The organism is Bradyrhizobium sp. BRP19 (assembly GCF_020194195.1).
GTDB classification, from domain to species: Bacteria; Pseudomonadota; Alphaproteobacteria; order Rhizobiales; family Xanthobacteraceae; genus Bradyrhizobium; species Bradyrhizobium yuanmingense.
Genome location: NZ_JADYVZ010000003.1, coordinates 1 through 54800 on the forward strand (window position 1 = coordinate 1; position 54800 = coordinate 54800).

The window sequence follows — 54800 nt, forward strand, 5'->3', positions numbered from 1 at the left end:
GCCGCAGGAAAAGCGCACAGCGTCGCCCTGATCGCTTGCGCCAGGAAGCTCCTTATCTACGCCAACACCGTTGTTGCCCGAGGTACGCCCTGGCGTGAAAATACCGCCGCAACTTAATGGTTGCTACAAGACGAGTGTCGGAATCCGTCTCCGCCAATCGTCCTCCGGACCAAGCGCGACGCACATGGAGCCCCCCATGCCCACCATCACCGCCTTCGAATCCTCCCCCGACCGCGGCAAGGGCCACGCGCGCGACATGCGGGTGCGCTGGGCGCTGGAAGAGGTCGGGCAGCCCTACGACGTCCGCCTCGTCTCGTTCGCCGCGATGAAACAGCCGGCGCATCGCGCGCTGCATCCGTTCGGACAGATCCCGACCTATGAGGATGGCGACCTCGCCCTGTTCGAATCCGGCGCGATCGTGCTCCATATCGCCGAACGCCATGATGGCTTGCTGCCAATGGATGCCAACGCGCGCAGCCGCGCCATCGCATGGATGTTCGCCGCGCTGAGCACAATGGAGCCGCCGATCGTCGAGCTCACCATGGCCATGCTGTTCGAGCGCGACAGGAGCTGGCACGCCGAGCGCCTGCCGAGCTTGCAGGAGCGCGTGCGCATCAGGCTCAGTGAACTGTCCCGCCGCCTTGGCAAAGCCGACTGGCTCGATGGCGCCTTCAGCGCCGGCGATCTCATGATGGTGACGGTGCTGCGGCGGCTGAATACGTCAGGCCTGCTCGATGAATTTCCTGAGATCGCCGCCTATGTCGCCCGCGGCGAGGCGCGGCCGGCATTCAGGCGGGCGTTCGAGGCGCAGCTGGCTGTGTTCACGGCCGCGCCGGGTTCGTAGGCGGGTCAGCCCGCTTCAGCTCAGCTGGGCCAGCTCGCGGGCGAGGTTCGCGCGGGCTTGGCGATCGAAAGTTGCGGCGAAGACCGGGTCGGGAAAGATGACCTCGCGTGCCGCGAAACGGCGCAGCACGCGGGCGCGGCCGGCGCGATAGTCCTCCTCGGCGACATGGCTGAACTCCCGGCGGATCGCGGCGGCATAGGCGTCGTAGCGGGCGGGATCGGCGCCGAGAATGCTGAGGTCGATCGAGATCAGGATCGCCCCGAGACGATCGCCGGGGAGAACGTCGTGCGTTCTAGTCAGACGGATCAGGCGGCCGACCTCCTGGCGAAGCTCGGCGCGAACGTGCTGCTCGGCAAGCTCCGCGCTGCGCTCCTCGTTGTCCGTCCGCGTCGGATCGTAGACCGCATCGTGCCACCAGATCGCTTCCGACAGCGTCTCGCGCTCGGCGGCCGAAAGACCCTCGACGCGCGCGAGCGCCGCCAGGCAATCCTCGATATGCGCGAGATTGTGATAGTGGCGGCCGGGCGCCGCATAGGCAGCGACCAATTCGTCGCGGGTCATGGGCGAAGTCTCACATCGTCGATCTTGTCCTTGTTGATGGCCATCGTGATCTCCCGGACCAGAGGATTGCGGTCATCCTATTGCGCAAAAGGCAATTCGCAAATGGCGCTCTGACGTAGCCCGGATGAGCGCAAGCGATATCCGGGGAGCCCATTCCCGCATGTCGCTGCGCTCATGCGGGCTACGAGGATTGCATCCGTTTCTACTCCCTAGCATGCTGGCCTCCGCCACCCCGGAGGCGCCCGCCCATGCTGACCCTCTACTCCTACCCAGAACTCTTCGGTGTCGCCGACAACAACGGCTACGGCCTCAAGGTCTATGCGTTTCTCAAGCTCGCGGGCGCGCCGTTCGTGCATGAGCACGTCTTCGATGCCTCGGCCGCGCCGCGCGGGCAGCTGCCTTACATCGTTGACGACGGCGAGATCATCGGCGACAGCGAGGCTATCATCGCGCACGCGACTAAGAAATTCCGCCTCACGATCGACGCCGACTTGTCAGCGGAGCAGCGCCGCACCGACCATCTCGTCACGCGCATGCTGGACGATCTCTACTGGGTGATGTCCTATTCGCGCTGGAAGGACGAGCGCTTCTATCCGGCGTTCCGCGACGCCTTCATCGCGCAGCATCCGCAGATCGACCCTACCGGCTTCGAGAAGGCCAAGGCCTACAACGCGCAGCGCTATCACTTCCAGGGCATCGGTCGCTACACGCCCGAGCAGGCCTACGCGCGGGGGCTCGCTGACTTGCAGGTGCTGGCGGACATCGCGCCGGCGCAAGGCTTCGTACACGGCGCGGCGCCGACGAGCGTTGATGCCGGCATCTACGGCTTCATCGCCAACATCTATTACTTTCCGATCCCGACGCCGCTGAAGGCCTTCGTCGATGCGCACGCTAACCTCGTCGCACATTGCGAGCGGGTGCATGCGAGGGTCGAGAAATCGTAGGGTGGGTTAGCTTCGGGCGGCGCGAAGCGCTGTCCGAAGCGTAACCCACCACTGTTCGTCTCCGGAGACGCCAAAGAGGTGGGTTACGCCCCGCGGATTCGCTGCGCGGATCCGCAGGGCTAACCCACCCTACGGCACCGCCTTCTACCGCATCGTGATCGCAAGCCCGCTGAGATCCGCATTCGCCATCAACCCCACCTGCGTGCCCGACAGCTCCAGCACTGCGCCCTTCTGGTTGGTCAGCACGATGGCGCGGGCGCCGGAGCCGACGGCGATGCCGGCACCGGCGGCGCCGTAGACGCCGGCAACGTCGGAGGGACGGTTGATGTTGGAGACGCGGCCGCGCAGCACGGTCTTGGATCCCCCGAACACCAGGCCGTAGTCGAGGCCGCCGGTGGAGAGCCCGTACGAGCGGCCGCGGAAGTTGAGCACGCCCGAGCCGCCGGAGCCGCCGATGATCCAGCCCGCCTTGTAGATCGTCAGCGTCACGAAGCCGCTGTCGGCCTGCGCGGTCGTCGAGAGGCCAGCCAGGGCGACGATGGCGACGCACGCGGCGCGGAGGGTGGATGCGAGCTTCATGGGGGTCTCCGGGGGCTGTTTTTTTAAAGGAGGGTTCGAATCAGACGGAGCGAATGTACCTGATCGATCGGGGCGGCAACATGATCGGCGGGCGTTTCCGCAAGCAAGGCGGCGGCGAGACTCGCGGAAGGTCCTCATGCTCCGTCATTGCGAGCCAACGGGTCCGCGCGAAGCGCGGCCCGATGACAGGCTCCGCGAAGCAATCCAGAATCGCTCCGCGGCGGCAGTCTGGATTGCTTCGTCGCAAGGGCTCCTCGCAATGACGGGTGAATGGCCTGCTCTCTCGCCACGCGCAGGCCGCACGCGGGGAGAGGCGAAGACCACCATCGCCATCGTGCCATAATGCCCCTGTTTTGCCCGACGGAGCAAGCGGATGCTTCGCGTTTGGCGAATTCTGGAAAACATCAATGGTTTCCGTGCGGCGCCTACTGTGCATGGGGTTGTTTTCGCACTTTTGTTTTGAGCATCCCCGCGCCAGCCGCTACGCTCCTGCGTCCGCCCCCGTCCTGAGGTGATCCCATGCCGATCCAGCATTTCGCGCCCCCGCCGCACGTCAAGGCGCCGCCGCTGTCCTTTGCGACGCGGGTTGGCGACCTCCTGTTCGTCTCCGGCATTCCCGGCTTCGATGCCAATGGTGCGCTGCCCGACGGCTTCGAGACGCAGTTCGCCAATGTCGTCGTCAACATCAAGCGCGTGCTGGGCGAGGCCGGCGCCGGCATGCATGATCTCGTCAAGGTCAACGTGCTCCTGACCCGCGCCTCGGACGTCGCCGCGATGAACGCGCTCTATGCCGGCGCCTTCGGCCCGCCGCCGTACCCGGCGCGCACCACCTGCGTGGTGCAGGCGCTGCCCGATCCGAAGATGCTGATCGAGATCGAGGCTGTCGCTTCGCTGGCCAAGTAGGAGCGGATTAAGCTGCGTGTGACCTATCGGGCACGCGTCCAAACCAAATGCTCATGGCACGGCTGACATGTCCGTGAATGGCGGCTCACCGGCTTGCAAAGGACCTGCTTTTACCGCACGAATTTTTTCGGTCCCATGTCCCACCACCCATGTCCCACCAGGAGATACTTCATGCGTCGCCTTCTCGCGCTCAGTGCCGTTGCCGGCATCGCTAGTTCCGTGTTCGCCGTGCCCGCCTCCGCGAAGGTCGGCTATTACGTGATCCGCTGGGACAACACCGGCATCTGCCAGGTCTGGAACGAGGACCTGCAGTACAAGCCGTTCCAGTTCGGGGTCTCTACCTACAAGGTCGTCAGCAAGCCGTTCCCGACCTTCCAGCAGGCCTCGGACTTGCAGATCAAGATGCGCACCGAGCGGAAGTGCACGCTCTGAGCCGGACGCGAGAGTAGCGCTTGAAGGGCGGGTCGCGCGGGCGATCCGCCCTTTTGCTTTGCGTGGCCTGAGGCGTTTCCCGGCCGCCATCAGACCTGTCCCGCGCACATTCTTTGAACCTCGGCGGCGGGTGGAACTACTCACATCTTGTCCGGGGCGCATGCCAAGCGCGTCCCGCACCACCCCTCCCCGTCATTGTCGGGAGGCGCATCACATCATTCATTTGAGGAGCTGATCATGCGTCGTATTTCCATGCTGTGCGCTGCCGCCGGTCTTGCCATCACCGCGTTCGTCGCCGCGAGCCCGGCCGAAGCCAGCTATCATCTGATCCGCTGGCAGGACACCGGCTTCTGCCAGATCTGGGACGAGAGCATCCCGACCACGCCGTGGCCGGCCGGCTATCACCGCGCCAGCGCCAGCGTGCCGACCTTCGTCGATGCACTCATGGTCAAGGACGCCGCGCTCAAGAGCGGCAGCTGCAAGTGGTAAGATAATCGATCGGCGGACGAAGAACCGGGCAAGGACGAGGGCGTCCTTGCCCGGTTTGCTTTTCGAAGGCCTGAGACGCTCACGCGTCCTTGTACGCGCCGGGATGGATCAGGATGTCGCGCGCGGCGGCGAGGTCGATGAAGGCTTCGGCGCTGCCGCCCTGGTCGGGATGCAGGCCCTTGGCGGCGCGGCGATAGGCCTGGTTGATGTCCTCGCAAGTGAGCTGCACCGCGAGCGGCAGGCCGAGCACCTTGCGCGCGCGGTCCTCGCTGGAGAGCTTCTTCGGCGCGGCGTTACGGCGGCCGAAGCGCGGCGCGGTCAGATCGTGCACGACCTCGAGCACCACACTGATACGGCGCTGGGCCGCCAGCGTCACGCTGTGATCGTCGTTGTCGACGGCCTGGCGCAGCACCGGCAGCGCCTGCTCGGCAGCCTGGCGCAGCGTGACGTCGCTGCTCATCCGCGCGATCTCGGCCACCAGCCGGCCGGCCTCGGCCCAATCCGGCGCTTGCGCGGACCGCAGGCGTTCCAGAGCGAGTTTCCAGGTTTCGAGCCGTTCCATCATGCGCGCAACGTTTAGCAATCAGGATCAGTATGCCAAGGCCGCCGTTTCCGACCCCTTAATTTCGCGTTAGCGTTTCGTGAAACTTCGAAACGAAAACGGGAGGAATATGCCATGGCGCTGCTCGCAAACCACATTGCCGTCGTCACCGGCGCCGGTTCCGGAATCGGCCGGGCGATCGCCGCCGGCTATGCGCGCGAGGGCGCGCAGGTCGTGCTGCTCGACGTCAACGCCGAGACGGCGGCGGAGGCCGCGCAGGAGATCCGGACAGCGGGCGGCAAGGCCGAGAGCTTTGCGCTCGACGTCGTCAGGCGCGAGGATTGCTTCGCGCTCGCCAGGCAGATCGCGGACAAAATCGGGCAGGTCTCGATCCTCGTCAACAATGCCGGCATCACCCGCCGCAACGCCTTCACCGCGGAGACCGAGACGGTGGCGAAGGACTGGAACGACATCATCTCGCTCAACCTCAACGGCGTGTTCAACGTGACGCAGGCGTTCCTCGCGCCCTTGCGCGCCAGCAAAGGCCGCATCGTCAACATCGGCTCGATCCAGTCCTTCGTGCATCTGCGCACGCCGAGCTCGGCGGCCTACACCACCTCGAAACACGGCGTGCTCGGCTTCACCAAGGCGCTCGCGGTCGAGCTCGGCAAGGAAGGCGTGCGCGTCAATGCGATCGGCCCCGGCTTCATCGAGACCAACCTCAACGCCAATGCGCGCGCGACCAATCCGGCGCTGGTGCAGGCTTTCATCGATCACACCCCGCTGGCGCGCACCGGCAAGCCCGAGGACATCGTCGGTCCCGCGGTGTTCCTCGCCTCCGACCTGTCGGCCTATGTCACCGGAACCATCGTGATGGTGGACGGCGGCTATCGCACGGTGTGAGGGATGCGAGGCTCGCACCAATCGCGGCGGCATCTGGGCATTCTCAAGATCAATTCGGTGCAGCCCCTCCAATTAACCTTTCATTAACCAAACCGGACCACCGTAGATTCACGGCTTGGGGGTCGTTGGTTCTCGATCCGCTTCCGACGGTGGAAGCGGGCGTTGATCGGGAGGTGTGTTGATGACCACTGTTCATGTCGCCGCGTCCGGGCCGGACGCACAATTCCTTGCCCCGAACCAGATCGTTCCGCTTCTGATCGGTGCCACCGTCGACGAGGTCGAGCGTGAGCTCGTGATCCAGACGCTGGCGCGCTGTGACGGCAACCGCACGCGCGCCTCGCGCGTGCTCGGCCTTTCCGTACGCACGCTGCGCAACAAGATCAGGCTCTATGCCGCCTCCGGCATCGACGTGCCCGCCTGTCAGGATTAGCGCACGACATCAATCGGCCAGCGACGACGCGCTGCGCAGCCGCGCGATCGATGAGGCGGCCGCTCGCGCCGCCGATTGATGTTGATCAAGCCTGGCACGAAGCGCGGGCGGAATTGCTGCTGTCGTCAAACGCCGCTAAGTAGCTTGCTCCAGGTGAAGGGAGCGGTGGCGTGGCAGACGACCAGGGACGACGGCCGGGGCCTCAGGGGCCTCGCGGGCGGCAAGGCGAGCCGGGACGGCCGGGGCCACAGGGGCATCCGGGCCGGCGCGGCCCCGACGGCGCACGCGGCAAGCCCGGGCCGCAGGGCAAGCCGGGCCCGGTCGGAAAGGCCGGGCCGCCCGGCAAGCCCGGTCCGCAAGGCAAACAGGGCGAAGCCGGTCCGCGTGGGCCAGCCGGCGCACCGGGACCTGCCGGGCCGCAGGGACCGGCGGGGCCGCAAGGCCCGCGCGGCGAGCCGGGTCCGCCCGGCCAATTGCCGTCGATCGAGCAGGTGCTGCCCTGGCTCGACCAGCTCTTCGATGCCTGGGACGAACGCCGCCGCCAACGCGAGCGCGAAGCCGCCGAGCGCGAAGCGCTCGAAGCCGCCGTCCAGGAGACCGACGAGGCAATCGTCGATGACGAGGGCGATGACGTCGACGATCACAGGAAGAAAAAGAAAAAGAAGAAGCAGGGCAAGGATAGCCGACGGGTCTAGTCGGGCCGATCCTCGCGCCGCGGCAGCATGCCCATGCGCTCGAATTGCCAGCGCATGGCGCGATACCAGAAATAGCCGACCGCCGCGCCGCACAGGGCGAGGATGATCACGTTCGCGCTCGAGAACGAGCCGCTCCACCACATCATCCACGCGGTCCACAGCAGCGTGAAGACGATGGCACCTGCTTTCAAAGGAAGAAGGGGGTGGCTCATGTCGTGCTCCGGGCGATCAAAACCCCGGCCGCCACCATCGCAAGCCGAGGCAGCAGATACCGTGAGCCAGATCACGGAGCACGCTGCCTGACCTCACGTACCGAAGCGCAGCCGCGAACGCTCTTTCGCCTTCTCCGCCTCAACCTCGCGGTCGCGCGCCGGCGCGTTCGTATGCAGCGAGGTCAGGAGTTTTCGCGCCGCCTCGGAGACCTCGGCCACCGCACGATCGAACGCCGCCTCGTTGGCCTGCGACGGCTTGTTGAAACCCGACAGCTTTCGCACGAATTGCAGCGCGCTGGCGTGGATCTCATCCTCCGTCGCCGGCGGCTCGAAGTTGAACAGCGTCTTGATGTTGCGGCACATGCACTTTCTCCCGGCGTTTTCCTTAAGACGAAGGTCCGAGCCGAAATCCTACATCCGCCTTCTCGCTTCTGCGACCAACTTGGTGGATGCGCATCGCCACAAGCTGATCTCGCAGCGCATCATAAGCGGGGCGCCGGCATCGCATATTATTTGAGCATGCATTGCAGTGACGGCTCAGGCTTAATCCGTGCCAACGATAGGGAAAGACGCGCAGGACAATCGCGCGCCCATGGCACGATACGCGACGAGGAGGATCGCATGCACAGGCTCGCACTGTGCGTTTGGTTGGTTGCGGCGACAGCGCTGGCAAACGTTGCGTTCGCGCGCGACAATGGCCAATACGACCACGTTCCGCCCGACATCCGCGCCTGGTTCAAGAGCGTGATCGCGCCGAACGGGGTTCCCTGCTGCGACATCTCCGATGGCCATCGCACCGAGTATGACGTGCGCAATGGCGCTTATTGGGTGCCGATCGAGGGACAATGGATCGAGGTGCCCGGACGCGCCATCATCCGCGACCAGGGCAATCCGATCGGCCAGGCCGTGGTGTGGTACGTCCACCACCGCGGCTCCATCATCATCAGCTGCTTCGTGCCGGCGGATGCGGTGTAACGCGCCTTGGTGATTTCCATTGGCTGGCTACGGCCCGATCGGGTAGCTTGAAGCCCAGCTGAAGCGGAGGCACGCCGTTGACCGATCTTAGCGCCGAAGACCTCGCCACCATCTATGCCAAGCCGAGCCCGCGCGTGATCGCGAAGGCACGGCCCGCGATCGATGCGCATGCGAAGAAATTCATCGAGATGTCGCCATTCTGCGTGCTCGCGACATCGGGAGCGGACGGCAGCGTCGACGCTTCGCCGCGCGGCGGCGGCATCGGCTTCGTCCGCGTCGCCGGCCCCAACCAGCTGCTGATGCCCGACCGCTCCGGCAACAACCGCATCGACAGTTTCCGCAACGTCGTCGAAGGCTCAGGCTTCGTGCATTTGCTGTTCTTCGTGCCGGGCATCGAGGAGACGCTGCGCGTCGGCGGCCGCGGCACGCTGTCGGCCGACCCGGATCTGCTCGCCTCGATGGTGGAATTCGGCAAGCCGCCGCGCGCGGTGCTGAACGTCGCGGTCAGCGAGGTCTATTTCCATTGCGGCAAGGCGCTGATGCGCTCGAAGCTGTGGGGGTCGGAGAAGGTGCAGCGCTCGGTGATGCCGAGCATCGTCACGGTCATTCACGAGCAGACCGGCCTCGGCGAACCGGCGAGCCAGGAGGCCGTGGAAGAGCTCTACAAGACGCAGCTGTAGCCAAGAGCGTTCCGCAAAACGAAGCGTCGTGCGGCAACACGTGGATGGCCGGGGTCAAGCCCGGCCATGACGATGGAGGGAGCCAGGCCCGAGTTTAGTGCCCCTCGCCCTCGAGCCCGCCGACATGCTTCTGGGTGTAGAGCTCAAGGCCGATGCGGCCGATCAGATCGAGCTGGGTCTCGAGGAAGTCGATGTGGTGCTCCTCGTCGCTCATCAGCTTCTCGAACAGGTCGCGTGTGACATAGTCCTTGGCGCTGTGACAGTAGGTCGCCGCTTCCTGATAGAGCGCCCGCGCGCTCATCTCGGCGGCGAGATCGCACTCGATGATCTCCTTGACGTTCTGGCCGATGCGCAGGGGATCGAGCACCTGCATGTTCGGAAAGCCGTCGAAGAACAGGATCCGCTCGGTGAGCTTGTCGGCGTGCTCCATCTCCTCGATGGATTCCTTGCGCCAGACCTTGGCCATGTCCAGCAGGCCCCAATTGTCGAGGAAGCGGTAATGCAGCCAGTACTGATTGATCGCAGTCAGCTCATGACGCAGCGCCTTGTTGAGATAGTCGATGACTTTTGCGTCGCCCTGCATGGTTCACTCCAGCTCTTGCAGTCCAAATCGGTCCCAAACCGAGTTTAGAACGCTTCTAAATCACTTTGCGAGCGAGAGCAACCGGCTACGGGAACCCAGCCGGGGAAAAGCTCAGCCGGAGTTGCGGAAGTTTTCAACAGGCCGCGAGGGCGAACTCGGCGGGTTCGGCGGTCTCGTCGTTGGCGGCCACGGTGTGGCTATGCGGGCAGCCGGCGCAGCAGGACTGCGCACAGGGGCCGAGCGCTTCGTCGATGATACTCTTGATCGTCCGGGCGCAGCGCCCGCATTCGGCGCTGCAGCCGAGACAGCCATAGACCTGCTTGGCATGCCGCACGGCGTCGTCGGACTCGGCGACGGCGGCGCGGATATCATCATCGCTCAGCACATTACAGGAACAAACGATCATGGAAGCGGCAGGCCCTTCGGTGATGCGCCATCATCGATATTTAACAGGCCGGCCGGATGCAAAAGGAAAAACAGGTATTTGAAGCTATTCCAAACTGGCCTGATCAAAGCCTAGAACGGCTCTAAATCAAGCTCTTGCGCTGGATCAAGATTGTAGCCCACTAGTCGCCGCCACCGCCGCCTCCTCCTCCGCCGTCGCCACCGCCTCCGCAGTCGCCGCCGCTACTGCTGCTATCGCTGCTGGAACAGCTTGCGCCGTCGCCAGAGCTCCCCGAACTGCCGCCGGAAAACCAGCTTCCCAGCGAGAAGCCGTCATTCGTCCCGGAATAGGTGCTCTCCCCGCTACTCCCTCCGTGGCTGCCGGCGGTAGCGCGGGAGCGCCGTGCGCGGTTCTGGAGATGTGCGATCCAGCCGTAGCCGACCGCGAAAACGATCCCGGCCGCAATCAAAGCATTAATCATCGCGTTGCCCATCATCGTCTCCCGGTGGGACCCATACCAATTGGTCGTCTCCGGCAAAGGTGCCGTTCATTGATCATTCAAGCGGAATATGGAACCTTGCGGCCCAAAGGTTCCCGCGTGTTCGTCTGAAAGGTCAAGCAATGAAGAAGTCGCTCCTGGCGGTCGCTGCCGTCGCCATTCTGGCCCTGACGGCCGGAACACCGGCCCATGCCCAGCGCGGTGTCGCGGCAGGCGTGGCCGCCGGGATCATCGGCGGCGCCATTGTCGGCGGCGCGCTGGCTTCTCCGTATTATTACGGGCCTAGCTATGGCTACTATGGGCCGGGCTACTACCCGCCGCGCTACTACGCCCCGGGTCCAGGCTATGTTGCCGACGACTATTACGGCGGCTGCGTCTGGCAGAAGCAGCGCTTCTGGGATGGCTATGCCTGGCGCGTCCGTCGCGTCCGAGTCTGCGGCTGAGGCGCGCCAAGCCGGTTCACTACGGATGCGCCGTTCATCTCAGGGCCTGAAAAAGACCGCTTTTTCTCGTCACAGCTCCGTGTGCGTTTACCGTGGATTGACCATTTGCGCGCTTCCTAGCTGCAAGGCCAATTCCATCAGAGTGTGCGTGAACCTTTGAAACCCGGGCGCCTCTAACAGGAGGAACCCATCTCCCAGGAGAGCCAAGAGCATGAACAAGACTTTAGTTGCCGCGCTCACGGTCGCGACGGTCGCCGGTTCGCTGGTGACCGCCGCTCCGTCCGCGAAGGCCCATGACGGCGTCGGCGCCGGTATCGCAGCCGGCCTGATCGGTGGCGCCATCGTCGGCGGCGCCATCGCCTCCAGCCGTCCCGCCTATGGCGGCCCCGTTTACATCGCCGAGCCCCCGCCGCCCGCGCCCTGCTACTGGCGCCGCGAGCGCTATTGGGACGGCTACGGCTGGGTCAGCCGTCCGGTTCGCGTTTGCTACTGATCTGATTGCCTGGCGCATGCGCGCCGCGATCGGAAAGCCCGGCCGAGAGCATTGGCCGGGCTTTTTGTTTGCGCACGCTAAAGCGCGATGCGGTTAGGATGAAGCGTCATCGCGCTTTAGGTTATTGTTTGAGCATGATCTTTTCGGAAAACCGCTTCACACTTTTCCGGATCATGCTCTATCGCGCCGCCTGGATCGAACGCAGCACCTCTTCGCTCGGCCAGCAATCGACCTTGAGGCCCGCCGACTTCTGATAGGCGCCAAGCGCCGCACGGGTCTGCATGCCGGCCTTGCCGTCGATCTTGTCCTTGTAGAGCCCGATCCGCGTCAGCTCGCGCTGCATGGTCTCGACGTCCTTGGTGCGCAATTGCTTCGAGGCGGACCAGGGCGTTGCGAACGGCAGCGGGCTCGTCATGCGGTCGCTGAGATGGCCGACGAACAGCACGTAGAGATCGGAGAAATTGTATTCCTTGATGACGAAGTAATTCTTCGTGGTCAGGAATGACGGGCCGTAGATGCCTTCGGGCTGGAGCAGCGAGGCCGGCTGCGCCTGCTCGGCGGCGCTGAGCTTTTGGCCGCGTACCGGGACAAAACCCTCGCGCAGCCATTGGCCGATCGGCTTCGTCACCTCCGGCACGCCCGTCGTGCAATCGACCTTCGCCGGCGCCTGCACCTCGTAAGCCCAGCGCACGCCGCTCTGCCAGCCCTTGTTGACGAGCTGCTGCGCAGCCGAGGCCAGCGCATCCGGCACCGAGTGCCAGATGTCGATGCGGCCGTCGCCGTCGAAATCGACGCCATGCTTGTAATATTCGGACGGCAGGAACTGGGTGAGGCCGGTCGCGCCGGCCCAGGACGAGCGCATGTCCTTGCGCGTGACGACGCCTTCATCGAGGATCTTGAGCGCGGCAATGAACTCGTTGCGATACTGATCCTTTCGGCGTCCGACATAGGCCTGCGTCGCCAGTACGCGCACCAGATCGTAGGGCAACGTGTGCCGGCCATAGTCTGTCTCGCGGCCCCAGATGGCGAGCATGACGGTCGCCGGCACCCCGGACTTCTTCTCGATCTCGTTCAGCGAGGTACGATGCTTTTGGAGCAGCCGCTGCCCCTCGCCTGCAAGCCGCGCGATCGAGGCTTCCTTGACGTAGTCGGCCGGCACCTGCACGAACTCGGCCTGCGACGGCGCACCCGTTGCCGGCCGCCCGGGCAAGAGCAGATCGGGCAGCTTGTAATCGGGCTCCAGCCCGCGCGTTTGCGCATCGAACGTTGCGCGCGAAACGCCGGCCTGTTGGGCCTCCGGCCACAACGAGGCGATGAACTGGGTGAAAGCGGCGTCGGCAGCACGGACGGGCGACCAGCTGCAGGCGATGACGATCCCCGCAGCGATGAGCGCCCGTCGCATCATGCCGCCATCACCGCGTCAGCTTCTTGTACTTCACGCGGTGCGGGATGATGCTGTCCTGGCCGAGCCGGCGCATCTTGTCCTTCTCGTAGTCCTGGAAATTGCCTTCGAACCATTCGACGTGGCTATCGCCCTCGAAGGCGAGGATGTGCGTCGCGATGCGGTCGAGGAACCAGCGATCGTGGCTGATGATGACCGCGCAGCCGGCAAAATCCTCCAGCGCCTCTTCGAGCGCGCGCAGCGTATCGACGTCGAGGTCGTTGGTCGGCTCGTCGAGCAGCAGGACGTTGGCGCCGGACTTCAGCATTTTCGCCAGATGCACGCGGTTGCGTTCACCGCCCGAGAGCGCGCCGACCTTCTTCTGCTGGTCCGCGCCCTTGAAGTTGAACGACGAGCAATAGCCGCGCGAGTTGACTTCCTTCTTGCCGAGCAGGATCAGTTCGTTGCCGCCAGAGATCTCCTCCCACACGGTCTTCTTGCCGTCGAGCGCGTCGCGCGACTGGTCGACGTAACCGAGATGCACGGTCTCGCCGACCGTGATCGTGCCGGAGTCCGGCTTCTCCTGAGCGGTGATCATTCTGAACAACGTGGTCTTGCCGGCGCCGTTGGGACCGATCACGCCGACGATGCCGCCGGGCGGCAGCTTGAAGGTGAGATCATCGATCAGGAGACGATCGCCAAAGCCTTTGCTGAGCCCCTCGAAATCGACCACGTTGGCGCCGAGCCGCTCGGCCACCGGGATGATGATCTGCGCGGTCTGGGTCTGCTTCTCGCTCGCCTTCTTGAGCAGCTCCTCATAGCGCTGATAGCGCGCCTTCGACTTGGCCTGGCGTGCCTTGGGCGAGGACGCCACCCATTCCTGCTCGCGCGCGAGCGTCTTCTGGTGCGCCGCATCCTCGCGGCCCTCCTGCTCCAGACGCTTCTGCTTCTGCACCAGCCAGGACGAGTAATTGCCCTCGTACGGGATGCCGCGGCCGCGATCGAGCTCGAGGATCCAGCCCGTGACGTTGTCGAGGAAGTAGCGGTCGTGGGTGACGATCAGGATCGCACCGGGATAGTTGCGCAAATGGCCTTCCAGCCACGACACGGATTCCGCGTCGAGATGGTTGGTCGGCTCGTCCAGCAGCAAGAGCTCGGGCTGGTCGAGCAGCAGGCGGCACAGCGCGACGCGGCGGCGCTCACCGCCCGAGAGTTTCGTCACGTCGGCATCGTCGGGCGGACAGCGCAACGCGTCCATGGCCTGGTCGACCTTGCTGTCGAGATCCCACAGGCCCTGGGCCTCGATCTCGTCCTGCAGCTTGGTCATCTCGTCGGCGGTCTCGTCGGAATAATTGACCGCGAGCTCGTTGTAACGGTCCAGGATCGCCTTCTGCTTGGCGACGCCCTGCATGACGTTTTCGCGCACGGTCAGCTTGGAATCGAGCTGCGGCTCCTGCTCGAGATAGCCGACGCGGGCGCCCTCGGCGACCCAGGCCTCGCCGGTGTATTCCTTGTCGAGACCGGCCATGATCTTGAGCAGGGTCGACTTACCCGAGCCGTTGACGCCGAGCACGCCGATCTTGGCGTCCGGGTAGAAGCTCAGATGGATGTTATCGAGCACCTTCCGGGTCGGGTAGCTCTTGGTCAGGCCCTGCATGAAATAGATGAACTGGCGCGCCATCGGTCCCGTGAAACCTTCGATTTGAGGAAATTTGCTTCGCCAGCGATGTAGCGATCCCGCCCCCAAAGGGCAATGTTTTCCGTCCGTTCACCACGGATGAATACGGTCAGGAAACCATCCGGCCACCGATCCGGACAATTGAAACCATCTTTTAATAAATCAGGCCAAAGCTCGGTTTCGCGCGGAAACAGCGCCACCCGCTCAGAACGAACGGGGAGCACAGCGAGGCCGCATCATGGCTCTGATCGAGACCAATTCGCTTCCCATTCCGGCAGGAGCCGGGCGCACTTTCGGGTTCGCCTCGGAGATCAAGGCCTTCTGGAAGCGCTTCTTCGTCACCGCCTTCAATCCCTACCGGCCCGAACTGCATTACATGCGCGGCCCCGGCCCCGCCTGGCGCGCCAAGCACGGCATGGATGCACCGTTCCGCCTGAAGCCCCGCGACGTCTGAGCGACGATCCCTATCGGACTTTTGAAGACGCAGGCTGCTTGCGCGCCGGCGCGATTGCGCGCAAACCATGGCCAGGTTCCGATGACGGCGCCCGCCTGGCGCCTTCACCTCTCGCCATGGATGAACGCTGATGAGCCGGCTGCGCTGCGCAATCCTCGACGACTATTTCAATCTCGCCCTCGACGTCGCCGATTGGCCGAAATTGTCGGATCGCGTCGACGTCACCGTGTTCAGCCATCCCTTCGCCTCCGAGCAGGCCGCAGCCAGTGCGCTCACCGACTTCGAAATCATCTGCGCGATGCGCGAGCGCACGGCGTTTCCCAAGAGCCTGTTCGATCGCCTGCCGAAGCTTAAGCTGCTGCTGACCTCGGGCATGCGCAACGCTGCGATCGACATCGAGGCCGCGAAAGCGCGCGGCATCGCCATCGGCGGCACGCAATATTCCCGCGATCCGACGGCGCCGCTCACGATGGGCCTGATCCTGGAATTGACCCGCGGCATCGGCCGAGAGAACGCGCGCATGCATGCGGGCGAGTCCTGGCAGACATTTGCCGGAGTCGAGATCGAAGGGCTGACGCTCGGCGTCGTCGGGCTCGGCAAGCTCGGCAGCAAGATGGCGGGCATTGCGAAGGCGTTCGGCATGAACGTGATCGCCTGGAGCCCGAACCTGACGCCGGAAAAGTGCGCTTCTGTTGGCGTCGGCTACGCCTCCAAGGAGGAGCTGTTCGCCAAGGCCGACATCGTCACCATCCACGTGGTGCTGAGCGAGCGCTCGCGTGGCCTCGTCAGCCGCGCGGATCTTGCGCGGATGAAACCGACGGCCTTCCTGGTCAACACCGCGCGCGGGCCGATCGTGGATGAGCAGGCGCTGCTGGACGCCTTGCAGCAGCGCAAGATCGCAGGTGCAGGATTGGACGTGTTCTCGGTCGAGCCGCTGCCGGTCGACCATCCCTTCCGCAAGCTCGACAATCTCGTGCTGACGCCGCATCTGGGCTACGCCACCACGGATGGTCTGCGCATCCATTACGGCCAGATGGTCGAGGCGATCGACGCCTTCACCAAAGGCGGCGAGCTGCCGCGGAAGCTGGCCTGAAACGAAAAGGGCGTGCCGACGGCACGCCCTTCGCAATCTCATCGAGTTGAGGCCCTCAGCGCACGGTGACCGGCGCGGGCAGCGGCGGCACAACGGTGGGCTGCGTCCCCGGGACCGGGCCCGCCTGGGCGGACATCGGAGCCGGCCCGGCAGCGCTCTGCGTCGGCGCAGCGGAGGCCGTCGCCGTTCCCGGCGGCGGACCACCCGGCATCACGACAACGCGGGTGCCGACCTTGACGCGCTCGAACAGGTCGGAGACGTCCTCGTTCAGCATGCCGATGCAGCCGGAGGAGACGAACTTGCCGATCGTCGAGGGCTGGTTGGTGCCGTGGATGCGGTAGACGGTCGAACCTAGATACATCGCGCGGGCGCCGAGCGGATTACCCGGGCCGCCGGCCATGAAGCGCGGCAGATAGGGCTGACGCTCGATCATCTCGGTCGGCGGATGCCAATCCGGCCACTCGGCCTTGCGGGTGATCTTCTGCACGCCCGTCCAGGTGAAGCCGTCGCGGCCGACTCGGACGCCGTAGCGGATCGCACGGCCGCCTCCGAGCACGTAATAGAGGTAGGTGTTGGGCGTATCGACCACGAGCGTGCCGGCCGGCTCCTTGGTCTGGAACGCGACCTCCTGACGGCGCAGGTTCGGCGGCAGCTGCACCGGCGCGGCATCGGGCTGCTCCTCGGGCGGCAGCGCGGCCAGGGTCACCGGGCGGCCATCCGTGCCCACGGGCGGCTGTCCGGCCTGGACCGTCCCAGTCGCGGAGGGACCGCCCACAGACTCGGGCGGACGCAGGCCATCGTTGGCGGGCGATTGCTGAGGCGGACGGTCGGCGTAGATCACCGCCGGCGGACCGGCGGGGCGGCCGTAGCGGGGATCGTCGGGCGACATCACGGGGCCCTGCGGCGCGGCCGAATAGACCGGCGGGGCGCCAGCCGGGCGCCCATAGCGCGGATCATCCGGCGACATCACCGGACCTTGGGGTGGGGCGGCCGAATAGACCGGAGGCGCGCCCATCGGACGACCGTAGCGCGGATCGTCGGCCGGACCGGGCGGGGGCAGCGAGGCATGCGGCATCGCGTCGTCGTCTTCATCCAGCGCGTCGAAATTCGGCATGCGGTCACCGGGCCGATATTCGGCAGGCGCGCCATAGCTTGGTACCTGCTGGATCGGATAGCTCTGAGCCTGAGCGAGCGAGGTTCCCGCCGCAGCGACTGTTGCGGCAGCGCATATCGTCAGAAAGTGTTTGATCATCATCGCTCTTGTATAGTCCCCAAGCCCGACCGGACCGTTAACGGCCAGATGACGGAAGATAGCGGCACATTCAAGACATATCAGGCTTATTTGCGCCGGACTTGCCGATTTGTGATCCGCAAGACTACCGTTGCCCCGTTGCATCACGGGGCTGAAATCGTATCGCGCCTTCGATTGGCGCGATGGTCGGCCGCGATTTTAACGGAACGATGCGGAGACGTTGCGATATGGTCGAATCAGCCTGATTCGCCACCTTTTTGAGCTCCGATCCCGCGTGGCGAACGCGGCAAGCAGTACCGTCACCGCGTTCAGATGGCTCTTGAGCCCCGGCTACTTCCGCCGCCGGGGCGGAAATTCGCAATCGCTCAATGCTTCCCGGCTTTCGCTTCCTGTTTGCCGCGATCCTGCTGTCAACCTCCATCCTGGTGTTCGGCCTAGGGGCCGCCGCTCTGCTCCGGGCGACCCATCAGCAATATGTCAACAACCCCGGCTGGCGGAACGGGCCGCAGGAGCAAATGTTTGCGCAGGCGCCCGAGCCGGCCCAGCCGGTGCTCGCGGTGCTGCGGACCGAGCCGGAGCCACCTGCCGAGACCACGCCATCGCTGCGCGACCAGGTGCCGACCATCGCTCTGCCCCTGAGCGAGCCCGAACAGGTTGCTGCACTGACGACCGAGACCGACGTCCAGCCCGAGGCCGCCGCGCCCCTGGCTGAAGTGCCGGCCATCGAAGCAGCCAAGCCCGAACCGACCGTGACGGCCGCAGCGCCGGCTTCCATCGATACGCTGACCCCCGCCGACACCACGGCCGGGATTCCCGAGGCCCAGCCTGCCGCAATCGCCAGCGAGCCGGAACCAGCTGACCCGGCCCTCGCCGCCGCGGCGCTCGATGTCGCCTCCGCAAGGCTCGCTGCGCTGAACGCCGCCACAGCGGCGACGGACGCGCCGGCGAAGGTCAAGGCCGAGAGCAGCAAGGCCGAGAGCACCAAGTCGGACAGCAAGGCGACCAAGCGCAAGGCGAAAGCCAAGAAGCGAGCCCGCGTGGTGCGGCGCCCGCCGCCTCAGCAGTTGCAGCAGCAGCTCGATCCGTTCGGTCAGCAGCAGCCGGCCTTCGCGACAACGACGACCGCACGCACGCGGTGATCTTACTTCTTCACCTCTCCCCGCTTGCGGGGAGAGGTCGGAATACGCGCGTCGCGCGGATTCCGGGTGGGGGGGTACAGGTCCGTCGATAGTCTCATCGTGTGGAGAGAGGCCCCTCACCCCAACCCTCTCCCCGTAAGAACGGGGCGAGGGAGCGTACCGTCATCGTGGCTGCAACCTCAAGCCGGGCCGGTCGCGATGGCCGGGCCGCCGGCCTGGCCCCATTCCGACCACGAGCCGTCATAGAGCGCGGTGTCGGTGATGCCGAGGCGGTAGAGCGCGAGCGTCAGCACGCCGGCCGAGACGCCGGAGCCGCAGCTCGTCACGATCGGCGCATCCAGCTCGACGCCGGCATTGGTGAAGGCGGCGCGGAGCTCGTCGAGCGGCTTCATCTCGCCGGTCGCGGCGTCGAACAGCAGATTGTAGGGCACGTTGCGGGCGCCGGGGATGTGACCGGAGCGGATGCCCGGGCGCGGCTCGGGCGCGCGGCCTTCGAAGCGATCGGCGGCGCGCGCGTCGATCACCTGCTCGTTGCGGCTTTCGACATTGGCGATCAGTTGCTGCATGCTGCGCACGCGGTTTGCGTCATAGCTCGCCGTGAAGGTCGTCGGCTTCGGCTTGACCTCGCCGCTCTCGGTCGCGCGTCCCTCAGTGCGCCACTTCTTCAGACCGCCATTGAGAACGCGCACGTTGCTGTGGCCATAGGACAGGAACATCCACCACGCACGCGGCGCTGCGACCCAGCCGCCGGCATCATAGAGCACGACGGTGTCCGCGTTGGAGATGCCGAGATTGCCGACGTCGCGGCCGAACTGCTCTGCGCTCGGAAACATGTGCGGCAGCGGGTTGGAATGATCCGACACCGCATCGACGTCGAAGAACACGGCGCCCGGCAGATGCGCGGCGAGATAATCGTCCTTCGGCAGCGGCAGCACGCCCGGCAGCTTGAAGCTGGCGTCGAGGATCTTGACGTTGGCATCGCCGATGTGAGCGGCGAGCCATTCGGTGGAGACGAGGGGGTCGGTGGCGGTGGTCATTGAAGCATTCTCCGTTGGTCATTCCGGGGCGTGCGAAGCACGAGCCCGGAATCCATCGTGCCTCAGACTCTGTGGATCAATGGATTCCGGGCTCACGCTTCGCGTGCCCCGGAATGACGGGTGGAGAGGGCAAGGCCCTCACCCCTTCTTCTTCGGCTCCCACTTCTCCGTGGGCCCGCCGGCATCGCGCCAGGCGGCGTAGCCGCCGGCGATGTGGGCGACGGGCTTGAGGCCCATGTCCTGCGCGGTCTTGGCGGCGAGCGCGGAGCGTAAGCCCCCCGCACAGTGGAACACGAACTTCTTGTCTTCCTGGAAGATCGGTTTTGCGTACGGGCTCTGCGGGTCGATCCAGAATTCGAGCATGCCGCGCGTGCAGGCAAAGGCGCCGGGGATGCGGCCATCGCGCTCGATCTCGCGGGGATCGCGGATGTCGACGATGACGACGTCGCCGTTCCTGGATATCTCGATGGCGTCCTTGGCGGTGAGCGTCTCGATCTCGGCATTGGCCTCGTCGATCAGCGCCTTGATGCCGCGGGTGATGGTCTGGGGCACGTGCTTCTCCCTCTTGTTGTCATTCAGGGGCGCGCGTAGCGCGAGCCCGGAATCTATTCCTCTACATGCACTGCGGCCCGATGGATTCCGGGTTCGCCCTTCGGGCGCCCCGGAATGACGACGGGAGGCATCAATGCGTCAATTCCTTCATCGCAGCTTCCAGCCCCTCGATCGTGATCGGATACATCCGATTGGCGAAGATGCGCTTGATGATGGTGGTGGATTCCGAATAGTCCCAGTGCTTCTGCTGCACCGGGTTCAGCCACACCGTATGCGGATAGGTGCGGATGATGCGGTCGAGCCAGACCGAGCCGGGCTCCTCGTTGACATGCTCCACCGAGCCGCCGGGCACCATGATCTCGTAAGGCGACATCGAGGCATCGCCGACGAACACGACCTTGTAGTCGTGCGGGTATTTGTGCAGCACGTCCCAGGTCGGCGTGCGGTCGGTGAAGCGGCGCTTGTTCTGCTTCCACACGCCTTCATAGAGGCAATTGTGGAAGTAGAAATACTCCATGTGCTTGAACTCGCTCTTCGCCGCCGAGAACAGCTCCTCGACCTGCTCGATATGCGCATCCATCGAGCCGCCAATGTCGAAGAACACCAAGAGCTTCACTGCATTGCGCCGCTCGGGGCGCATGTGCACGTCGAGGTAGCCGTGATTGGCGGTCTCGCGAATGGTGGTGTCGAGATCGAGCTCATCGGGCGCGCCGGTGCGCGCAAATTTGCGCAGGCGGCGCAGCGCCACCTTGATGTTGCGGATGCCGAGCTCGACATTGCCGTCGAGATCCCGAAACTCGCGCTTGTCCCACACCTTCACGGCGCGGTTGTTGCGGTTCTTCTCCTGGCCGATGCGCACGCCTTCGGGGTTGTAGCCGTGCGCGCCGAACGGCGAGGTGCCGGCGGTGCCGATCCATTTCGAGCCGCCCTGGTGCCGGCCCTTCTGCTCCTCGAGGCGCTTCTTCAAGGTCTCCATGAGCTTGTCCCAGCCCATGGCCTCGATCTGCTTCTTCTCTTCTTCGGTCAGGTATTTCTCGGCGAGCTTCTTCAGCCACTCCTCGGGGATCTCCGCCTTGTCCATGGCCTCGAGCAGGCTTTCCAGCCCCTTGAACACCGTGCCGAAGACGCGATCGAACTTGTCGAGGTTGCGCTCGTCCTTCACCAGCGAGGCGCGCGACAGGTAATAGAAATTCTCGACCGTATAGTCCGCAAGGTCAGCGTCGAGCGCCTCCATCAGCGTGAGGTATTCGCGCAGCGTCACGGGGACCTGCGCATCGCGCAGAGAGGTGAAGAATTGCAGGAACATGGGTGACAGATTGCCCGTCGGGTGGCGAACGTCAAGGGGCGCAGACCGTCGCGGGACGCTGGACCGGCAGGCTTTTTGCTCTAGAATTGGCGACAATGAGGGGTTGTTTGGGGGACGTTTGCAATGGGAATTCTCGCAGCGCTGATCATCGGTGCCATCGCCGGCTGGCTTGCGGGCAAGATTGTCCATGGGGCGGGATTTGGGCTGATCGGCAACATCGTCGTCGGCATCATCGGCGCGCTGGTGGCGAGCTGGGTTCTGCCACAGCTGCACATCCAGCTGGCAACGGGCACAATCGGCGCCATCGTCGATGCCACGATCGGCGCGGTGATTGTGCTCGTCATCCTTTCGCTGATAAAACGGGTCTGAAAGCCTGACCGAACCAGGAACGGCCGCCGCGAGCGGCCGTTCGCTTGTCGTGACCGAGGCCATTGATACTGGCAATGCGTTGCGGCGACGACCAACAAGGACGCGCGATGAAATTTACCGGCACCAAGGACTATGTTGCGACCGACGATCTCAAGGTCGCCGTCAATGCTTCGATCGTGCTCGAGCGTCCGCTCCTGGTGAAGGGCGAGCCCGGCACCGGCAAGACGGTGCTGGCGGAGGAAGTGGCGAAGGCGCTGAACGCGCCGCTTCTGACCTGGCACATCAAGTCCACCACCAAGGCGCAGCAGGGCCTCTACGAATACGACGCGGTGTCGCGCCTGCGCGACAGCCAGCTCGGCGATGCGCGCGTATCCGACATCCGGAACTACATCAAGCGCGGCAAGCTGTGGGACGCCTTCACCAGCGAGCAGCGCCCGGTGCTCCTGATCGACGAGATCGACAAGGCCGACATCGAATTCCCCAACGATCTGCTGCTCGAGCTCGACCGCATGGAATTCCATGTCTACGAGACCGGCGAGACGATCAAGGCGAAGCAGCGCCCGATCATGATGATCACCTCCAACAACGAGAAGGAGCTGCCCGACGCGTTCCTGCGCCGCTGCTTCTTCCACTACATCAAGTTCCCCGACGCCGACACGATGGGCCGCATCATCGACGTGCACTTCCCCGGCATCAAGAAGCGCCTGGTCGAGGAAGCGCTGCGCATCTTCTTTGAGGTGCGCGAGGTCCCGGGCCTGAAGAAGAAGCCGTCGACCTCGGAGCTGCTCGACTGGCTCAAGCTGCTGCTCAACGAGGACATGAGCGCCGAGCAGCTGCGCGAACGCGACCCGCGCAAGCTGATTCCACCGCTGCACGGCGCGCTGCTCAAGAACGAGCAGGACGTGCATCTGTTCGAGCGGCTGGCGTTCTTGAGCCGAAGGGAAGTGTAGGCACGCCGTAACGCGTCGCACGGTGCCGTAGGGTGGGCAAAGGCGCATAGCGCCGTGCCCACCATTCCTCCGTGATGGATGCAGATCGTGGGCACGCTTCGCTTTGCCCACCCTACGATATCGAGTGTGTCGCGAGCAGCCTCCCGATCCCGTCATTGCGAGCGCAGCGAAGCAATCCAGTATCCCTCCACCGCAGTAGTCTGGATTGCTTCGCTGCGCTCGCAATGACGGAGCAAGGAGCAACGGCGTCGTTCTCCGCTGGCAATTCAATTTGCAGACACACCTTCGCAGCCTCGCGGCTCATCTCGCCCGAGCTTTGCTTCATTCCGTCGCCCCAAAAGAAAGAGGGCGCAGGGAAGACCGGGTGCCGACGGGCACCCGCGGTCCGCTGCGCGAAAAGCACACGCAGAGAAACCGCACAGCAGCATACAGGTGTCGCCGATCACTCGGCCTTCCCTGCGCGATGGTCGGACGGCTTATGCCGTGCTCTCCCGGGAGCCGAATTCCTTCTGGCCTCCCTCGCCCCGCGAATTGACGATGCCGTCCGCCCGGTTGGGCTCGCGCGCATCTCCGCAGCCAGCTTGACCGTAGCAACGACGGCCAGGACCACACGGTTTTGCCGTACGCAGCTCATCCGGCTTCGCCAAGAGGCTTCGCCGGACTTCAGCGCCGTTCGTCTGCACGGGGCCTCGGGCTCACAGGGACTACCCGCCCTGCCCGCACCCATCGTGCCGACGCTGCCGCGTCCACCGCAACCCGGCCCGCGTTTCGAACGACTCGCGAACCGCCCCTCTTTCGTGAGCCGGGCTGTTTCGATCTATGCCGCAATTCCGAATTTCGGTAAAGCGGAATATTTTTATGGAGAGGGGTTGACGGGGTGACGGGGTGTTTTGCCCGACGTGCTACGGGCCGTGAAGCGTCGCCGCCCACTCCAGCGCCGGCAGCACCGTGCCTACGAGCAGACCATATGAGAAGGCCTTTTGAACTGGTGTGCGCCGAGGAAACCATCCTATTCCGCCCATGAAGTACATTATCGCCCAGAGGCCGGCAAAGAGGGTCCAATCGCGCCAGCCCACGCGGAGCAGCAGACCGAGCGGAATAGCGGTGCAGAGAAAGACGATGCCGCAGATGGCAATCTGGCCAACGGATTGCCGCTCAGCGCCGGATTGGGGCATTTGACGTTTTGCCTATCGGTGAAGCGCGTAGGGCGGATTGGCCGAAGGCGTAACCGCCACGGCTCGTTTTCACATCGAAAGAAACGGTGGGTTACGCCTACGGCCGCGCTTCGCGCCGCCGCTGGCTAACCCACCGTTTGAAGATATCACGCCACCGCTGCGTCCGGAATCCTTGCGGCTTCCAGCGGCTGCTTACCGCGGATGAGGTCGGAGGCGCGGTCGGCGATCATCATCGTCGACGCATTCAAATTCGCCGAGATCATGCGCGGCATCACGGAGGCGTCAATGACGCGGAGGCCTTCGAGCCCGTGGACGCGGAGATGGTCGTCGACGACGGCCCAGGTGGAATCCGCCGGGCCCATGCGGCAGGTGCAGCCGGGGTGGAAGGTGGTGGTGCCGCGCTCGGTGGCGGCGTGCAAAAACTCGTCGTCGGTGTTGACGTTGGGGCCGGGGAAATCCTCGTAGGCGTAATAGGGCGAGAGCGGCGCACTCTTCAAGAGGCGCCGCGCCAGCTTCATGCCGCCGACGATGACGCGGCGGTCGAGCTCGGCGTCGAGATAATTGGTCTGGATGATCGGCGGCGCGAACGGATCGCTGGAGCGGATCCGGACATAGCCGCGGCTCTCGGGACGCTGCTGCCAGGACGCCACGGTCATGCCGGGCTCGTCCTCGAGCTGGCCCTGCACGCCTTCTTTGTAAGAAGCCGGCGTGAAGGTGAGCTGCAGGTCGGAGCTCTCCGTGCTCTCGCCGGAATGCCAGAAGCAATAGACCATGGTCGGCGAGAGCGACAGCAGGCCGCGGCGCGCGGTGGCCCATTTCGCCGCCTCGACCCAGAGACGCCAGCCGCGGCGGAGCTCGTTGATGGTCTTGATGTCCTTGACGCGCGCCACCGTACGCGGCGCGTAATGATCCTGCAGGCCCTCGCCGACCGGTAGCGCGTGACGCACGGCGATGCCGTGCTGCTGCAGCAGATCCGGCGAGCCGATGCCGGAGAGCTGCAGCAGCTGCGGCGAATTATAGCTGCCGCCGGAGAGGATCACCTCCTTGTTGGCGCGCACTTCGACAGGATGGCCGCCGCGGCCGCCCTTCATGTAGCGCACGCCGACGGCGCGCTTGCCCTCGAAGATGATCTCGGTCGCGTGCGCATGCGTATGCACATGCACGTTGGGCCGCTTCATCGCCGGCTTGAGGAACGCGGTCGCGCCGGAGACGCGCAGGCCGTTGTTGATGGTGCGCTGGCAGTAGGAGACGCCTTCCTGGGTCTTGCCGTTGTAATCGGGATTGCGGGGAATGCCGAGCGAGACCGCGCCTTCCATGAAGGCCTCGCAGAGCGGATCGCGCCAGTTCATGGTGGTGACGATGAGGTTGCCGTCGCGGCCGCGATAGGTCTCCTCGCCCTCGCCGATCCGCTTCTCCAGTCGGCGGAAATAGGGCAGCACGTCGGCATAGCCCCAGCCGCGATTGCCCATCTGCGCCCAGGTGTCGAAATCCATGCGCTGGCCGCGATTGTAGATGTGGCCGTTGATCGAGGACGAGCCGCCCAGCGTCTTGCCGCGCGGCGCATAGATGCTGCGCCCGCCGGTCCACGGACCGGGCTCCTGCTGATAGGCCCAGTTGATGCTCTTCATGTGGAAGGTCTTGATGAAGCCGGCCGGCAGATGAATGTAGGGATGCCAGTCGGACGGGCCCGCCTCGAGCACGCAAACGGAGGTGTTGGGATCCTCGCTGAGCCGGCTGGTGAGCACGCAACCGGCGGAGCCCGCGCCCACGATCACATAATCAAATCTATCCATGGTCCCTCGGCCGCCCCTAGCGCGGCTTGTCGTTGAGTTGAAATTCGAGATGCGCCTGCACCGTCGGCCATTCGGCGGCGGTGATGCTGTAAACGACAGTATCGCGCAGCGTGCCGTTCGGCGCGATCTGATGGCTGCGCAGGATACCGTCCTGCTTGGCGCCCAGGCGCTCGATGGCGCGGCGGCTCTGGTGGTTGAAGAAATGCGTGCGGAACTCGACCGCGATGCAGTTCAGCGTCTCGAAGGCATGGCGCAGCAGCAGCAGCTTGCACTGCGTGTTGAGCGGGCCGCGCTGCGCGCTCTTGCCATACCAGGTCGAGCCGATCTCGACGCGGCGGTTGGTGGCATCGATGTTCATGTAGGTGGTCATGCCGACGATCTTGCCGCCGGCATCGAACACGGTGAAGGGCAGCATCGAGCCCGCGGCCTGCAGGCCTAAGCGGCGGTCGATCTCCTTGCCCATGTTCTCCGGCAGCGGGATTGCGGTGTACCACAGCTTCGACAGCTCGCCGTCCTTGACCGCCTCGACCAGCCCTTCGCGATGGTCATGCGACAGCGGCTCGAGACGGGCATGCTGTCCGCGCAGGGTGACGGGATCGGGCCAGGGCATTGAAGTCTCTCTCCGTTGTCATTGCGAGCGAAGCGAAGCAATCCAGAGTCTTACCGCGGAGGTAGTCTGGATTGCTTCGTCGCTTCGCTCCTCGCAATGACGGCTTGGCTCACTTGTTCAAAAAATTCAACGGCAATCCGCCGCGCGGCCAGTCCATGGCGATCAGCTCGCCCTTGCCCGACAGCGTGATGTAGGCGGTCTTCAGCTCGGGGCCGCCGAAGGCGATGTTGGTGGTGACGCGGTCGCCGGTCGGAACCTGTTCCACCAGGGTGCCGTCGGGCGCGATCACCGAGATGCAGCCGGAGACGAGCGTGGCGACACAGACATTGCCGTTCGCTTCCACCGCGAGCGAGTCGAACATCTGGTAGCCGCCAAGGCCGCAGATCGGCTGGCCGCGCTCGCCGCGATAGATCGGATCGCGCGGCTTGAGCGTGCCCGGCGCCGAGAGCTCATAGGCCCAAAGCCGCCCGGTCGGCGTCTCCGCGATGTAGACCGTATTCTCGTCCGGCGACAGGCCGATGCCGTTCGCCGGCAATACGCCATGCACGATTTCGACGATCTCGCTCATGCCGGGCTTGAGGTAATACATGCCGCCGACGTCCATCTCGCGCGCGCGCCGCTTGCCGAGGTCGGAGAACCAGAGTCCGCCGTGCTTGTCGAAGACGAGGTCGTTCGGCCCGCGCAGATCGTGCGCGCCACATTTGGTCACGACGGTCTCGACCTTGCCGGACTGCAGGTCGACGCGCTGGATCGCGCCGCCGAGATAATCGTCCGGCTGCGGGCCGGGCATGATCATCTTGCCGGCCGGAATCCAGGAGAAGCCGCCATTGTTGCAGACGTAGATCTTGCCGTCGGGTCCGAGCGCGGCGCCATTCGGGCCGCCGGGAATCTTCGCCACGATCTCCTTGCGGCCGTCGGGATAGACGCGCGTCAGGCGCTGTCCCCGGATCTCCACCAGCACCACCGAACCGTCCGGCATCACGACCGGCCCTTCGGGAAATTCGAGGTCGGTGGCGAGAACGCGGACGCTGGACATTGGAGACCCTCCCGGCAGCTTGTTATGGCTTGCACGGGATGTCCGGCTCGGGCCCCCGCAGGCAAGATTTGCCTGCGGTTATGGCAAAGTCGCCGGGGCTTGCCAAGCAAGCGGGACGGTATGCCAGCGTTGCGTGTTACTCTCGCACCGGTATCCAGATTTCAAAGCCGCCATGGCCGGTCGCGGGATCGAATTTCTCGTCATAGCGCTCGAAGTTGGGCGCGTCCGCGGCTTTCAGGCCAGACGCCGGCAGCCATTGATTCCAGATCGTGTTGACGGTGCGCCGGATCGAGGCGACGTGATCCTTGTGCGTGAACACCGCATAGCGCTGCTCCGGAATGCGGATGCGACCGAAGCGGCGCGGCAGGTCGGAGAAATCGGCGACCTCGACGCCGGCAATGTAATCGAAATTGCCGGCATCATCGCCGTTGCAGCAGACGCCGTAGGCGACGTGACCGACCCGCGCGGGCATGTCGGCGACCTCCTGATTGAAGCGCTGCCACAGACCAGGGATCATGGCACCGTTGTCGCAGGAGATGCGCTCGGCGCAACCGGCGACGAGGAAGGCCTTTGCGGTCTCGAAACGCGGTGGGGCAAGATGGTCGAGCATGGTGGAATCCATGAGGATCGGCTCCTGTAGCCTGAGCTGGTTGACGCACGCTGCCGCCCTCACCGCTTCGGGCGTGGTGCCGAATTGGTCGCGGAACGCGCGGGTGAAAGCTTCGTGCGAGCCGTAATCCGCCTCCAGTGCCAGCGACAGGATGTCAGGTGCGCCCTTTGCCAGACTGCGCGCCGCCTCCGTCAGCCGCCGCGCGCGCACGTAGCGCATCACCGGCAGACCGACGGCTGCGGCAAACGCACGCACAATGTGGAACCGCGACACGCCCGAGATCGCAGCGATCTCGTCGAGCGTCATCGGCTCGGCCAGATGGCTCTCGATATACCAGAGCGCGCGCTGGGCTGGATTCATGGCGGTTCAGGCTCTCGTTCGAAGCGCGGTGATGATGCGCCGATCGGCATCACTTTGCTTGATCGGCATTGCTGTCGTTTGCATGAGGATAGCCGGTCAATGGAAGCTGGCAACGCCCCGGTGTTCGTGGCTACACTCGCCGAAACCGCTCACGAGAAAGAGGAACCGGGTCATGGAAATCACCGATGTGCGGGCGCACCATATCCGCATCCCCTATGATGCCGGTGTCGCGAGCTTCCGCCAGGGCGCGTCCGCCATCACCGCACTCGACATGGTCCTCGTCGAGGTCACGACCGATGCCGGGCTGACCGGCTGGGGCGATGCTTTCGCCTATGTCTGCCCGCGCACGACGCGCAGCGCCGTCGAGGAGATGATCGCACCGCAGGCCCGCGGGCTGGAGGTGCCCGATGCGGCCGGCATCCCCGCCGTGATGGAGCAGATCCAGCGCAATTTGCATCTGTTCGGCCGCTACGGCATCACCATGTTCGCGATCTCCGGGCTCGATATCGCATTGTGGGACCTCGCCGCGAAGGTCGCGGGCGTGCCGCTGCACCGCCTGCTGGGCGAGATCAGGCGCACGGCGATCCCGGCTTACGCGAGCCTGCTCCGGATCGGCTCGCCCGACAACATCGCCGCCGAATGCAGGAAGGCGCTCGCGCTCGGCTATGGCGCGATCAAGCTGCACGAGACCACGACGCCTGCGGTGCTTGCCGCGCGCGAAGCGATCGGTCCGAGGATTCCACTGATGGTCGACATGAACTGCCCGCTGACCGGGGAGCAGGCGATCGCTTTCGCGGCGACATGCCGCGACGCGCAGCCGATGTTCCTGGAAGAGCCGGTCTGGCCGCCGGAAGACTTCGCCACGCTTGCCGAGGTGCGCAGCAACAGCGGGCTCGGAATTGCCGCCGGCGAGAATGCCTGCACCGAATATCAATTCCGCCAGATGATGGAAGCGGGCGCGGTCAGCCACGCCCAGCCGTCAGTCATCAAGGTCGGCGGCATCACGGAATTCCTGAAGGTCGCAGGCTTGGCCGATCGGCTCGGCATCAGGATCGTGCCGCACTCGCCTTACTTTGGCCCAGGCCTGCTGGCGACGCTGCATCTGCTCGCGACGCGCGACGACGGGCTGGTCGAGATGTTCTATTTAAAGCGCGAAGCCTGCCTCTGGGGCGGCCGCGCCGATGTCGATGCAAGCGGCCATGTCGCGGTGCCGGCGGGTCCCGGGCTCGGCTACGAGCCCGATCGTGGCGTGATGGAGCGATATCGCGTCGCGTGATCGACGCGCCTATTTCGCAGCATCCTTCGCCGGCGGCGCGTCCTGCTTCTTCTTCAGATCCTCAGTGGTCTTCGCCTGCGCGGCCTGGAGATCGAGAAGCGTCTTCTGCAGGCCGGCGATGGCTGTCTTCAGCGCATCGATCTGGCGATTGGCAACATCCAGCTTTTGCTGATGGTCGAGGCTGAGCTTGGTGATCGTCTTCTGCAGGAAGTCGACATTGCTCTGGAGGCAGCTGGTGCGGCGCTCCATGGTTTTCTCGACCGTGCAGATCTCGATGCCGGGCACGTCCTGCGCGAGCACCGGCAGAGGCGCCAGCGTGGCGAGCAGCAACATTGCGAAACAAACTCCGGCGTTTCGAAGCAGCATGAAAGTTCCTCGGCCAGTCGATCACATCAATGTGCGCTGTTTGCGCGCTGCAGCGTGAGGCTACCACACTCGCACCGCATTCTCGCGTTGAGCTTGGGCCCGTTCCCCTGGGACGGGGAGCAGTGAACCGCATGCGGGAGAAGTGGGCGCTCTCCGCGGCTTTGTTTAGGGGAGATTTTTGGAATGGCAACGCGCGATAGACGTTTGGCGGAATTCGACGGCGCCGGAGAACCACCGCCGGGCCTGCCACTTGAAGTGCTGTGCGAGGATCACAGCGGGACGTATCAACTGCCGTTCGCCTGCCGCTATGTCGAAGGACGCTGGCAAAACCACGAGGCCGGGATTGCGGTGGAAGCAACCGTGATCGGCTGGCGCCTGCCGCGCCTGAAGCAGCGCGGGGCCGCCTGAAGGCGGTGTCTGTTTCAAAATGCGACGGGGCCGCGCTGCGCTTTAACCTTCGGAACGCGGCCCGAACGAATCACGTCCGAATCAGCCGAAGCGCCTTGTACGCACCTGTTCACGGCTAGATCTCGCTGCGGTTCGGCAGGCGCGCACAATATCTGCGCAGCCGGCCGGATCGCAGGCGCCTGTCGCCGGGTCCAAAGGTTAATTGTTGCAAGGGCATAGCGCCGCGGTCCGCAGCGGAGGGCCGCCGCCCTCGAAACAGGCACAGCCGTGCAACGCCTGCCTAATATTCGACCTCGAGCTCCTCGATCTCGGCCGGCTCCTCCTTCGCCGCCGCGACCCATTCCTGCATCTCGGGCATGGCCATGATGGTGTCGGCATAGGCCTTGAGCGGCGGTGCGAGCTTGACGTCATAGGTCACGAAGCGCGTTACGACGGGAGCGTACATCGCATCCGCCATGGTGCGCTTCTCGCCAAACAGGAAGGGACCGCCCGATTTCTCCAGGCAGTCGCGCCAGATGAACCAGACCCGGTCGATATCGGCCTGCGCCCGCGACCAGATCTTGAAGCCGGGAAAGTGCCCCTTCAGGTTGACCGGCAGCGAGGCGCGCAGCGTGGTGAAGCCGGAATGGATTTCGCCCGAGATCGAGCGGCAATGGGCGCGCTGGATGCGGTCGGCCGGCAACAGGTCGGCGTCCGGCATGACCTCGTTGAGATATTCGGCAATCGCCAGCGTGTCCCAGACCACGGCGCTCTCGTGCCGCAGGCACGGCACCAGGATCGAGGACGACAGCAGCAGGATCTCCGCACGCGCCGACGGATCGTCCGGCGCGGTGACGATCTCCTCGAAATCGAGCCCGGAGAATTTCGTCAGCAGCCAGCCACGCAGCGACCAGGACGAGTAGTTCTTGCTGCTGATGGTCAGTGTCGCCTTCGCCATAGAGCCCTTCCCTCACGCCTGGGCAACGCACCGCCGCGCGTGCGTGCCCCTGATCTGTGCCTACCCGACGGGGCGCAGCAAGCGACATGCCAATTTTCCGGGCGGTCCGGCTCCCGTCTGGCTTCGATATTGCATCACGACAGGAGGCAAGTGGGCGCTTCAGTATGATGTCGATGTATTATCAGGCTTTTCAGAACCACATGGACCTGACGGCGCCATGGCGCGCGGGGGCTTCGTCCGCACTCAAATTCCTCAATCTGGTGCCTCAGGGCTCATCGGACCAAGTGGTCGGCCGGCTTTCGGCCGCGCTGGAGCTGATCTCGCGCTCCACCCTCACCTATGACCGTCCCGCCTACGGCATCGACAGCGTCATGGTGGGCAACCGCGAGGTCGCGGTCAGCGAGGAGATCGCCTACGCGACGCCGTTCGGCTCGCTGCTGCACTTCAGGAAACACGGCGTGGCCGAGCAGCCGCGCATGCTGCTGGTTGCGCCGATGTCCGGACACTTCGCCACGCTCCTGCGCGGCACCGTGAAGACGCTGCTGCAGGACCACGACGTCTACATCACCGACTGGCACAATCCGCGCGACATCCCGCGCAGCGAGGGCCGCTTCGGGCTCGACGACTACACCGAGCACCTGATCGACTTCCTCGGGCAGCTCGGGCCGCGCCCGCACATGGTGGCGATCTGCCAGCCGTCCGTCTCCGCGCTCGCGGCCGCCGCGATCATGTGCGAGGACAACCATCCCTCGCGCCCGGCGACGCTGACGCTGATGGCCGGCCCGATCGACACACGGATCCAGCCGACCAGGGTCAACGAATTCGCCAAGAGCAAGCCGATCGAATGGTTCGAGCGCAATCTGATCAACTACGTGCCGGTGCAGTGCCGCGGCGCTCTGCGCAAGGTCTATCCCGGCTTCGTGCAGCTCACCGCCTTCGTCTCGATGAATCTCGAGCGCCACATCAAGCAGCATCTCGACCTCGCCAACCACATCGCCAAGGGCGAGAAGGAGAAGGCCGCGACCATCAAGACCTTCTACGACGAATATTTCGCCGTGATGGATCTGCCGGCCGAATTCTACATCGAGACCGTGCGCGACGTGTTCCAGGAGCATCTCCTGCCGCAAGGCAAGCTGATGCATCGCGGCCGTCCGGTGAACACCAGGGCGGTCAGCCGCATGGGGCTGATGACGGTCGAGGGCGAGAAGGACGACATCTGCTCGATCGGCCAGACGCTCGCCGCCCAGGACCTCTGCACCGGCGTACGCGCCTATCGCCGCGTCCACCACATGCAGGCCGGCGTCGGCCATTACGGCGTGTTCTCCGGCAAGCGCTGGAACAACGAGATCTATCCGCTGCTGCGGGATTTCGTGCACGTGAATTCGTGAGGCGCACGCCGGGGCGCACGAGAGCTACTCTTCAAGCTCGTATCGCGCTGGGCCACGCGATGATTTGCCCTGACATCACAAGGCGGTCGCGCCCGCTCTCCTTGGCGGCGTAGAGCGCCTTATCCGCGGCCGCTATCAACGACGTGAAATCAGCATTATCGCCGAACGACATATGTGTGGCGCCACCAATACTGAGGGTGACCTGCTTGGATGGCGGGTTGAGCGCGTGCAGGATGCCGAGGTCTTGAATCGCTTGCCGGATTCGCTCGCCGACCTGCTCGCACCCTCCCGGGTCCGTATTTGGTAGCAGCAAGGCGAATTCCTCACCACCATACCGAGCGGCCAAGTCTGCTGGCCGCCGGGCCTGTTCTGCCAGGACCCCGGCGACCGAGCGGAGACATGCATCGCCCGCCTGATGCCCGTACTGATCATTGAAACTCTTGAAATGATCGACATCCATCAGCAACAGTGACAGAGGCCTTCCTTCGCGCCTGGCTCGGTCCCATTCCGCCTCTAGCCGCTCGTCGAAGTGTCTGCGGTTTGCCAAGTCCGTCAGGCCATCCGAACTGGCGAGAGCCGCCAGCTTATCCTCCAGGTCCTTACGTTCGGTCATGTCGCGCGAGATCGCCACCACGCCGTTGATGTCTCCACTCTTCGCACTCCTGGCGACGCGCAGCGCGGTTTCGATCCAGACCTCGCCTTTCTCGCGATGCCGAGTGCGATAAGTGATTCTCGCCTCCTCGGCTTCGCCGTTCATCAACGCGGAGATCGTCTCCTCAACCCGCGCCAGATCCGCCGGATTTATGCCGGCGAGGGCCGACGTATCCACCAATTCGTTCGGAGCCCAGCCGAGGACTCGCGCGCTGGACGGCGACGTATAGAGAATCCGTCCATCGACCGCTATACGCATGACCATGTCTCCCGACTGCTCCGCGAGGAGACGAAAATCCGCCTCCTTGGCGATCAGAGCAGCGGCCATCTTCTGCCGCATGTGCAACTGGCGCACCAGCCAAACCCCTGCAACAGCGAGCCCTCCTATCAGTCCCAGCACCGCAACCACGCGCGTCAGCGCCGCTTTGCGCCAGGGGGCCAAGACGTCGTCTTCCGATTCCGTCGCAACCACGACAACAGGGTAGCGACTGCTGAGTTGATAAAAGCTCAGACGCCGAACGCCGTCGAGAGGCGACGTGAAGTAGTAGACGTCCGCACTTGGCCGCTCGCGGAAATTCCTAAAAAGCGGTGCATTCGACAGATCGCGACCCGTATATCCGTTGTCCGGGCTACGCGCGAGGACAACGCCCTTCGCGGTCGCCAGTGCAATTGAGCCGTTCTGGCCAACGTCGAATCCGCGATAGAATTTCAAAAAATAGTCGACATCGATCGTGGTAAGAGCCACTCCGGCAAAACTGCCGTCAGGATGATCGAAGCGCCTTGACGCTGTGATGATCCATTGCCCCCCCGATCTGCTCCTCACTGGACCCCCAATGAAGGTTCCTCGCTCAGCCACGGCGCGATGATGCTGGAAATACTCGCGGTCGCTATTGTTGAGGCCGGCGAAATCCACGGGCTCGCTGGTTGCGAGCCAGCGGCCGGTCTCGTCATAGACGAACACAGCTCGAATCCGGTTCGCGGCTTTGCGCCGGGAAAGAAAGGTCTGAATCTTCGCGATCGCCGTCGGGCTGGTCCCCTCGAGTTCGAGTTGGCCGACCACCACATTGAGAACGGTGTCCGCGAGTTCGAACGTATCGTCCGCGTGTTGCGTCACCGACCGGGCCAGATTGGCCACGTCTGTTTCGGAGCCCTTCAGCAGCGTCTGTCGCTGGGACCACTCCCGCCAGCCGCTGAGCGCGACAATCGCCAAGCAAGCGACCGCCACGAATGCGGAGGCCCAGAGCGTCAGACGCCCCTTCCGAAGATCGCTGCGGTGATCGATCAAGAGATGCTCCCTGCACCCTCAACCCCGTAAACGCCTTGGGCTAAAGGATGGTTGCTCGTTCCGCTTGTGATTTTTTGGGAGAACACCGGAAGGAGATTGACGGCATCGATGAGCGGCTTGACCGTCGATCGATAGCGCATGGACTGGTCCGGCGAGAAGGACAACACAGCAATCAACTCGGCGCGACGGCTTCGATTACTGTGCCGGCCACTCGGCCAAAGCCAGGTTCAGTAAAACTCGTCGGATGCAGGCTTCGAGCTCCGGCAAGAAGTGCAAAATCGTCTGTCCGCGGTTGAGGCCGAATGACCATGCTCTCTGCCGGCAGACGCTCGGTCGGCGAGACCGACGCGGGCTTCGCGCCGCCTGCAACAATGTGGGGCAACGGTGCGGCCATCAACCAGATGTTCTTAAGCATCGCCCTATTCACCGAGCACGCGACGACACCTTTCCGCTTCAGACGGGCGACGGTAAAGAGCTTGCGGATCAGCAGGTCTCGTTCAAGCGACTGCGGCAATTTGAACTGCACCCCGATGAGCCGGCCCCTTTGTTGCGCAATCACCGCATCGACCCATCCGACCTGCATGATGTGCACGCGCAGCGGTTCTCCGGCGCGAGGACAGTCAATACCGGAGCCAAGCAGAACGCCGGCGCCAGAGAGGGAGATGTTGCTCACGCGTCCAGAAAGCTGCTCGCCGGTCGCGGTCTGGATCAAGATAGTTTCGTCGATGTCGAAACGCTCCTCGGTACGTCCCATCCGCGCCTGCAGCGAGGTCATGCAGACGAAGAAAAGCACGACGATGTTCACGACCGACCAGAAGGCGACCATCGGTAGAGCGGCCGGATGATCGATGATGCGCCATTCCGGGATCGTGTTCAGAACCACACCGACAACCGTCAACGCCATCAAGACCGCCGACGGCCAGAATATCTCCGCAGCGTAACTTGCGCGCCGCGCGGCAGCGCCCTTCGGCGTCACCCTGAACGCATGTCCCGCCGGCTTGACGAGAGTCCCCAGCACCGTCGGCAATATCTTGAAGCTCTGGATCGTCGCCGACACCTGAGCGGCGAGCGGAAAATGCACGTGCGGCGCGAACCAGGAGATGCCGCCGTTGAGCGCCAGGATCGCGGGGAACAAGTAGTAGAACACCGATTCGGGGGTGACATCGACGACAGGCGCCAAGCCGGTCCACATGAACACGATCGGAACCACCACGACCATGAGCGCCCGCAAGCCCAATGAGAGCCAATGCGTCGGAAAGAAGAGGAGCCGATGCATCAAGCCCAGTCCGGGGCCGAGCGGACCGGCGGCGAGGTACAGCGTCTGAATCGCGCCACGCGCCCAGCGTTGCCGCTGCACGAAAAAGGCATCAAGGCTTTCCGGCGCCAGTCCAATCGCCAGCGGTTCGCAGAGATAGCGGGTGACGTATCCCTTGCGCAGCAGGACGAGCGTCAGCAGGATGTCTTCCGTAATGGACTGGGTCGGCAAGGCATCGCCTACCGCGCGGAGTGCTGCGCGACGCGTAACGGAGTTGGACCCACAACAAAAGGCACCATCCCAGCCGTCGCGCGCGGGCATGATGGAATCGAAGAAGAACCGTTGCTCGTCCGGCAATCCCCTGTGCAGGCCGAGATTCGCCTGCATCGGGTCCTCATTGTAGAAGGCGTGCGGGATCTGAACGATTCCGACCTTTGGATCAGCGAAGAAGCCCATCGTGCGCATCAGGAAATTGCGCTGCGGCACGAAATCCGCATCAAAGATCGCGAAGAGCTCGCCGCTCGTCTTGGTCAGGGCATGATTGATATTGCCGGCCTTGGCATTCAAATTGTCGGCGCGCGTGAGATAGCCGGCGCCCTTTTGCGTGCAGAGTGCCCTGAGCCAAGGCCTGCGACCATCATCCAAGACCCACACCTGGACGTTCGGATAGTCCAGGCACAGCGCGCCGGTGATCGTCTTTTCCAGCACCTCGAATGGCTCGTCGTAGGTCGGAATAAAGACGTCGACCGAGGGCAGCTCATCATCCGGCAGGCTGCGAAGCCGACGCTCGTGCTGATCTGCTTCGCTTCGGCGATCGGTCCTGCGAAGGAACGTCAGATAGAGAATGAACTGATCTGTGAAAGTCAGAAGCTCGACGAACAGACAGAACCAGATCCAGCCGACCTGATACCAGGTCCCGCTTGCCGGCAGCACTGTGGTGAAAATACGCCATTCGAGATAGTGGGCCACCACAAGCCAAACCACAACAAAGACCGCAAGACGCGCCCAAGGGCGCGCGACCGGAAAGGTCGGCGCCAACAGATACATCGCAGCAAAGATGCCCAGCATCGGCGCGAACAGCTGAGAGAGAGGCAGAGTCATGGCTTGCATGGAACATCTCGCTCACAGGAGCGATTGGTCGAGTTCCAGGCGAGCGGTCAGCCATTTCAACTTCGAGCTGACCAATCGTAGCAGGCCGTCGGCTCTGCGCTCGAAGCGCACCTCAGCCAATCGTCCGATATCGCAGGAGCCGTTGCGGTCGGCCGACGTCTCATTGGGCGGAAGCGATATCTCAATGGTAATGTTGCCCGGATCAGGCCGCGGCACCCGAGCCGCAAGCAGCCGATCATCGCCGTACGCGGCCGATCCGCGGACCTGCCGGATCTGGCCGCTCTTCCATTCGCGACTCCCAATCAGACGGACGGTAGCCGCATCTCCAGCCTTGATCTTCTCGAAATCGCGCTCGGGTAGTTCAACGACGATAAACCGGCGTTTGCAATCTGCGAAATCGAAGACCGACTGCCCTTCCGTGACCATCGAGCCCGGGCTGGCCGCGACCGACCAAACCACATGGGCTGCGGGCAAGGACAGATCGTAGTGATCGAGACGATCAAGTCGAGTACGTTCCTCTGCAATTTCCGCGGCCAACTGCGCGGCACGTGAGCTGTTCTGCAACAGGTCTGTCTCGAGCTCCTGGCGGCGGAGGACAAGCCGCTCGCGCTGCTGCTGAGAATAGGGCACGTCGTTGGCATCGCCACGAAGATAAATGCCCTTGTCGGCCGCCCCCAATTCCGTCTTGAGGCGCCGCAGGCGTTCATCGGCCATCTGGCACCGCGTTGCGGTTGCCTCCTGCGAGGCCTGGGCCTCACCGGAGCGGATCTGCGAACTGATGCCGAGCTTCACGAGCCTCTCCATCCGGCTCGCGACATCGTTCCGCTGCCGCGCCTCAGCGAGACAGCCGCCTTTTTCAACTTCCGTTTCACCTATCTCGTGGCGCAGGCGCGCTACCATCCCCGAACGATAGTCCTCGCTTCGCTCGCGGAGCTTGCGATCGAGCTCGGCGATTTCCTCGAGTTGCCGGCGTGCGAGCTCGGCGCGTTTGGTGGACATGGCCAGCTGCTGATCAAGGTCCATGAGGTGCCGGCGATCCGGCGAACGCGCCTCGACCAGCGGCACCATCCGGGTGTGCTCGAAATATTCGCCCTTGCGTGGAAGATCTGACGAGAGCTGACCCGCCATCGGCGCAGTCACCCGCATGAGCTCGGCATTGACATAGGCGGAGGGGGCGATTCGGTAGGTCACATACGGCAACAGGGCCCATCCGCTGAGAGCGATGATCCCGAGCGCCAGGGACCGCCGAGCGATCCGGCTGCGAATGAAACGTTCGACATGCAGGCGAACCACGACTGGATCTCCAAATGGGCTTTGGTCGCTCCGCCTGCCCTTGCGAAGGCAAGCCTATCACCGCATGGCCCAGGTGTTGGCATGAAGCCTGCGCCTTGAGACAATGAGCAATCCGACAACAGCTGCTTGCCGAAATCAGGATTCGCCGCCGCAGCAGACTCCCCCTCGCAACCACGAGAAGCATATCTAGCTTTCACCACAGCAGGTTAAGACGTGTCAAAACCGGAGAACTACGGCTCGGGAATCGAGAACAAGATGCCGACCTATTCTGGCTTGAAGTCGGCGCGGCGCTTGTACTGATCGAATGGCGGCGCGGCTAACGCCCATTCCTAAGCAGCTCTTTCGCTTCCGCGAATTCGGGAAGACCATGCTCCGCCTCGAATTGAGCGACCACGGGCGCAAGCACTTTGGATAGCGTACGCGCTCGGCCATTTGTCTTGTACAGGCGTGCAAGTTCAAGAGCGCTGCGCAGCTCAAAGGTCTTGGTCTGCTGATGTTGTGCGATGTCCAGCGCCCGCTTGAGGGCGTCTTCGGCACTGGATTCGTCCGAAGGATTATGGCGCGATAAGAGTTTACCGCGGACACGATGCAGCTCGGCATCAAGCCAATGCTGGCCGGATTGTCCCGTCCCGGCGATCAATTCGTCCAGGATTTCCAGCCCGGTCTCGACGTCGCCTAAATCTGCAATCGCCAGGGCGACATGCATCCCCCAGAACGGTTCGCAGAGGTAGCAATCGTTCTCGTGCAGGAAGGTCCAGCCGTGACGCATGTCCGCCAGTCCGGTCAGTCGGTCTCCCGCACGCCACTTGGCGAGGCCGTTCAGGTAGGTGCCGGCGGCCACGTACAGCGGCATCGTGTGGTCGCGCGCGAGACCGAGCGCCAGGATCGTCTCTGTCTGCTGCAACATGCCCCCGCATACTCCGTCGAACACCGCGCGATGAACCAGCGCATTGGCCTGGGACAGCGCCCGTTTTTCTCCCGGAGTACCCACCGCTTCCGCGGCGAGCTTGCGCGCACGAGCGATGTCGCCAAGCGGCCAGAGCACCAAAGCGAGAAATCGCATGATCACGAACGGGAGATCCAGCGCCGAAGCCCTGAAGGTCGCGGGATCCGGTTCGGCCCGATAGATCGCCAGCGCCCGCTCAAGATGCGTACGCGCGTTCAAATACTCGCCGGCGAACCAGCAGGTCACGCCCCCAGTCCAATGGGCCACGACGGCGGCCACCGGCGAGTCCGGCCGTCGCTCAGCGGCGCTCCTGATGGCATCCGCCAGCTCCCGCATCGGAGCAAGTTCGCCATGGGTCAGGCAGGCATTGAAGAGGCCGGAATGGACCGGCGCAAGTTCAACGGGATCATCGATACCGGCTGCGAATTGTCGCGCGCGCGTCCATGCGGCGACCGTTTCCGGAGCGCTGTGGCCGAGGCTGCCCCGCAAGGCACGGCCATATGCGATTTGAAGATGCAGCCTGCTCATCATCCGGTGGGGCTCGCCAGGCAATTGATCGGCGATCGCGATGGCCTTGCCGAGATGCGCGATCGCCTCGGAATAGGCCGAGCGTTTCAACGCCTGCTGGCCCGCCTTGCGCCACCATTCGAGGGCGATCTCGCTCAGCCCCGCCTCGGTGAAGTGGTGCGCGAGAACTTCCGGCTCGGTCTCGGCGACGATTGGAAACTTGTCGCGCAGGACATCGCCAATCCGTGTGTGAAGCACCTGCCGTTTGCTCTTGAGCAGGCTCTCGTAGGCCGCTTCTTGAACAAGGGCATGCTTGAAACTGTAATTTGCTTCGGGCGGTGTCCCACGACGCAGCAGCAGTTCGGCCTCTTCAAGTTGTCCCAGCGCCGCGCCCAGCGTCAGATCGTCGCGTCCCGCCACGGTTTTCAGCAGCGCGTACGAGAAGTCGCGGCCAATGGCGGCTCCTATCTGGGCCACCTCCTTGACCGGAGCGAGCCGATCAAGCCGCGCCATCAGCGAATCCTGCAGCGTCGCAGGGATAGCAAGCGGCGGCAGCGGATTATTCAGGCGGTAGCGCCCGGCATCCTCAACGAGCAGCCCGGACTCCAGCACCATCTTGGTCAATTCCTCGACGAATAGCGGAATGCCATCGGTCTTGTCGATGATCTGCTCCATCATCTCGCGTGGCAGCTGGCGACCGACGACAATCTGCTCGACGAGCGCGCGCGTGTCCTGCCGATCGAGCCGGTCGAGCCGCAACAGACTGACGTTGGCGAGGCCCGACCAGGAGGGCTCGAACTCCGGCCGGGACGTCAAGAGCACAAGTATCGGCAGTCCCCTGATCCGATCGACCGCGAGATCGAACAGTTCAAGTGTCGTGGCGTCGGCCCAATGCATATCCTCGCAGATGATCAGCAGCGGCTGGCCTCGCGCCAGTCCCTCAAGCTGATCGAGAAGGGCGGCAAAAGTCTGCCGCCGCTGCTGCGCCGGGCTCAAGCCGAGGGGCGGGCAATGGTCGCCGGTGGGAATCGAAAGCAGAGCCGCAATGAGCGGTGTTGCCCGGGCGACCTGCTGGGTTCCTATTGCGAGCATTGCCTCGAGCTTGTCGAGTTTTTGATCCGCCGTGTCGTGCGAGCGAATTCCGGCGGCGCGCTCGAGCTGCGCGACGAAGGGATGAAGCGCACTATTGGTGTGGTAAGGCGAACACTGATATCGCACGCGACGGTGCAACCCCAACGAGGGGCTTTCCGACAGCGTTGCCACAATACGGGACTTGCCGATGCCCGCTTCGCCGGAAATCAATACGAACTGGCCCCGCCCCTGCCATGCCTCCCGCTGGCGCGAGAGGATGAACTCGATCTCGTTCTTGCGGCCGACAAAACCGATCGAGCGCGCGGCACGAACTGCCTCGAAGCGACTCTCGGATGCAGTCGCGCCTTCCACCGCCCAGACCGCGATGGGGTCTGCCATTCCCTTGACCTCCCGACGGCCGAGATTGCGCAGGGAGAACAGATCGCCAAGCAGCCGGCGCGTCGATGAAGCAACGACGACGACCCCCGGCTCCGCCAGACTCTGGAGCCGGGCGGCGAGGTTTGGTGTGTCGCCGATGGTTGCGTGCTCCTCCGACGCATCTCCGCTGATGAGGTCGCCGACCACCACAAGTCCGGTCGCAATTGCGATCCGCAGTTCAGCTCGTTCGTCGGTCCCTGTCTTGAGCTGGCGTATCGCGGAGATCATGTCGAGGCCGGCGCGCACCGCGCGCTCGGCATCATCTTCGTGGGCGCGCGGATAGCCGAAATAGACGAGTATTCCATCGCCGACGAATCTGGCTATCCTGCCATCATAAGCAGCAATCACGCTCGCGCAGGCAGCGCGATAGGCCCGGATCACCTCCCACATATCCTCGGGATCGAGACGCGCCGAGAGCGCAGTCGAGCCGACCAGATCGCAAAACATGACCGTGAGATGACGCCGCTCGGCGTCCTGAGGAGGAGCGGGAGATGCGATCAACGCGGCCGGATCGAGGTCAGCGATAGCACGCAGCATCTTGCGGCGATGGCCGAGCAGGACTCCGAGCTTATCGAAGTCCTCTTCCATCAGTTCGGGAAGGACGCCTATGTCGATTCCATTTTGGGCAAAGCGCTCCGCGTATTGCGCAAGCCCCAGCTTCTCGAGCCACTCCGCAATCTGCATTGGCTCCACCGATCGTGTGGTTAGCGGTTAGCAGAAGTTTTGGACCAAGGCGCGCGGGGACAATATACCAACACCACCATGATGGCACGTCTTGTTTGTTGCGCGACAACTTAGGTTTCTCATTGCCGATATCACTTTCAAGTGGTGACGCTGCTCGATGCGAACGGCTTTGCTACCAAACATCGTCGGCACGCAGCATTGGGCGGCGGAGGTTGCGATGAGTCGTGGCGGTCATTTCGAACCGAAACCGAACCAACACTGCGGCTTGTGCCGAACGGACGTTTTCCGCGACAGCAGCTCCTTCATTGCTCGCTGATCGGCGCTTCGTAGCTGCGAGCCATCGTGCCCGCCGCAACCTGCAGCGAAGAACCAATTACCCAGCAGCCGGCAACAAAGCCGATCAGGCCGTTTGGCAGATTCTGATCAAGGACAAGGATGCTGACGGACAGAGTTGCAGCGATTGCCGCGCCGAACGTGCCGGCCGCACTCATGATCTCTATCGGCTCGGAACCGTTCCACTCTTCCGAGATGCTCGATGTCGACCTCTGCGCGGGGGCATTGCCCGACAAATCAATCCCCATGTAATAGCCAAGAGCTCCGTAGAGTATCGTTATCAGGACGATCCAGCCGCTTTCAAACAGTCCGGCCTTTTGACGTAACACGGTCGCACCAACATAGAGGCCGCCAGAGGCCCCAACCGCGGCCAGTCCGATTCTTTCAAGAAGATGGGCCGATTTGATCAAACTGGAACGGGGGATCCGAAGATTGCCGACCCGCCTTGTTGCGGAGAAGGCGTTGGAAATTGCGCTGCTTATCTTCATAGGAGCTCCTTCTGAGTAAGTAGCAGCCTACCGGCCGACCCCGAACAGAAGCTGCGTGAGTTGCGCGATGCCCTTTCATTCCAATTTCTGAAGAATCTTCGCTGAGTGATGGGACTGGTTTTGCTCGTGAGCGAGACGGAACCAATCCAAAGCTGCGAGCATGTGGCTGCGCAGGCATTGCATCTCACCCGTGTTTCAAATGATCCGGGTGCGGCAATTTTCGTTGCGAGAGTGGTAATTCAGAAAGAGAGCGAGCGCGTATGAAGCGGTTCACACACGGTCCTCCCTGTCGCTCTATTCGGTCACAATTTCCGAAGGACGCATCTCATTTCGCGATAACGGACGGCGAACATGCTGGATCTGCAACGCGCGGTTGGTCAGCACGCTGCCCGCGTCTGGCCGAAATCAAAGATACGCGCATGGTTTCGTGAAGCTCGCAGCCTCAGCCCGACCACTCCTCGCCCCAGACCTGCACGACGTGGCCGGGCGACACTTCGCGATAGTGCCGCACCGGCGGCTGATAATCCGGCGCGCGGACCGGGCTTCTGATCTCGTCGTTGGAGGCTGGTCGCTGCGTGCCGCGGCGCGACGGATCGGGCACCGGCACGGCGGCCATCAGCTTTTTGGTGTAGGGGTGCTGGGGGTTGCCGAACACCGACGCGCGCGGGCCGATCTCGACGATCTCGCCGAGAAACATCACGGCGACGCGGTGGCTCATGCGCTCGACCACGGCGATGTCGTGGGAAATGAAGAGATAGGCGAGACCCATGCTGGCCTGGAGGTCGAGCATCAAATTGACGACCTGCGCCTTGACCGAGACGTCGAGCGCGGAGACTGCTTCGTCCGCGACGATCAGTTTCGGGCCGAGTGCGAGCGCGCGCGCGATGCAGATGCGCTGGCGCTGGCCGCCGGAGAATTCGTGCGGGAAGCGCGCCGCCATGTCGGCGGAAAGACCAACACGGACGAGCAGGTCGGCGACCTTGTCGCGCGCCTGCGACCCCGTCGCGAGTCCGTTGGCAAGCAAAGGCGCAGCGATCGCCGTTCCCACCGACATGCGCGGATTGAGGCTCGCGAACGGATCCTGAAACACGATCTGCATGTGCTTGCGGACATCGCGCAAAGCCCGGCCGTTCATGGCCAGCACATCCTGGCCATCGATCAGGACCGTACCGCTGTCCGGCTGCGTCAGCTTCAGGATGGAGCGTCCGGTGGTCGACTTGCCGCAGCCGGATTCGCCGACCAGCGCCAGTGTCTCGCCGGCGCGCAAGGTGAAGGAGACGTTCTCGACCGCATGGACGCGGCCCGAGACCTTGCCGAACAGGCCCGAGCGGATCGGAAAGCGCGTCGTGAGGTTTGAGACTTCCAGCAGAGGCCGCTCGGCGGGCGAGACCGTATCGGGCGTCTCGGCCGGCTCGTCCGACGTGCCCGTCACCTTGTCGACGATCGGAAACCGCATCGGCCGCATCCGCCCGTCCATCGAGCCGAGCCGCGGCACGGCCGCGAGCAGCGCGCGCGTATAGGGATGCGCGGGCGCGGCAAAAATGCGCGCGGTGGCGTCCGTCTCCACCGCCTGCCCGCCATACATCACCACGGTGCGGTCCGCGATCTCGGCGACCACGCCCATGTCGTGGGTGATGAAGAGGATCGACATGCCCTCCTCCTGCTGAAGTTCTTTGAGCAGTTCCAGGATCTGGGCCTGGATGGTGACGTCGAGCGCGGTGGTCGGCTCGTCCGCGATCAGAAGCTTCGGCTTGCAGGCCAGCGCCATCGCGATCATCACGCGCTGGCGCATGCCGCCGGAGAAGCGATGCGGGTGCTCGTGGAAGCGCGACGCCGCCGCAGGGATGCGGACGCGATCGAGCAGGCGGACGGTCTCCGCCTCCGCCGCCGCGCGCGACAGGCCGCGATGCTGGATCAGCGCCTCCGCGATCTGGAAGCCGATGGTGAGCACCGGATTGAGGCTCGTCATCGGCTCCTGGAAGATCATGGCGACGTCATTGCCGCGGATATCCTTCATATCAGCCTCGGGCAGCGCGAGCAGATCGCGCCCCGCCAGCATGACGCGGCCCTCGACCCGGCCGATCTCGCTCGGAATGAGCCGCATGATCGACAGCGCGGTGACGCTCTTGCCCGAACCGGACTCGCCGACGATCGCGACGGTTTCGCGGGCTGCGATGTCGAACGAGACCTTGCGAACGACGGGAATCCATTGCCGCTCGAGCATGAAGGAGGTGGTGAGGCTGGAGACGGAGAGTACCGCTGCCTGTGCTTCGGCAACGGCCTGATCAGATCTTTTTGTGCCGATGCTCATGCGATTGCCCTAATAGCCCCGCCTGCGATCGACCAGACCCGGCAGCTCCTCGCCCCGACGATGCCGCGCGATCACGTCGAGCACGAAATCGACGGCCGTATCGGGCGTGGTCATGCTGGCGTTGTGCGGCGTCAGCAGGATACGCGGATGGCTCCAGAACGGGTGGCCTGCCGGCAGCGGCTCGGGATCGGTGACGTCGAGCACCGCACCTGATAGCGCGCCGCTGTCGAGGGCTGCGAGGAGATCGGCCTCGACGAGATGCGGGCCGCGTCCGACATTGACGAGCCCTGCCCCGCGCGGCAGGCGCGCGAACAGCTCGGCATTGAGAATGCCGCGCGTTTGATCCGTTAGCGGCAGCAGGCAGACGAGAATGTCGGCCTGCGCCAGAAATTCTGGCAAGGCATCGGCCCCCGCGTAACAGGTGACGCCTTCGATCTCGCGCGGCGAACGATTCCACCCAAGAAGCGGAAAGCCGAACGTCTTGAGCCGTTCCAGCACGGCCTGGCCGAGCTGGCCGAGCCCCATCACGCCGACGTGCCGGCGCCTGGCCGGCGTGATCCGGATCTCGCGCCAGACCTGCTGCCTCTGCTGGCTGATGAAATCGAGGAGATCGCGATGCAGGGCAAGCACGGCCATGGTGACGTATTCGACCATGGTCTCGGCAATGCCGGGCTCCAGCATGCGGACCAGCGGGATGTGCGCCGGGACTGTCGTGGTGTCGAACTGATCGACGCCCGCGCCCACCGAGAAGACCAGCTCGAGATTGGGAAAGGTCGTCGTGATGTCATCCGGCGGCACCCAGGCCACGAGATAACGCACCGCGGCGGGGTCGCCGATATCAGGCCAGAGCCGGAACGGCACGTCGGGCGCGCGCTCCGCGAAGAAGCGCGCCCACTCGGCGCCGCGCACCATATTGGCCTTGTAGAGAACCGTCATGCCGCCCTCAGAACGGGCTGACTGGCGCGAGCCGGCGGCCGTCGATCATGCGCTTGTGGCTGTAAGCGGCGGGATCGACCAGCGGCGTCGCGCCGGTCACGAGGTCGGCGGCGAGCTTGCCGGCGGCGGGACCGATGCCGAAACCGTGGCCGGAGAAGCCGGTCGCGAGGAAGAAACCCGGCAGCGCGTGGACCGGCGAGATCACCGGAATCGTATCGGGCGTGCAGTCGATGGTGCCGCCCCAGGCTTCGGCGATCTCGATGTCCTTCAATTCCGGATTCGACTTGATCAGCGCCGCCAGCGCCGCATTGACCAGCGACATGTCGGGCGCGGGATCGCGCACGCGCTCGGCCTCGAACGGCGATGGCTTGTCGAAACTCCAGCTGGTGCCGCGCATGAGCTGATCGAAGAACGATTTGCCGAACGAGAGCTTCAATCCGTTCTTGCGATGCTGATAGGTCGGCCAGAACGTGCGCGCGTAACGGAACAGGTCCGGCGACAGCTCGACCGTGCCGCGGTTGCGCAGCGCCAGCGTGAAGCCGCCGTCGAGGCGGCGGCGGATGCAGTAGAAATCGGTGCCAAGCGCGCCGGAGGTGATCTCCGGTCCCGGCGTGGTCCGGCACGCGGTGGCGTTGACGAGTCCGATCGGCAGCTCGATGCCGTGGCGGCGGCAGAACAGCGACGACCACGCGCCGCCCGCCAGCAGCACGGATTGCGTGCGGATGGTGCCCTTCTCGGTGACGACGGCGCTGACGCGCCCGCCAGTCGTCTCCAGCCCGCGCGCGGCGCAGCCCTGGTGGATGGTGACGCCGTGCTTGCGTGCGGCGGTGGCGAGCGCAGGGACGGCCATCGACGGCTCGGCGCGGCCATCGCTCGGCGTGTGCAGGCCGCCGACCCATGTGTCGGCGTTGCCGGGCATGCGCTCGGCGACCTCGGTCGGCGTCAGCACGGTGGAGTGAACCTGCATCTCGCGCGCGACCGCGGCCCAGCGCTCCCAGCTGGCGAGTTCGTCCTTGCTCTTGGTCAGGAACAACACCCCGGTTCGCCGGAAGCCGGCATCGACGCCGGCATCGTTCTGCATGTCCTCCCACAGAAGCAGCGCCTCGCGCGCGAGCGGGATCTCCTCGCGTGCGCGGCCTTGCTGGCGGCACCAGCCCCAATTGCGGCTCGACTGCTCGCCGCCGACATGGCCCTTCTCGACCAGCGCGACGGAGTGCCCCTTCTTCGCCAGATGATAGGCGGCCGAGACGCCGATGACGCCGCCGCCGATGACGACGACATCTACCTGCGCCGGCAGGCGTTCGTCGCTGTTGATGCGGTTGAGCGGCGGGGACATGGGGCACTCCTGGAGTTCAGTTCGAGCTCTTGCGCGTCAGAGGTCTTGCGCGTCACGGGATGTTCATTCGCGGATCGAGCGCATCGCGCAGGCCGTCACCGAGAAAGTTGAAGCTGGTCACCGCGAGCGTGATGGCGACGCCCGGCGCGATCGCGAGCCAGGGCGCGCTGGTGAGATAGATCTGCGCATTGTTGAGCATGTTGCCCCAGCTCGCCGCCGGCGGCTGGATGCCGTAGCCGAGATAGCTGACATAGGATTCGAGCAGGATCGCCTTGGCGACGTTGAGCGTCGCGGCAACCACTATCGGCGCGATCGCGTTGGGCACGAGCTCGCGGAACATGATGCGCAGGTTCGACGAGCCGAAGGCGAGCGCGGCGACCGCAAACTCACGCTCGCGCAGCGAACGCACCTGGGCTTCGACCACGCGGGCCACCGCCATCCAGGCCGTGGCGGCGATCAATATGGTGGTGGTGACGAGACCGGGCTCGGTCAGCGCTGCGAGGGCCAGCAGCAGGAAGATGGTCGGAAAGCACAGCACGGCGTCGACGAGCCGCATCAACACCGCGCCGACCGCGCCGCCATAGAACCCGGCAAAGGCGCCGACGACAATGCCAACCGCCATCGCGATCACCATCGCGACGATGCCGATCGAGAGCGAGACCCGCCCGCCCATCATCAACCGTGCCAGCACGTCGCGGCCGAGCTCGTCGGTGCCGAGAATATGCGCGCCGGAGAGCGGCGGCGCGAACCGCTTCATGATGTCGATGTAGGTGTCGTCGAACGGCAGCAGGTAGGGGCCGAACGTCGAACCGAGCACGAGCACGAGGATGATCAAGGCGCCCGCGAGCGCCAACCGATGCCGGCGAAAGCGCCGCCACGCGGCCTGGCCGGGCGCGAGCTGAACGGTGGAGAGGGCTGCGGTCGCCATCGCTTCAGCCCACCCGGATGCGCGGATCGACGACGGCATAGAGGATGTCTGCCAGCAGCGAGCCGATCAGCACCATCGTCGCCGAGAACATCAGGATGCCCATCACCACGGGATAGTCGCGGTAACCAATCGAATCCAGGAACAGGCGGCCCATGCCCGGCCAGGTGAACACGGTCTCCGCCACCAGCGCACCGCCCAGCAGCGTCGGAAACTGCAGGCCGGCGACCGTGATCATCGGCAGCAGCGCGTTGCGAAGCGCGTGCACCGTGAGAATGCGCCATTCCGGCATGCCCTTGGCGCGTGCAGTGCGGATGTAGTCCTGGTTGATGACCTCGAGCATCGAGGAGCGCATGAAACGGCCCCACATCGCGGTCTCGACCAGCGCCAGCACCATGGCCGGCGCGATCAGATGATGCAGCAGGTCGAGGAAGGAGCCGTCGCCAATGGTGTGCCGGTTGCCCGCCGGCAACCAGCCGAGCTTGACCGAGAAGACGTAGATGGTGACGAGGCCGAACCAGAAGGTCGGGATCGACAGCGCGATCATGGCGCCGACGGTGGCAAGCGTATCGAACAGCGAGTAGCGGCGTAGCGCGCCAAGGATGCCGATCCAGCAGCCGAGCAGCACGGCGATGATGGTCGCCGTCGCCATCAGCTCCAGCGTGGCGCCGAGATGCGAGGAGATCACCGACAGCACCGCCTCGCCGTCGCGATACGACTTGCCCCAATCACCCCGCACCATGCGGCCGAACCAGTCGAGATATTGGACCAGCAGCGGACGATCGAGGCCGAGCTGCCTGGTGACGCGGTCGAGATCCTCCTGCGTCATCTGGCTTGAGACGGCAAACTGCGACAGCGGCCCGCCGGGCGCCAGATGCAGGATGGCGAAGCCGATCCCCGAGACGATCACCAGCAGCATGATCGCCTGCGCCAGGCGATTGACGACGTAGCGGGCCATCTCAGGCGATCCGACCAGCCCGAGACATCAGGCCCAATACCATTCGCGGATGTTCCAGCAATTGATGGAGGTGTTGATGTTGGGACGGAAGCCTTGCAGCCCCTCCTTCACCCCCTCCGCAATGAAGCCCTGGAACAGCGGCAGGATCGCAAAATCGTTGCGGATCAGCTTCTGCAGATCGCCGTAGGTGGTCTTGCGCTGGGCGAGTTCGAACTGCTTGGCGCCTTCAGCGAGCAGACGATCCGCCTCCGGGCTTCTGTACTGATAGGTGTTGAAGCCGCGGCCGCCTTTGGCGGGAATGGCGCCGGAGCCGAAGCGCGGCGTCACGTCGGGGTCGCTGCCGAGCATGAAGTTCACCGACACCAGCACCGAGTTGAACTTCGACTGCTGCCAGAACTCGCCCCAGATCACCGCCGCCGGCATGTTGTTGACGCGCATCGCAGCGCCGATCGCACGCCAGTCCTGGATCAGGAGCTGCTGCGTCTGCTCGCGCACCGCATTGCCCGACGTCGTCGAGTTGGTGAATTCGAGCTTGGCGCCGCCCTTCTCGCGAATGCCGCCGGAGCCGCGAACCCAGCCCGCGGCGTCGAGCAGCGCGTTGGCCTTGGCAGGATCGTATTTGTGCTGCGGCAGACCCTGCTGGAACGACCAGGCCTGCTGCGGCACGAAGCTCTCGGTCGGCGTCGGCAGACCGTAATTCAGCGCGTCGATGATCGCCTGCTTGTTGATGGCGAGATAGAGCGCCTCGCGCACGGCACGATCAGTGAAAGGACCAAAATCCAGGTTCGGCGCGATATGCTCTACCGAGGAGGTCGAAGAGACGAAGATCTTGCGGCCCTTCAGCGTCTTTGCCTCCTGCACGAAGTTCGGCAGGATGCCTTGCAGGCCGGTGTAGTCGACCTGACCGGTGCGGAACTGGGTGTAGAGAACGGCCAGGTCCGGAATGTATTTGAAAACGACGCGTTCGACGTAAGGTCCTTTGCCATGATAACCGGTATGGGCATTCAGCTGGATGTGGTCGCCCGGCACGCGCTCGGCCCAGCGGAACGGCCCGGTACCGATGGGTGCGTTGTGGAACGGCGAGGAATTAGGATCGGACACCTTCTCGAGGATGTGCTTGGGCACGATGAAGGTGAGCGAGAGAATTGACATATATGGCGAATAGGGAGCCTCCATTCGCCAGTGGATCTCGTCGGGCGCGACGACCTTGATGTCCTTGACGAGGCTGTGGCCGACGCGGTTGCGGACGCGGAAATCGGGATTGTTGATCAGCTCGAGCGAGAACTTGACATCCTCGGCCGTGAACGGCGTGCCGTCGTGCCATTTCACGTCGCTGCGCAGCTTGATCTTCCACGTCAGGCCGTCGGCCGAGAGGCCGCCATTCTCGATGGTCGGGACTTCGCGGGCGAGGTCGGGAACGAATTTCCCGTCGGGCTCGATGTACCAGAGCGGCGAGAACACCTGCCACCAGATGCCCTGATCGACCTCGATGCCCGGCATCAAGGGATGAAAGACGGTCGGCTCCTGCGACAGCGCCGCGATCACCTGGCCGCGCGGCTTGTCCGGGGGATTGGTAGGACGTTCGGTCTGTGCGAAGGCGTTCCCTGAAAGCGTCCAGCCTGCGGCTGCGCCCGCGCCGAGCTGGAAGAATTGACGGCGATTCGGAATGCCGAGATGTCCTGCCCCAACGCCGAACTTGCCGGTGTCGTCCGCCATGACCCACTCTCCGTTTCCGCACGCGGCACCGTCTCCCGCGCCCCCGAGACCCCGGCAAAGGGACAGGAGTGGGCTTTAGTGCTTCTAAATTTTTCTCCCAAAAGTTCATCACGACTAAATACAGCTGTCAATCGCATTGCTAGAATGCGCCAGCTTTTCACTCTGACTGAAGGCGCGGGGCTCGATCCCCGACGCTGAGATGATGCATGGGAGAGCGACATGGATGGTCGCGGCGACACGAACAGTCTGAAGGACGCTCCGACGACCGAGGCCGAAGATGCGGTCGACCAGCGCCTGGGTGAAACAGTGCGGCTGCTGCGTCAGCGCGCCGGCCTCTCGATCCAGGACGTCGCCAACAAGACCGGCCTGTCGACCGGCATGATCAGCCAGCTCGAACGTGCGCGCGCGATGCCGTCGATCCGCACGCTGCGCCTGCTCAGCATCGCGCTCGACGTTCCCATCTCCTATTTCTTCGAGAGCAGCGATCCTGCCGAAGCGCCGCGCTACACCGTGCGCAAGAACGCCAGGCGGCTGCTGCGGCTCACCGCCAGCGGCGTCGTCAAGGAAGCGCTGACGCCGGAAGGCAAAGGCCAGCTCGAGCTCTACGAGCTCACGCTCAACCCCGGCGCCTCCTCCGGCACCGACTTCCTGCAGCACACCGGCGAGAAGGCGGGCTACATCCTCTCGGGCAGCCTGCGGCTGTGGCTCGACAACCAGGCCCATGTGCTGGAAGCCGGCGACAGCTTTCGTTTTCCGAGCATCGTGCCGCACATGTTCGACAACCCGACCCAGCAGGTGGCGCGCGTGATCTGGGTGACGACGCTGCGCCAGACCGACTCGCCGGAGGGTTGAGTCCGGCATCAAGGTCTGGCGAGACGGATCTAGCTCATCCTTCGCCGCAGCGTGGCTGACGGCGTCTCGCCGAATTTCTCGCGGTAGGCGCCGGCCATGCGGCCGAGATGGGTGAAGCCGAGATCGAAGGCCATCTCGGTGATGGAAACATCGGGTGCGGCTTGCGCGAGGCGCGCATTGAGGCCGGCGAGGCGAATGTCGAGCAGCATCTGCGAGATCGACACGCCGAAGTGACGGCGGAAGCCGAGCTGCAGCGCGCGGATGCCGATGCCGGAGGCGCAGGCGAGCTGCGCGAGGTCGAGCGGCTCGCCGGCATGGTCGGCAAGGTGATCGCGCGCGGCGCGCAAGGCGCGCGGCAAACGCTCGGCCTGCCCCGAAAACGTCTGAATCGCATCCGACAGGCCATGCCGCTGCCGGTTGAGCAGATGATCGAGCAGCGCTTCGCGCCAATCGGCCATCGCGGCCGGCGAGAGCCGGCCTGATGGCCCGAGGCGCTCGGCGAGCGTCATCAGCTCGGCGAGCCTCGTCTGCAGGGCCCGCCCGGACGGCGCATCCAGCTCGATCACCGGATCGAACTCGACCACCCCGGTCGCCCTGCCCGACAAGGCCGCGGCGCGCTGCTCGACCATGCGGCGATCGAGCAGCAGGATCGCCTGCGCACAATCGCTCCACATCATCCGGGTCGGAATCGTCGGCGACAGCAGCGACGCGATCCGGTCCGGGGCCGCATCGAGCTCACGACGACCGGCACGAATGCGGGCGCTGCCAGCAAGCGGGACCTGCACCAGGAAGAAGCGCTCGAGGCAGCCCGGATCGATGCTGACCGCTCCGCCATAGGCGACGTAGTTGATGGAGAAACCGTCGAACGCCGCGCAATTGTGCCGGGCAGAGAAGCCGGCCGCGCGCGCCTGTGTCGGCTTCAGATCGTGCGGACAGAAGATGCGCCCGATCTGCTCGGCCGCCTCGTCGACGTCATCAGTGGTGACACGGGCGAACGCCGCAAGCCGTTCGGCTGCAGAGGCTGTTGCGCTCATTTCCAGCTCGGCTGCGGACATCGTCGACCATGCTTCGCGCCCGGAATTCCTTTAAGCCTATAATAGTTCCGCGGGGGCGAAAAGGGCCGGAGCTCGCAAATTCGTCGTGCTGCATGGCAATAGGTTCATCCGGATTCGTTTAGCGGATAGACAGGCTGCCCGTCCTCGGCCGATGCTCCGTCCCCGCCGGAATCCATGAGGAGCAAGCCATGACTGCACTCGAAAAAGGCATCACCGCGAACGGCACAGGCTACGGCGGAAAGAGCTGGAACATCCTTGGCCAAGTCTATTTCCCCAAGGCCGTCACCGACTCCACTTTCGCGTTCGAGACCAACAGCGATCCCGGCCAGTTCGTGCCGGTGCATATCCATCCGACCCAGGACGAGTTCATCCTGGTGCAGGAAGGCACGCTCGATCTCAAGCTCGACGGTCAATGGGTCAAGGCCAATGCCGGCGACCTCGTGCGCATGCCACGCGGCATCCCGCACGGCTATTTCAACAAGTCCGACAAGCCGTGCCGCGCGCTGTTCTGGGTCTCACCGATGCAGAAGCTGGAGGCGCTGTTCAACCAGCTGCACAATCTGACCGACCCGGCCGAGGTCGTGCGCATCTCGGCGCTGCATGAGGTCGACTTCCTGCCGCCCGAGGCCAACGACTAGCCGTCGCCGCTTCCTCCGCTTCCATCGGCTTGCAGTCCGGCCGGCCGCGCCTTGCGGCCGAACGCGGCCGCTTGCGCGCAACACATCGAGCAAACCCATGGTCAGCCCAAAACATGTCTGCGTGATCGGCGCCGGCGTCTCCGGCCTTGCCGCCGCGAAAGCATTCTCCACCCGAGGCCACCGCGTCACGATCGTCGAGCGCAGCTCGGATCTCGGCGGCGTCTGGGAGCCCGCGCGCTCCTACCCCGAGGTGCAGACCCAGAGCCCGAAGGAGCTCTACCGCTACACCGACCGTGCCATGCCGGATGCCTATCCGGAATGGCCGACCGGGCCGCAGGTCCACGCCTACCTCGCCGACTATGCCAAGAGTTTTGGCCTCGAGCGCATGCTGCGGCTCAACACCGAAGTCGCCGGCATGGCGCGCCGTGGCGACGGCAGGTCGGGATGGACGCTTGCCTTGAAGGACAGGAACGGCACGACCACGAGCGAGGATTTCGATTTCGTCGCGGTCTGCACCGGGCAATTCAACGAGCCACGCGAGCTGCATTGCCCCGGCGAGGACGCCTTTCTGGCGCAGGGCGGCCAGATCCTGCACTCGTCGAAATACGGCGATCCGACCCTGGCGAAGGAACGCCGCGTCGTCGTGCTCGGCGGCTCGAAGTCCGCAACTGACATCGCCGTGAATGCGGTGAAGTCAGGCGCGCGCGAGGTCACCATCGTGATGCGTGAGCCGGTCTGGCGCATTCCCTATTTCATCGGCGGTCTCGTGAACTTCAAGCGCATCCTCTACATCCGCGCGCAGGAGGAGATGTTTCCGGGTTGGGGCATCAGCACGATGGGACGGCTCGCGCACCGCCTCGCCGCGCCGCTGGTCTGGGCCAATTGGCGCGGGCTGGAGAGCCTGTTGAAGGCGCAGCTCAAGCTCGGCCGCTGCAACATGGTGCCGAAGGAGCGCATCGAGGACGGCGTCAACTGCTCGGTGCCCATCGCAACGCCGGGCTTCTACCCGATGGTCGCCGACGGCCGCATCAAGGCCGTGTTCGGCACGTTCGACCATTATGAGGGCGACAGCATCGTGATGAGTGGTGGCGAGCGCGTGGGCGCCGACGTCGCCGTGCTCGCGATCGGCTACAAGCTCGGCGTGCCGTTCCTGCCCGAGGCCTACCGGCAGAAACTGGTCGATGCCGACGGGCAGTACCGGCTCTATCGCCTGATCGCCAATCCGGATCTGCCCGAGCTCGGCTTCGTCGG

General features: G+C 64.4%; 56 protein-coding genes (1 of these 56 running past the window's edge). 23 read left to right on the forward strand and 33 right to left on the reverse strand.

Annotated features, from left to right (window positions below; translation table 11 throughout):
- Positions 1 to 196 precede the first annotated feature (196 nt).
- On the forward strand, positions 197 to 844 hold the full coding sequence (locus I6F36_RS10250) for a glutathione S-transferase family protein (protein WP_225126028.1): 648 nt from the start codon (positions 197 to 199) through the stop codon (positions 842 to 844).
- A 15-nt stretch (positions 845 to 859) separates the two neighbouring features.
- Here I6F36_RS10250 and I6F36_RS10255 read toward each other — a convergent pair whose 3' ends face one another.
- On the reverse strand, positions 860 to 1405 hold the full coding sequence (locus I6F36_RS10255; protein ID WP_225126029.1) for a phosphohydrolase: 546 nt from the start codon (positions 1403 to 1405) through the stop codon (positions 860 to 862).
- 248 nt (positions 1406 to 1653) lie between these two features.
- Between I6F36_RS10255 and I6F36_RS10260 the strand changes: the two genes are divergently transcribed.
- Positions 1654 to 2349 (forward strand): glutathione S-transferase family protein, encoded by a 696-nt coding sequence (locus tag I6F36_RS10260; RefSeq protein ID WP_225126030.1) that lies wholly within the window; start codon positions 1654 to 1656, stop codon positions 2347 to 2349.
- Between the two features lie 144 nt (positions 2350 to 2493).
- Here I6F36_RS10260 and I6F36_RS10265 read toward each other — a convergent pair whose 3' ends face one another.
- Positions 2494 to 2928: a hypothetical protein gene (locus I6F36_RS10265; protein WP_036013234.1), complete on the reverse strand. Its 435-nt coding sequence runs from the start codon at positions 2926 to 2928 to the stop codon at positions 2494 to 2496.
- A 519-nt stretch (positions 2929 to 3447) separates the two neighbouring features.
- On the opposite strand from I6F36_RS10265, the gene I6F36_RS10270 reads away from it, so the two are divergent.
- From I6F36_RS10270 to I6F36_RS10280, 3 genes are all read left to right on the forward strand, one after another.
- Complete coding sequence (locus tag I6F36_RS10270) at positions 3448 to 3831, forward strand: RidA family protein (RefSeq protein ID WP_109144713.1); 384 nt, start codon at positions 3448 to 3450, stop codon at positions 3829 to 3831.
- Between the two features lie 171 nt (positions 3832 to 4002).
- Positions 4003 to 4263: a hypothetical protein gene (locus I6F36_RS10275; RefSeq protein ID WP_036013227.1), complete on the forward strand. Its 261-nt coding sequence runs from the start codon at positions 4003 to 4005 to the stop codon at positions 4261 to 4263.
- Between the two features lie 237 nt (positions 4264 to 4500).
- Complete coding sequence (locus I6F36_RS10280; RefSeq protein ID WP_225126032.1) at positions 4501 to 4752, forward strand: hypothetical protein; 252 nt, start codon at positions 4501 to 4503, stop codon at positions 4750 to 4752.
- Positions 4753 to 4831: 79 nt separating this feature from the next.
- Here I6F36_RS10280 and I6F36_RS10285 read toward each other — a convergent pair whose 3' ends face one another.
- Positions 4832 to 5317: a J domain-containing protein gene (locus tag I6F36_RS10285; protein WP_225126034.1), complete on the reverse strand. Its 486-nt coding sequence runs from the start codon at positions 5315 to 5317 to the stop codon at positions 4832 to 4834.
- Between the two features lie 111 nt (positions 5318 to 5428).
- On the opposite strand from I6F36_RS10285, the gene I6F36_RS10290 reads away from it, so the two are divergent.
- From I6F36_RS10290 to I6F36_RS10300, 3 genes are all read left to right on the forward strand, one after another.
- Entirely contained in the window at positions 5429 to 6196 is a 768-nt protein-coding gene (locus I6F36_RS10290) for an SDR family NAD(P)-dependent oxidoreductase (protein ID WP_225126035.1), read from the forward strand.
- Positions 6197 to 6377: 181 nt separating this feature from the next.
- A complete protein-coding gene (locus I6F36_RS10295) occupies positions 6378 to 6626 on the forward strand; it encodes a helix-turn-helix domain-containing protein (RefSeq protein ID WP_036013218.1) in 249 nt (82 codons plus the stop codon).
- A 170-nt stretch (positions 6627 to 6796) separates the two neighbouring features.
- Entirely contained in the window at positions 6797 to 7321 is a 525-nt protein-coding gene (locus I6F36_RS10300; RefSeq protein WP_036013214.1) for a collagen-like protein, read from the forward strand.
- Here the strand turns inward: I6F36_RS10300 and I6F36_RS10305 are convergent.
- Both I6F36_RS10305 and I6F36_RS10310 read right to left on the reverse strand, forming a co-directional pair.
- Complete coding sequence (locus I6F36_RS10305; RefSeq protein ID WP_036013212.1) at positions 7318 to 7533, reverse strand: hypothetical protein; 216 nt, start codon at positions 7531 to 7533, stop codon at positions 7318 to 7320. The genes I6F36_RS10300 and I6F36_RS10305 overlap by 4 nt on opposite strands.
- Positions 7534 to 7626: 93 nt before the next feature.
- The gene (locus I6F36_RS10310; RefSeq protein WP_036013210.1) at positions 7627 to 7896 is read right to left on the reverse strand and encodes a DUF2277 domain-containing protein; all 270 of its coding nucleotides are present in this window, start codon (positions 7894 to 7896) and stop codon (positions 7627 to 7629) included.
- A gap of 258 nt (positions 7897 to 8154) precedes the next feature.
- Between I6F36_RS10310 and I6F36_RS10315 the strand changes: the two genes are divergently transcribed.
- Positions 8155 to 8508 (forward strand): hypothetical protein, encoded by a 354-nt coding sequence (locus tag I6F36_RS10315; RefSeq protein ID WP_036028558.1) that lies wholly within the window; start codon positions 8155 to 8157, stop codon positions 8506 to 8508.
- 77 nt (positions 8509 to 8585) lie between these two features.
- Positions 8586 to 9188 (forward strand): MSMEG_1061 family FMN-dependent PPOX-type flavoprotein, encoded by a 603-nt coding sequence (locus I6F36_RS10320; protein ID WP_036013208.1) that lies wholly within the window; start codon positions 8586 to 8588, stop codon positions 9186 to 9188.
- 94 nt (positions 9189 to 9282) lie between these two features.
- On the opposite strand, the gene bfr is transcribed toward I6F36_RS10320, so the two are convergent.
- The 3 genes from bfr to I6F36_RS10335 all read right to left on the reverse strand — a co-directional run bounded on the left by bfr (position 9283) and on the right by I6F36_RS10335 (position 10652).
- Complete coding sequence (bfr, locus tag I6F36_RS10325) at positions 9283 to 9771, reverse strand: bacterioferritin (RefSeq protein WP_036013205.1); 489 nt, start codon at positions 9769 to 9771, stop codon at positions 9283 to 9285.
- Positions 9772 to 9904: 133 nt separating this feature from the next.
- On the reverse strand, positions 9905 to 10177 hold the full coding sequence (locus I6F36_RS10330) for a bacterioferritin-associated ferredoxin (RefSeq protein ID WP_036013202.1): 273 nt from the start codon (positions 10175 to 10177) through the stop codon (positions 9905 to 9907).
- A gap of 160 nt (positions 10178 to 10337) precedes the next feature.
- Entirely contained in the window at positions 10338 to 10652 is a 315-nt protein-coding gene (locus I6F36_RS10335) for a hypothetical protein (RefSeq protein WP_225126036.1), read from the reverse strand.
- A 125-nt stretch (positions 10653 to 10777) separates the two neighbouring features.
- Here I6F36_RS10335 and I6F36_RS10340 point away from each other — a divergent pair, with 125 nt between their 5' ends.
- Positions 10778 to 11098 carry a hypothetical protein gene (locus I6F36_RS10340; RefSeq protein ID WP_057026972.1) on the forward strand — a complete coding sequence of 107 codons (321 nt, stop codon included), beginning with the start codon at positions 10778 to 10780 and terminating at the stop codon, positions 11096 to 11098.
- A 211-nt stretch (positions 11099 to 11309) separates the two neighbouring features.
- The gene (locus tag I6F36_RS10345) at positions 11310 to 11591 is read left to right on the forward strand and encodes a hypothetical protein (RefSeq protein WP_036013199.1); all 282 of its coding nucleotides are present in this window, start codon (positions 11310 to 11312) and stop codon (positions 11589 to 11591) included.
- Positions 11592 to 11769: 178 nt separating this feature from the next.
- Here I6F36_RS10345 and I6F36_RS10350 read toward each other — a convergent pair whose 3' ends face one another.
- Positions 11770 to 12996 (reverse strand): lytic murein transglycosylase, encoded by a 1227-nt coding sequence (locus tag I6F36_RS10350; protein ID WP_225126037.1) that lies wholly within the window; start codon positions 12994 to 12996, stop codon positions 11770 to 11772.
- 7 nt (positions 12997 to 13003) lie between these two features.
- Positions 13004 to 14653, reverse strand: coding sequence for an energy-dependent translational throttle protein EttA (gene ettA / locus I6F36_RS10355; RefSeq protein ID WP_225126038.1), 1650 nt, complete (start codon positions 14651 to 14653; stop codon positions 13004 to 13006).
- A gap of 235 nt (positions 14654 to 14888) precedes the next feature.
- Between ettA and I6F36_RS10360 the strand changes: the two genes are divergently transcribed.
- Both I6F36_RS10360 and I6F36_RS10365 read left to right on the forward strand, forming a co-directional pair.
- The gene (locus I6F36_RS10360) at positions 14889 to 15104 is read left to right on the forward strand and encodes a hypothetical protein (RefSeq protein ID WP_225126039.1); all 216 of its coding nucleotides are present in this window, start codon (positions 14889 to 14891) and stop codon (positions 15102 to 15104) included.
- 130 nt (positions 15105 to 15234) lie between these two features.
- Positions 15235 to 16197 carry a D-2-hydroxyacid dehydrogenase family protein gene (locus I6F36_RS10365; protein WP_225126040.1) on the forward strand — a complete coding sequence of 321 codons (963 nt, stop codon included), beginning with the start codon at positions 15235 to 15237 and terminating at the stop codon, positions 16195 to 16197.
- Positions 16198 to 16252: 55 nt separating this feature from the next.
- Here the strand turns inward: I6F36_RS10365 and I6F36_RS10370 are convergent, their stop codons facing one another.
- Positions 16253 to 17449 (reverse strand): L,D-transpeptidase, encoded by a 1197-nt coding sequence (locus tag I6F36_RS10370; protein ID WP_225126648.1) that lies wholly within the window; start codon positions 17447 to 17449, stop codon positions 16253 to 16255.
- A 368-nt stretch (positions 17450 to 17817) separates the two neighbouring features.
- On the opposite strand from I6F36_RS10370, the gene I6F36_RS10375 reads away from it, so the two are divergent.
- A complete protein-coding gene (locus tag I6F36_RS10375) occupies positions 17818 to 18588 on the forward strand; it encodes a hypothetical protein (RefSeq protein ID WP_109144721.1) in 771 nt (256 codons plus the stop codon).
- Between the two features lie 179 nt (positions 18589 to 18767).
- On the opposite strand, the gene sseA is transcribed toward I6F36_RS10375, so the two are convergent.
- The 3 genes from sseA to I6F36_RS10390 all read right to left on the reverse strand — a co-directional run bounded on the left by sseA (position 18768) and on the right by I6F36_RS10390 (position 21483).
- On the reverse strand, positions 18768 to 19625 hold the full coding sequence (gene sseA, locus I6F36_RS10380) for a 3-mercaptopyruvate sulfurtransferase (protein ID WP_225171387.1): 858 nt from the start codon (positions 19623 to 19625) through the stop codon (positions 18768 to 18770).
- A gap of 138 nt (positions 19626 to 19763) precedes the next feature.
- On the reverse strand, positions 19764 to 20177 hold the full coding sequence (locus I6F36_RS10385) for a rhodanese-like domain-containing protein (RefSeq protein WP_036013188.1): 414 nt from the start codon (positions 20175 to 20177) through the stop codon (positions 19764 to 19766).
- A 130-nt stretch (positions 20178 to 20307) separates the two neighbouring features.
- Complete coding sequence (locus tag I6F36_RS10390; RefSeq protein ID WP_225112151.1) at positions 20308 to 21483, reverse strand: VWA domain-containing protein; 1176 nt, start codon at positions 21481 to 21483, stop codon at positions 20308 to 20310.
- Positions 21484 to 21606: 123 nt separating this feature from the next.
- Between I6F36_RS10390 and I6F36_RS10395 the strand changes: the two genes are divergently transcribed.
- The gene (locus tag I6F36_RS10395) at positions 21607 to 21852 is read left to right on the forward strand and encodes a GlsB/YeaQ/YmgE family stress response membrane protein (RefSeq protein WP_036028526.1); all 246 of its coding nucleotides are present in this window, start codon (positions 21607 to 21609) and stop codon (positions 21850 to 21852) included.
- A 107-nt stretch (positions 21853 to 21959) separates the two neighbouring features.
- Entirely contained in the window at positions 21960 to 22802 is an 843-nt protein-coding gene (locus I6F36_RS10400) for a MoxR family ATPase (RefSeq protein WP_036013181.1), read from the forward strand.
- 902 nt (positions 22803 to 23704) lie between these two features.
- On the opposite strand, the gene I6F36_RS10405 is transcribed toward I6F36_RS10400, so the two are convergent.
- The 5 genes from I6F36_RS10405 to I6F36_RS10425 all read right to left on the reverse strand — a co-directional run bounded on the left by I6F36_RS10405 (position 23705) and on the right by I6F36_RS10425 (position 28386).
- The gene (locus I6F36_RS10405; RefSeq protein ID WP_225171388.1) at positions 23705 to 23977 is read right to left on the reverse strand and encodes a hypothetical protein; all 273 of its coding nucleotides are present in this window, start codon (positions 23975 to 23977) and stop codon (positions 23705 to 23707) included.
- Between the two features lie 146 nt (positions 23978 to 24123).
- Positions 24124 to 25770 carry a GMC family oxidoreductase gene (locus I6F36_RS10410; protein ID WP_225134535.1) on the reverse strand — a complete coding sequence of 549 codons (1647 nt, stop codon included), beginning with the start codon at positions 25768 to 25770 and terminating at the stop codon, positions 24124 to 24126.
- Positions 25771 to 25786: 16 nt separating this feature from the next.
- Positions 25787 to 26380, reverse strand: a complete 594-nt coding sequence (locus I6F36_RS10415; RefSeq protein ID WP_109144724.1) for a GNAT family N-acetyltransferase — start codon at positions 26378 to 26380, stop codon at positions 25787 to 25789.
- A gap of 109 nt (positions 26381 to 26489) precedes the next feature.
- On the reverse strand, positions 26490 to 27416 hold the full coding sequence (locus I6F36_RS10420) for an SMP-30/gluconolactonase/LRE family protein (RefSeq protein WP_036013170.1): 927 nt from the start codon (positions 27414 to 27416) through the stop codon (positions 26490 to 26492).
- A gap of 136 nt (positions 27417 to 27552) precedes the next feature.
- Positions 27553 to 28386, reverse strand: a complete 834-nt coding sequence (locus I6F36_RS10425) for an AraC family transcriptional regulator (protein WP_225134534.1) — start codon at positions 28384 to 28386, stop codon at positions 27553 to 27555.
- A 172-nt stretch (positions 28387 to 28558) separates the two neighbouring features.
- Here I6F36_RS10425 and I6F36_RS10430 point away from each other — a divergent pair, with 172 nt between their 5' ends.
- Positions 28559 to 29662 carry a mandelate racemase/muconate lactonizing enzyme family protein gene (locus I6F36_RS10430; RefSeq protein ID WP_225171389.1) on the forward strand — a complete coding sequence of 368 codons (1104 nt, stop codon included), beginning with the start codon at positions 28559 to 28561 and terminating at the stop codon, positions 29660 to 29662.
- Between the two features lie 9 nt (positions 29663 to 29671).
- Here the strand turns inward: I6F36_RS10430 and I6F36_RS10435 are convergent, their stop codons facing one another.
- Positions 29672 to 30028 (reverse strand): hypothetical protein, encoded by a 357-nt coding sequence (locus tag I6F36_RS10435; RefSeq protein ID WP_225171390.1) that lies wholly within the window; start codon positions 30026 to 30028, stop codon positions 29672 to 29674.
- 183 nt (positions 30029 to 30211) lie between these two features.
- On the opposite strand from I6F36_RS10435, the gene I6F36_RS10440 reads away from it, so the two are divergent.
- Positions 30212 to 30436, forward strand: a complete 225-nt coding sequence (locus tag I6F36_RS10440) for a hypothetical protein (RefSeq protein ID WP_036028537.1) — start codon at positions 30212 to 30214, stop codon at positions 30434 to 30436.
- 280 nt (positions 30437 to 30716) lie between these two features.
- Here the strand turns inward: I6F36_RS10440 and I6F36_RS10445 are convergent, their stop codons facing one another.
- Entirely contained in the window at positions 30717 to 31373 is a 657-nt protein-coding gene (locus I6F36_RS10445) for a glutathione S-transferase family protein (RefSeq protein ID WP_109144728.1), read from the reverse strand.
- 164 nt (positions 31374 to 31537) lie between these two features.
- On the opposite strand from I6F36_RS10445, the gene I6F36_RS10450 reads away from it, so the two are divergent.
- Positions 31538 to 32761, forward strand: coding sequence for a polyhydroxyalkanoate depolymerase (locus I6F36_RS10450; protein WP_085969180.1), 1224 nt, complete (start codon positions 31538 to 31540; stop codon positions 32759 to 32761).
- Between the two features lie 31 nt (positions 32762 to 32792).
- On the opposite strand, the gene I6F36_RS10455 is transcribed toward I6F36_RS10450, so the two are convergent.
- From I6F36_RS10455 to I6F36_RS10505, 11 genes are all read right to left on the reverse strand, one after another.
- Positions 32793 to 34697 (reverse strand): diguanylate cyclase, encoded by a 1905-nt coding sequence (locus tag I6F36_RS10455; RefSeq protein ID WP_225171391.1) that lies wholly within the window; start codon positions 34695 to 34697, stop codon positions 32793 to 32795.
- Positions 34698 to 34869: 172 nt separating this feature from the next.
- The gene (locus tag I6F36_RS10460) at positions 34870 to 37062 is read right to left on the reverse strand and encodes a glycosyltransferase (RefSeq protein ID WP_225126052.1); all 2193 of its coding nucleotides are present in this window, start codon (positions 37060 to 37062) and stop codon (positions 34870 to 34872) included.
- A 12-nt stretch (positions 37063 to 37074) separates the two neighbouring features.
- A complete protein-coding gene (locus tag I6F36_RS10465; protein WP_225171392.1) occupies positions 37075 to 38355 on the reverse strand; it encodes an HlyD family secretion protein in 1281 nt (426 codons plus the stop codon).
- Positions 38356 to 38671: 316 nt separating this feature from the next.
- Complete coding sequence (locus I6F36_RS10470) at positions 38672 to 42001, reverse strand: adenylate/guanylate cyclase domain-containing protein (protein WP_225171393.1); 3330 nt, start codon at positions 41999 to 42001, stop codon at positions 38672 to 38674.
- A 302-nt stretch (positions 42002 to 42303) separates the two neighbouring features.
- Positions 42304 to 42822, reverse strand: a complete 519-nt coding sequence (locus tag I6F36_RS10475; protein ID WP_225126056.1) for a hypothetical protein — start codon at positions 42820 to 42822, stop codon at positions 42304 to 42306.
- A 442-nt stretch (positions 42823 to 43264) separates the two neighbouring features.
- Positions 43265 to 45133: an ABC transporter ATP-binding protein gene (locus I6F36_RS10480; protein ID WP_225126058.1), complete on the reverse strand. Its 1869-nt coding sequence runs from the start codon at positions 45131 to 45133 to the stop codon at positions 43265 to 43267.
- A gap of 9 nt (positions 45134 to 45142) precedes the next feature.
- Complete coding sequence (locus I6F36_RS10485) at positions 45143 to 46069, reverse strand: glyoxylate/hydroxypyruvate reductase A (protein ID WP_225112141.1); 927 nt, start codon at positions 46067 to 46069, stop codon at positions 45143 to 45145.
- A gap of 7 nt (positions 46070 to 46076) precedes the next feature.
- Complete coding sequence (locus I6F36_RS10490; protein ID WP_225126059.1) at positions 46077 to 47405, reverse strand: FAD-binding oxidoreductase; 1329 nt, start codon at positions 47403 to 47405, stop codon at positions 46077 to 46079.
- A 52-nt stretch (positions 47406 to 47457) separates the two neighbouring features.
- On the reverse strand, positions 47458 to 48333 hold the full coding sequence (locus I6F36_RS10495; RefSeq protein WP_225112139.1) for an ABC transporter permease: 876 nt from the start codon (positions 48331 to 48333) through the stop codon (positions 47458 to 47460).
- 4 nt (positions 48334 to 48337) lie between these two features.
- On the reverse strand, positions 48338 to 49288 hold the full coding sequence (locus I6F36_RS10500) for an ABC transporter permease (protein ID WP_036013130.1): 951 nt from the start codon (positions 49286 to 49288) through the stop codon (positions 48338 to 48340).
- Positions 49289 to 49315: 27 nt separating this feature from the next.
- Positions 49316 to 51004, reverse strand: coding sequence for a peptide ABC transporter substrate-binding protein (locus I6F36_RS10505; RefSeq protein ID WP_225126061.1), 1689 nt, complete (start codon positions 51002 to 51004; stop codon positions 49316 to 49318).
- Between the two features lie 219 nt (positions 51005 to 51223).
- Between I6F36_RS10505 and I6F36_RS10510 the strand changes: the two genes are divergently transcribed.
- Positions 51224 to 51856, forward strand: a complete 633-nt coding sequence (locus I6F36_RS10510; RefSeq protein WP_225126063.1) for a cupin domain-containing protein — start codon at positions 51224 to 51226, stop codon at positions 51854 to 51856.
- A gap of 29 nt (positions 51857 to 51885) precedes the next feature.
- Here I6F36_RS10510 and I6F36_RS10515 read toward each other — a convergent pair whose 3' ends face one another.
- A complete protein-coding gene (locus I6F36_RS10515; RefSeq protein WP_050996011.1) occupies positions 51886 to 52911 on the reverse strand; it encodes an AraC family transcriptional regulator in 1026 nt (341 codons plus the stop codon).
- 188 nt (positions 52912 to 53099) lie between these two features.
- On the opposite strand from I6F36_RS10515, the gene I6F36_RS10520 reads away from it, so the two are divergent.
- A complete protein-coding gene (locus I6F36_RS10520) occupies positions 53100 to 53549 on the forward strand; it encodes a cupin domain-containing protein (RefSeq protein WP_036042217.1) in 450 nt (149 codons plus the stop codon).
- Positions 53550 to 53646: 97 nt separating this feature from the next.
- Positions 53647 to 54800: the 5' portion of an NAD(P)/FAD-dependent oxidoreductase gene (locus tag I6F36_RS10525; protein ID WP_225126065.1), read on the forward strand. The gene runs 337 nt beyond the window's last position; 1154 of the gene's 1491 nt are visible here — the first part of the coding sequence; its start codon is at positions 53647 to 53649; the stop codon falls past the right edge of the window.

What these genes read in the sequence shown, in the direction of transcription:
- I6F36_RS10250 (WP_225126028.1), top strand. Translation starts at nt 197, where the DNA reads ATGCCCACCATCACCGCCTTCGAATCCTCCCCCGACCGCGGCAAGGGC.
- I6F36_RS10255 (WP_225126029.1), bottom strand. Translation starts at nt 1,405, where the DNA reads ATGACCCGCGACGAATTGGTCGCTGCCTATGCGGCGCCCGGCCGCCAC.
- I6F36_RS10260 (WP_225126030.1), top strand. Translation starts at nt 1,654, where the DNA reads ATGCTGACCCTCTACTCCTACCCAGAACTCTTCGGTGTCGCCGACAAC.
- I6F36_RS10265 (WP_036013234.1), bottom strand. Translation starts at nt 2,928, where the DNA reads ATGAAGCTCGCATCCACCCTCCGCGCCGCGTGCGTCGCCATCGTCGCC.
- I6F36_RS10270 (WP_109144713.1), top strand. Translation starts at nt 3,448, where the DNA reads ATGCCGATCCAGCATTTCGCGCCCCCGCCGCACGTCAAGGCGCCGCCG.
- I6F36_RS10275 (WP_036013227.1), top strand. Translation starts at nt 4,003, where the DNA reads ATGCGTCGCCTTCTCGCGCTCAGTGCCGTTGCCGGCATCGCTAGTTCC.
- I6F36_RS10280 (WP_225126032.1), top strand. Translation starts at nt 4,501, where the DNA reads ATGCGTCGTATTTCCATGCTGTGCGCTGCCGCCGGTCTTGCCATCACC.
- I6F36_RS10285 (WP_225126034.1), bottom strand. Translation starts at nt 5,317, where the DNA reads ATGATGGAACGGCTCGAAACCTGGAAACTCGCTCTGGAACGCCTGCGG.
- I6F36_RS10290 (WP_225126035.1), top strand. Translation starts at nt 5,429, where the DNA reads ATGGCGCTGCTCGCAAACCACATTGCCGTCGTCACCGGCGCCGGTTCC.
- I6F36_RS10295 (WP_036013218.1), top strand. Translation starts at nt 6,378, where the DNA reads ATGACCACTGTTCATGTCGCCGCGTCCGGGCCGGACGCACAATTCCTT.
- I6F36_RS10305 (WP_036013212.1), bottom strand. Translation starts at nt 7,533, where the DNA reads ATGAGCCACCCCCTTCTTCCTTTGAAAGCAGGTGCCATCGTCTTCACG.
- I6F36_RS10310 (WP_036013210.1), bottom strand. Translation starts at nt 7,896, where the DNA reads ATGTGCCGCAACATCAAGACGCTGTTCAACTTCGAGCCGCCGGCGACG.
- I6F36_RS10315 (WP_036028558.1), top strand. Translation starts at nt 8,155, where the DNA reads ATGCACAGGCTCGCACTGTGCGTTTGGTTGGTTGCGGCGACAGCGCTG.
- bfr (WP_036013205.1), bottom strand. Translation starts at nt 9,771, where the DNA reads ATGCAGGGCGACGCAAAAGTCATCGACTATCTCAACAAGGCGCTGCGT.
- I6F36_RS10330 (WP_036013202.1), bottom strand. Translation starts at nt 10,177, where the DNA reads ATGATCGTTTGTTCCTGTAATGTGCTGAGCGATGATGATATCCGCGCC.
- I6F36_RS10335 (WP_225126036.1), bottom strand. Translation starts at nt 10,652, where the DNA reads ATGATGGGCAACGCGATGATTAATGCTTTGATTGCGGCCGGGATCGTT.
- I6F36_RS10340 (WP_057026972.1), top strand. Translation starts at nt 10,778, where the DNA reads ATGAAGAAGTCGCTCCTGGCGGTCGCTGCCGTCGCCATTCTGGCCCTG.
- I6F36_RS10345 (WP_036013199.1), top strand. Translation starts at nt 11,310, where the DNA reads ATGAACAAGACTTTAGTTGCCGCGCTCACGGTCGCGACGGTCGCCGGT.
- I6F36_RS10350 (WP_225126037.1), bottom strand. Translation starts at nt 12,996, where the DNA reads ATGATGCGACGGGCGCTCATCGCTGCGGGGATCGTCATCGCCTGCAGC.
- ettA (WP_225126038.1), bottom strand. Translation starts at nt 14,653, where the DNA reads ATGGCGCGCCAGTTCATCTATTTCATGCAGGGCCTGACCAAGAGCTAC.
- I6F36_RS10360 (WP_225126039.1), top strand. Translation starts at nt 14,889, where the DNA reads ATGGCTCTGATCGAGACCAATTCGCTTCCCATTCCGGCAGGAGCCGGG.
- I6F36_RS10365 (WP_225126040.1), top strand. Translation starts at nt 15,235, where the DNA reads ATGAGCCGGCTGCGCTGCGCAATCCTCGACGACTATTTCAATCTCGCC.
- I6F36_RS10370 (WP_225126648.1), bottom strand. Translation starts at nt 17,449, where the DNA reads ATGATCAAACACTTTCTGACGATATGCGCTGCCGCAACAGTCGCTGCG.
- I6F36_RS10375 (WP_109144721.1), top strand. Translation starts at nt 17,818, where the DNA reads ATGCTTCCCGGCTTTCGCTTCCTGTTTGCCGCGATCCTGCTGTCAACC.
- sseA (WP_225171387.1), bottom strand. Translation starts at nt 19,625, where the DNA reads ATGACCACCGCCACCGACCCCCTCGTCTCCACCGAATGGCTCGCCGCT.
- I6F36_RS10390 (WP_225112151.1), bottom strand. Translation starts at nt 21,483, where the DNA reads ATGTTCCTGCAATTCTTCACCTCTCTGCGCGATGCGCAGGTCCCCGTG.
- I6F36_RS10395 (WP_036028526.1), top strand. Translation starts at nt 21,607, where the DNA reads ATGGGAATTCTCGCAGCGCTGATCATCGGTGCCATCGCCGGCTGGCTT.
- I6F36_RS10400 (WP_036013181.1), top strand. Translation starts at nt 21,960, where the DNA reads ATGAAATTTACCGGCACCAAGGACTATGTTGCGACCGACGATCTCAAG.
- I6F36_RS10405 (WP_225171388.1), bottom strand. Translation starts at nt 23,977, where the DNA reads ATGCCCCAATCCGGCGCTGAGCGGCAATCCGTTGGCCAGATTGCCATC.
- I6F36_RS10410 (WP_225134535.1), bottom strand. Translation starts at nt 25,770, where the DNA reads ATGGATAGATTTGATTATGTGATCGTGGGCGCGGGCTCCGCCGGTTGC.
- I6F36_RS10415 (WP_109144724.1), bottom strand. Translation starts at nt 26,380, where the DNA reads ATGCCCTGGCCCGATCCCGTCACCCTGCGCGGACAGCATGCCCGTCTC.
- I6F36_RS10420 (WP_036013170.1), bottom strand. Translation starts at nt 27,416, where the DNA reads ATGTCCAGCGTCCGCGTTCTCGCCACCGACCTCGAATTTCCCGAAGGG.
- I6F36_RS10425 (WP_225134534.1), bottom strand. Translation starts at nt 28,386, where the DNA reads ATGAATCCAGCCCAGCGCGCGCTCTGGTATATCGAGAGCCATCTGGCC.
- I6F36_RS10430 (WP_225171389.1), top strand. Translation starts at nt 28,559, where the DNA reads ATGGAAATCACCGATGTGCGGGCGCACCATATCCGCATCCCCTATGAT.
- I6F36_RS10435 (WP_225171390.1), bottom strand. Translation starts at nt 30,028, where the DNA reads ATGCTGCTTCGAAACGCCGGAGTTTGTTTCGCAATGTTGCTGCTCGCC.
- I6F36_RS10440 (WP_036028537.1), top strand. Translation starts at nt 30,212, where the DNA reads ATGGCAACGCGCGATAGACGTTTGGCGGAATTCGACGGCGCCGGAGAA.
- I6F36_RS10445 (WP_109144728.1), bottom strand. Translation starts at nt 31,373, where the DNA reads ATGGCGAAGGCGACACTGACCATCAGCAGCAAGAACTACTCGTCCTGG.
- I6F36_RS10450 (WP_085969180.1), top strand. Translation starts at nt 31,538, where the DNA reads ATGATGTCGATGTATTATCAGGCTTTTCAGAACCACATGGACCTGACG.
- I6F36_RS10460 (WP_225126052.1), bottom strand. Translation starts at nt 37,062, where the DNA reads ATGCAAGCCATGACTCTGCCTCTCTCTCAGCTGTTCGCGCCGATGCTG.
- I6F36_RS10470 (WP_225171393.1), bottom strand. Translation starts at nt 42,001, where the DNA reads ATGCAGATTGCGGAGTGGCTCGAGAAGCTGGGGCTTGCGCAATACGCG.
- I6F36_RS10475 (WP_225126056.1), bottom strand. Translation starts at nt 42,822, where the DNA reads ATGAAGATAAGCAGCGCAATTTCCAACGCCTTCTCCGCAACAAGGCGG.
- I6F36_RS10480 (WP_225126058.1), bottom strand. Translation starts at nt 45,133, where the DNA reads ATGAGCATCGGCACAAAAAGATCTGATCAGGCCGTTGCCGAAGCACAG.
- I6F36_RS10485 (WP_225112141.1), bottom strand. Translation starts at nt 46,069, where the DNA reads ATGACGGTTCTCTACAAGGCCAATATGGTGCGCGGCGCCGAGTGGGCG.
- I6F36_RS10490 (WP_225126059.1), bottom strand. Translation starts at nt 47,405, where the DNA reads ATGTCCCCGCCGCTCAACCGCATCAACAGCGACGAACGCCTGCCGGCG.
- I6F36_RS10495 (WP_225112139.1), bottom strand. Translation starts at nt 48,333, where the DNA reads ATGGCGACCGCAGCCCTCTCCACCGTTCAGCTCGCGCCCGGCCAGGCC.
- I6F36_RS10500 (WP_036013130.1), bottom strand. Translation starts at nt 49,288, where the DNA reads ATGGCCCGCTACGTCGTCAATCGCCTGGCGCAGGCGATCATGCTGCTG.
- I6F36_RS10505 (WP_225126061.1), bottom strand. Translation starts at nt 51,004, where the DNA reads ATGGCGGACGACACCGGCAAGTTCGGCGTTGGGGCAGGACATCTCGGC.
- I6F36_RS10510 (WP_225126063.1), top strand. Translation starts at nt 51,224, where the DNA reads ATGGATGGTCGCGGCGACACGAACAGTCTGAAGGACGCTCCGACGACC.
- I6F36_RS10515 (WP_050996011.1), bottom strand. Translation starts at nt 52,911, where the DNA reads ATGTCCGCAGCCGAGCTGGAAATGAGCGCAACAGCCTCTGCAGCCGAA.
- I6F36_RS10520 (WP_036042217.1), top strand. Translation starts at nt 53,100, where the DNA reads ATGACTGCACTCGAAAAAGGCATCACCGCGAACGGCACAGGCTACGGC.